44 protein-coding genes and 1 pseudogene (1 of these 45 running past the window's edge) are annotated in these 57,671 nt (G+C 63.8%); 27 read left to right on the top strand and 18 right to left on the bottom strand.

What is annotated here, in order from left to right; all coding sequences use genetic code 11:
- Nucleotides 1–251 carry the 5' portion of a DUF5518 domain-containing protein gene (locus BN996_RS15525; RefSeq protein ID WP_052367865.1) on the bottom strand. The gene continues 160 nt to the left of window position 1, outside the view, so 251 of the gene's 411 nt are visible here — the first part of the coding sequence; it begins with the start codon at nt 249–251; the stop codon falls past the left edge of the window.
- Nucleotides 252–1,476: 1,225 nt separating this feature from the next.
- Here BN996_RS15525 and BN996_RS15515 point away from each other — a divergent pair.
- On the top strand, nt 1,477–2,754 hold the full coding sequence (locus BN996_RS15515; RefSeq protein WP_042663107.1) for a Cdc6/Cdc18 family protein: 1,278 nt from the start codon (nt 1,477–1,479) through the stop codon (nt 2,752–2,754).
- A 227-nt stretch (nt 2,755–2,981) separates the two neighbouring features.
- Nucleotides 2,982–3,239, top strand: a pseudogene (locus tag BN996_RS20545) (hypothetical protein); the annotation flags it as partial.
- Nucleotides 3,240–3,845: 606 nt separating this feature from the next.
- Here the strand turns inward: BN996_RS20545 and sfsA are convergent.
- Both sfsA and BN996_RS15500 read right to left on the bottom strand, forming a co-directional pair.
- Complete coding sequence (sfsA, locus tag BN996_RS15505) at nt 3,846–4,586, bottom strand: DNA/RNA nuclease SfsA (protein WP_089780618.1); 741 nt, start codon at nt 4,584–4,586, stop codon at nt 3,846–3,848.
- A gap of 100 nt (nt 4,587–4,686) precedes the next feature.
- Entirely contained in the window at nt 4,687–5,337 is a 651-nt protein-coding gene (locus BN996_RS15500) for a ribonuclease HI family protein (RefSeq protein WP_089780616.1), read from the bottom strand.
- Between the two features lie 745 nt (nt 5,338–6,082).
- Between BN996_RS15500 and BN996_RS15495 the strand changes: the two genes are divergently transcribed.
- Together BN996_RS15495 and BN996_RS15490 are read left to right on the top strand one after the other, a co-directional pair.
- On the top strand, nt 6,083–7,675 hold the full coding sequence (locus BN996_RS15495) for an FGGY-family carbohydrate kinase (protein WP_042663101.1): 1,593 nt from the start codon (nt 6,083–6,085) through the stop codon (nt 7,673–7,675).
- Nucleotides 7,668–8,747 carry a DUF7973 family transport facilitator gene (locus BN996_RS15490; protein ID WP_089780615.1) on the top strand — a complete coding sequence of 360 codons (1,080 nt, stop codon included), beginning with the start codon at nt 7,668–7,670 and terminating at the stop codon, nt 8,745–8,747. Before BN996_RS15495 ends, BN996_RS15490 begins: the two co-directional genes overlap by 8 nt.
- Nucleotides 8,748–8,934: 187 nt before the next feature.
- Here BN996_RS15490 and BN996_RS15485 read toward each other — a convergent pair whose 3' ends face one another.
- The 7 genes from BN996_RS15485 to BN996_RS15455 form a co-directional block, all read right to left on the bottom strand.
- Complete coding sequence (locus BN996_RS15485; RefSeq protein WP_042663097.1) at nt 8,935–9,738, bottom strand: inositol monophosphatase family protein; 804 nt, start codon at nt 9,736–9,738, stop codon at nt 8,935–8,937.
- A gap of 127 nt (nt 9,739–9,865) precedes the next feature.
- Nucleotides 9,866–10,579, bottom strand: coding sequence for a ThuA domain-containing protein (locus BN996_RS15480; RefSeq protein ID WP_089780613.1), 714 nt, complete (start codon nt 10,577–10,579; stop codon nt 9,866–9,868).
- A gap of 249 nt (nt 10,580–10,828) precedes the next feature.
- Nucleotides 10,829–11,272, bottom strand: coding sequence for a GlcG/HbpS family heme-binding protein (locus tag BN996_RS15475; RefSeq protein ID WP_089780611.1), 444 nt, complete (start codon nt 11,270–11,272; stop codon nt 10,829–10,831).
- A gap of 66 nt (nt 11,273–11,338) precedes the next feature.
- On the bottom strand, nt 11,339–12,775 hold the full coding sequence (locus tag BN996_RS15470) for an anaerobic glycerol-3-phosphate dehydrogenase subunit C (RefSeq protein ID WP_089780609.1): 1,437 nt from the start codon (nt 12,773–12,775) through the stop codon (nt 11,339–11,341).
- A 100-nt stretch (nt 12,776–12,875) separates the two neighbouring features.
- Complete coding sequence (glpB, locus tag BN996_RS15465; RefSeq protein ID WP_089780607.1) at nt 12,876–14,234, bottom strand: glycerol-3-phosphate dehydrogenase subunit GlpB; 1,359 nt, start codon at nt 14,232–14,234, stop codon at nt 12,876–12,878.
- The gene (glpA, locus tag BN996_RS15460; RefSeq protein WP_089780605.1) at nt 14,224–15,915 is read right to left on the bottom strand and encodes an anaerobic glycerol-3-phosphate dehydrogenase subunit GlpA; all 1,692 of its coding nucleotides are present in this window, start codon (nt 15,913–15,915) and stop codon (nt 14,224–14,226) included. Before glpA ends, glpB begins: the two co-directional genes overlap by 11 nt.
- Before the next feature lie 211 nt (nt 15,916–16,126).
- Entirely contained in the window at nt 16,127–17,470 is a 1,344-nt protein-coding gene (locus BN996_RS15455; RefSeq protein WP_089780603.1) for a class II aldolase/adducin family protein, read from the bottom strand.
- Between the two features lie 145 nt (nt 17,471–17,615).
- On the opposite strand from BN996_RS15455, the gene dgoD (BN996_RS15450) reads away from it, so the two are divergent.
- Both dgoD (BN996_RS15450) and BN996_RS15445 read left to right on the top strand, forming a co-directional pair.
- Nucleotides 17,616–18,767 (top strand): galactonate dehydratase, encoded by a 1,152-nt coding sequence (dgoD, locus tag BN996_RS15450; protein WP_042661876.1) that lies wholly within the window; start codon nt 17,616–17,618, stop codon nt 18,765–18,767.
- A 66-nt stretch (nt 18,768–18,833) separates the two neighbouring features.
- Nucleotides 18,834–19,601 (top strand): IclR family transcriptional regulator, encoded by a 768-nt coding sequence (locus BN996_RS15445; RefSeq protein ID WP_089780601.1) that lies wholly within the window; start codon nt 18,834–18,836, stop codon nt 19,599–19,601.
- Between the two features lie 625 nt (nt 19,602–20,226).
- On the opposite strand, the gene BN996_RS15440 is transcribed toward BN996_RS15445, so the two are convergent.
- Nucleotides 20,227–21,903, bottom strand: a complete 1,677-nt coding sequence (locus BN996_RS15440) for a BNR repeat-containing protein (RefSeq protein WP_089780599.1) — start codon at nt 21,901–21,903, stop codon at nt 20,227–20,229.
- Between the two features lie 345 nt (nt 21,904–22,248).
- Nucleotides 22,249–23,016 carry an IclR family transcriptional regulator gene (locus tag BN996_RS15435; RefSeq protein ID WP_089780596.1) on the bottom strand — a complete coding sequence of 256 codons (768 nt, stop codon included), beginning with the start codon at nt 23,014–23,016 and terminating at the stop codon, nt 22,249–22,251.
- A gap of 186 nt (nt 23,017–23,202) precedes the next feature.
- On the opposite strand from BN996_RS15435, the gene BN996_RS15430 reads away from it, so the two are divergent.
- The 4 genes from BN996_RS15430 (at nt 23,203) to BN996_RS15415 (ending at nt 28,952) form a co-directional block, all read left to right on the top strand.
- Nucleotides 23,203–24,411 carry a glycoside hydrolase family 88 protein gene (locus tag BN996_RS15430; RefSeq protein WP_089780594.1) on the top strand — a complete coding sequence of 403 codons (1,209 nt, stop codon included), beginning with the start codon at nt 23,203–23,205 and terminating at the stop codon, nt 24,409–24,411.
- Nucleotides 24,412–24,501: 90 nt separating this feature from the next.
- On the top strand, nt 24,502–26,331 hold the full coding sequence (locus tag BN996_RS15425) for a DUF2264 domain-containing protein (RefSeq protein WP_089780592.1): 1,830 nt from the start codon (nt 24,502–24,504) through the stop codon (nt 26,329–26,331).
- 133 nt (nt 26,332–26,464) lie between these two features.
- On the top strand, nt 26,465–27,706 hold the full coding sequence (locus BN996_RS15420; protein WP_089780590.1) for an RNA-guided endonuclease InsQ/TnpB family protein: 1,242 nt from the start codon (nt 26,465–26,467) through the stop codon (nt 27,704–27,706).
- Between the two features lie 148 nt (nt 27,707–27,854).
- Nucleotides 27,855–28,952 (top strand): Gfo/Idh/MocA family protein, encoded by a 1,098-nt coding sequence (locus BN996_RS15415; RefSeq protein ID WP_089780588.1) that lies wholly within the window; start codon nt 27,855–27,857, stop codon nt 28,950–28,952.
- A gap of 51 nt (nt 28,953–29,003) precedes the next feature.
- Here BN996_RS15415 and BN996_RS15410 read toward each other — a convergent pair whose 3' ends face one another.
- Nucleotides 29,004–29,810, bottom strand: coding sequence for an aldo/keto reductase (locus BN996_RS15410; RefSeq protein ID WP_089780587.1), 807 nt, complete (start codon nt 29,808–29,810; stop codon nt 29,004–29,006).
- A 352-nt stretch (nt 29,811–30,162) separates the two neighbouring features.
- Here BN996_RS15410 and BN996_RS15405 point away from each other — a divergent pair, with 352 nt between their 5' ends.
- The 5 genes from BN996_RS15405 (at nt 30,163) to BN996_RS15385 (ending at nt 39,732) form a co-directional block, all read left to right on the top strand.
- Complete coding sequence (locus BN996_RS15405) at nt 30,163–31,353, top strand: ABC transporter substrate-binding protein (RefSeq protein ID WP_209446893.1); 1,191 nt, start codon at nt 30,163–30,165, stop codon at nt 31,351–31,353.
- Between the two features lie 3 nt (nt 31,354–31,356).
- Nucleotides 31,357–32,334: a carbohydrate ABC transporter permease gene (locus tag BN996_RS15400; RefSeq protein WP_089780584.1), complete on the top strand. Its 978-nt coding sequence runs from the start codon at nt 31,357–31,359 to the stop codon at nt 32,332–32,334.
- Nucleotides 32,335–32,336: 2 nt separating this feature from the next.
- Nucleotides 32,337–33,185 (top strand): carbohydrate ABC transporter permease, encoded by an 849-nt coding sequence (locus BN996_RS15395; RefSeq protein ID WP_089780582.1) that lies wholly within the window; start codon nt 32,337–32,339, stop codon nt 33,183–33,185.
- A gap of 6 nt (nt 33,186–33,191) precedes the next feature.
- The gene (locus BN996_RS15390) at nt 33,192–34,316 is read left to right on the top strand and encodes an ABC transporter ATP-binding protein (RefSeq protein WP_089780580.1); all 1,125 of its coding nucleotides are present in this window, start codon (nt 33,192–33,194) and stop codon (nt 34,314–34,316) included.
- A 394-nt stretch (nt 34,317–34,710) separates the two neighbouring features.
- Nucleotides 34,711–39,732 carry a glycoside hydrolase family 2 TIM barrel-domain containing protein gene (locus BN996_RS15385; protein ID WP_089780578.1) on the top strand — a complete coding sequence of 1,674 codons (5,022 nt, stop codon included), beginning with the start codon at nt 34,711–34,713 and terminating at the stop codon, nt 39,730–39,732.
- Between the two features lie 114 nt (nt 39,733–39,846).
- On the opposite strand, the gene BN996_RS15380 is transcribed toward BN996_RS15385, so the two are convergent.
- On the bottom strand, nt 39,847–41,838 hold the full coding sequence (locus tag BN996_RS15380; RefSeq protein WP_089780576.1) for a beta-galactosidase: 1,992 nt from the start codon (nt 41,836–41,838) through the stop codon (nt 39,847–39,849).
- A 232-nt stretch (nt 41,839–42,070) separates the two neighbouring features.
- Between BN996_RS15380 and kdgK2 the strand changes: the two genes are divergently transcribed.
- On the top strand, nt 42,071–43,027 hold the full coding sequence (gene kdgK2, locus BN996_RS15375; RefSeq protein ID WP_089780574.1) for a 2-dehydro-3-deoxygalactonokinase KdgK2: 957 nt from the start codon (nt 42,071–42,073) through the stop codon (nt 43,025–43,027).
- A gap of 84 nt (nt 43,028–43,111) precedes the next feature.
- Here the strand turns inward: kdgK2 and BN996_RS15370 are convergent, their stop codons facing one another.
- Nucleotides 43,112–43,759: a bifunctional 4-hydroxy-2-oxoglutarate aldolase/2-dehydro-3-deoxy-phosphogluconate aldolase gene (locus BN996_RS15370; RefSeq protein ID WP_089780572.1), complete on the bottom strand. Its 648-nt coding sequence runs from the start codon at nt 43,757–43,759 to the stop codon at nt 43,112–43,114.
- 78 nt (nt 43,760–43,837) lie between these two features.
- Nucleotides 43,838–44,911, bottom strand: a complete 1,074-nt coding sequence (gfo6, locus tag BN996_RS15365) for a D-xylose 1-dehydrogenase Gfo6 (protein WP_089780570.1) — start codon at nt 44,909–44,911, stop codon at nt 43,838–43,840.
- 117 nt (nt 44,912–45,028) lie between these two features.
- Here gfo6 and dgoD (BN996_RS15360) point away from each other — a divergent pair, with 117 nt between their 5' ends.
- The 3 genes from dgoD (BN996_RS15360) (at nt 45,029) to BN996_RS20930 (ending at nt 48,058) form a co-directional block, all read left to right on the top strand.
- Nucleotides 45,029–46,183, top strand: a complete 1,155-nt coding sequence (gene dgoD, locus BN996_RS15360; protein WP_042661890.1) for a galactonate dehydratase — start codon at nt 45,029–45,031, stop codon at nt 46,181–46,183.
- 67 nt (nt 46,184–46,250) lie between these two features.
- The gene (locus tag BN996_RS15355; RefSeq protein WP_042661891.1) at nt 46,251–47,021 is read left to right on the top strand and encodes an IclR family transcriptional regulator; all 771 of its coding nucleotides are present in this window, start codon (nt 46,251–46,253) and stop codon (nt 47,019–47,021) included.
- Nucleotides 47,022–47,743: 722 nt separating this feature from the next.
- The gene (locus BN996_RS20930) at nt 47,744–48,058 is read left to right on the top strand and encodes a DUF7970 domain-containing protein (RefSeq protein ID WP_449271627.1); all 315 of its coding nucleotides are present in this window, start codon (nt 47,744–47,746) and stop codon (nt 48,056–48,058) included.
- Nucleotides 48,059–48,177: 119 nt separating this feature from the next.
- Here BN996_RS20930 and BN996_RS20925 read toward each other — a convergent pair whose 3' ends face one another.
- Entirely contained in the window at nt 48,178–48,285 is a 108-nt protein-coding gene (locus BN996_RS20925; RefSeq protein WP_449271628.1) for a DUF7560 family zinc ribbon protein, read from the bottom strand.
- Between the two features lie 126 nt (nt 48,286–48,411).
- Nucleotides 48,412–49,047, bottom strand: a complete 636-nt coding sequence (gene narO / locus BN996_RS15345) for a transcriptional regulator NarO (RefSeq protein ID WP_042661893.1) — start codon at nt 49,045–49,047, stop codon at nt 48,412–48,414.
- Nucleotides 49,048–49,311: 264 nt separating this feature from the next.
- Between narO and BN996_RS15340 the strand changes: the two genes are divergently transcribed.
- The 8 genes from BN996_RS15340 to BN996_RS15305 form a co-directional block, all read left to right on the top strand.
- Nucleotides 49,312–49,887: a hypothetical protein gene (locus BN996_RS15340; RefSeq protein ID WP_089780566.1), complete on the top strand. Its 576-nt coding sequence runs from the start codon at nt 49,312–49,314 to the stop codon at nt 49,885–49,887.
- Nucleotides 49,887–50,540, top strand: a complete 654-nt coding sequence (locus tag BN996_RS15335) for a QcrA and Rieske domain-containing protein (protein WP_042661894.1) — start codon at nt 49,887–49,889, stop codon at nt 50,538–50,540. Before BN996_RS15340 ends, BN996_RS15335 begins: the two co-directional genes overlap by 1 nt.
- Nucleotides 50,540–51,988, top strand: a complete 1,449-nt coding sequence (locus BN996_RS15330) for a cytochrome b (RefSeq protein ID WP_089780564.1) — start codon at nt 50,540–50,542, stop codon at nt 51,986–51,988. The genes BN996_RS15335 and BN996_RS15330 overlap by 1 nt, the downstream gene beginning before the upstream one ends.
- A complete protein-coding gene (locus tag BN996_RS15325) occupies nt 51,981–52,193 on the top strand; it encodes a DUF8120 family protein (protein ID WP_089780562.1) in 213 nt (70 codons plus the stop codon). The genes BN996_RS15330 and BN996_RS15325 overlap by 8 nt, the downstream gene beginning before the upstream one ends.
- Nucleotides 52,190–55,141 carry a nitrate reductase subunit alpha gene (locus tag BN996_RS15320; protein ID WP_089780560.1) on the top strand — a complete coding sequence of 984 codons (2,952 nt, stop codon included), beginning with the start codon at nt 52,190–52,192 and terminating at the stop codon, nt 55,139–55,141. Before BN996_RS15325 ends, BN996_RS15320 begins: the two co-directional genes overlap by 4 nt.
- Nucleotides 55,138–56,208: a nitrate reductase subunit beta gene (gene narH, locus BN996_RS15315; RefSeq protein ID WP_089780558.1), complete on the top strand. Its 1,071-nt coding sequence runs from the start codon at nt 55,138–55,140 to the stop codon at nt 56,206–56,208. The genes BN996_RS15320 and narH overlap by 4 nt, the downstream gene beginning before the upstream one ends.
- A gap of 58 nt (nt 56,209–56,266) precedes the next feature.
- Entirely contained in the window at nt 56,267–57,082 is an 816-nt protein-coding gene (locus BN996_RS15310; protein ID WP_089780556.1) for an ethylbenzene dehydrogenase-related protein, read from the top strand.
- A gap of 10 nt (nt 57,083–57,092) precedes the next feature.
- Nucleotides 57,093–57,671, top strand: a 579-nt coding sequence (locus BN996_RS15305; RefSeq protein ID WP_139043131.1) for a molecular chaperone TorD family protein, incomplete at its 3' end; no start/stop codon positions are given.

The raw sequence follows: 57,671 nt of genomic DNA, 5'->3' as shown, positions 1-57,671 counted from the left end.
CCCGGAACACCGAACCCGCCTGCCGGAGCCGTCCCGAAGAACACGGCGACCCCAAGGCCGAGTACGAGGAGGAACGGGATGCTCGCTATCGCGCCGGAGATGGCCCCAACTCTCGCACCTCCTACCGGAGGTTCGCGCTGAAGGTAGCCAGCCACGGCCCCACCAATCGCCGGCGAGACAGTGGTGAACGCGAGAACGATTGTGACGACAGCACCGATGACTGCGTTTCGAAGCGTCTCTGTCTTGCTCATATGTATCGATTCGTCAACGAGAGAGATATATACGAACGCTCGCTCTCCTGATACGAGATTCACTCACGTCGAAAGCAAGTAGTTCGGCCCGCAGCGAGAGAGACACACAATCAGCGGTGGGGGGGGAATCGAGAGAGCCCCAGAACGAACAACGGAGGACCTTCTCCGAGAGCCAGTCGGTCGCCCAGATGATGTCGCTCGACGTCCTTGGACTCGAACTCCGAAGTAGACGAAACCTGTGGGAACACACACCCCTCGTCCAGAGTGAAAACGGTCGAAAGGGTGGGGATACTGTCCACGGGAAACGGAGGTTTGTGAGGGGAGAAAAACGACGAACCCACGGAGAGAGCCCCTGAGACGGAGATTGGCGACAGAATGTAAATAAAAAAGGCGAGTAACGCTTCGCGAGACACAGACGAATAGCGGCTCGTCTTACTTAGTAGGGAGAATATACTTGGCGGACTATACGGATTTATAGGATATAAAACTTTCATATAATACTAAAGAATGTGACTAGTTGCTGGTTCGAGTCGGTTCTACGGGTGTTCGACAGCAGCGTTCCTACGTCTGACCCGGATTCACGGCGTTTTTAATCGGTCCAGTCGTTCGATTCTCGTCAACCACCGGACTCTCTTCGTTTCAGTTTCACTCTTGACGAGGGGTGGGTGGGTCTCATCTCGTCGTGGTTTGAATGTGATGATTTCCTCGATATTCCATATTCTCGACAGCCGTTAAATTGGTTCAGGATGGGATTGATTCAGAGTAGAGGTTGACGACTGCGATTTACGTCCGTACTCCGACTGGGAATGGGAACCACCCGAACCGCCAGTCGACTCACTTCACGACTGTTTTCACTCTTGACGGGGGGTGTCTGCCGCACGTCAGACGCCGCTCGTGTCCCGCGTTGTGCGATTGTCTGGACTCGGTTTGAGTTACACTCGTGATGAGGGGTGTGTCCGCCGAGGCGATCGGCCGAATCGCGGCGTTTCACTCGGGACGAGGGGTGGCCAGATATTGGCTTCTGTTCGTTTTTCACTCTGGACGAGGGGTGTGTCCTCGTGCGAAGCACCTGCACGGGTGGGCCGTCTTTCACTCTGGATAGCCTCTACCCCTTCTCGACTGACATTGGACACACTGCGCAGTAGGTCTCTGCTACGGGACGATTTACACTCTTGTCGAGGTGGGCGAATAATTAAGTAGCCGGGTAGCGGGATATCTTGTAACGATGGCTAAGGACCCGTCGCAACTCTCCGACTTCGACGACCGGTACGAAGACCCGGCTGAGGATCCGCTGTTCAATATCGAGGGAGACGATCCCGACCGGGTCGATATTTTCACTCGCAAGGAACTCCTGAAGGTCGGTCACGTCCCGGAGAGTGCTCGAATCGTCGGCCGCGATGAGGAAATCAAGGACATCGCCGCGGAACTCAGGCCCATCGTGCAAGACGACCCGCCGAACAACGTCATGATCTACGGCAAGACGGGGACGGGCAAGTCGCTGGTCGCCCGCCATGTTACGGAGCGTGCCCGTAGGGCCGCAGAATCGAACGGTGTCTCGGTCGGGACTGTCTACGTCGACTGTGCACAACACAATACGCAGACGCGCGTTGCCCGTACTGTGACGCGGGAACTCAACAAGACCGAGCGAACTGATTTCGACGTCCCGCGTGCGGGGATTGGCAGTGGTGAGTATTACGATTACCTCTGGGAGATTCTGAACCTCGCCTACGATGCGGTCATCATCATTCTGGACGAGGTCGATCGGCTCGACGACGACGATATTCTGATGCAACTCTCACGGGCCCGTGAGTCCGGGAAAGCCGACTGTCACTTGGGCGTTATCGCGGTGAGTAACAAGATCGAGTACCGCGATCAGTTGAACGAGCGTGTCAAGTCGAGTCTCCGCGAAGAGGAGTTCGTCTTCCAACCCTACGACGCGAATCAACTCCGCGGGATTATGAAGCATCGGCGCGATGCGTTCCACGATGGCGTTCTTTCTGATGACGTCATTCCGCTGACTGCGGCGCTCGCCGCGCAGGAACACGGCGACGCCAGAAAGGCAATCGAAATTCTCCGACACGCGGGCGAACTCGCTGAACGAGAGAACGCCGACCAGGTCGTCGCGGAGCACGTCCGCGATGCCCAAGAGTGGGCGGAAGTCGACCGATTCGAGGAGTTACTTCGCGGATCGACGACCCAAGTTAAGTTCATTCTCTACTCACTCGCGCTGCTGACCGAGGAGAGTTCGAACGAAGACGAGTTCTCGACGAGCCGAATTTACAAGCGATACAAGAACACGACTGAGACGGTCGATGCGAAGGTTCTGAGCGAACACCGCGTCTACGAACTGTTGAAGGAACAGGCGTTCCTCGGCGTCGTAGAGTCGACCCGTACGGGTGGTGGGAGGGGAGAAGGAAGCTATCTGGAGCATCGATTGGTTCAGGACACTGGTATCGTGTTAAAATCCGTGCTCCGCGATAGCCGGCTGGAAGATCTCGCGTAATCCCCCTCTCCTCTCCTCTCCTCTCCTCTCCTCTCCTCTCCTCTCCTCTCCTCTCCGACCGCGCACCCCCGGTCACGAGTGTAAGTCCCGATTTCCCACGCCGGGGACTCGCACCCTGCATGTAAAGTGTAAATGTGCGGAATCTCGCTGGGAGACCCCGTCAAACACGCATATACTGTCTAGGTGACCTGGTTTGGGAAGCGCACTGCGAGCAGGTCGTCCAGTGAATCGGTCATGACGACCGCAGAGTTCGCACCGGGTGCTTTGCGACGGATTTCGAGGAAACTCGGGAGGGCTCGCCGTCCAGCCACACGCGACCGGCTGTTCACTCGGAGACAAAAAGGAATTCATCGATTTATCGGTGTCGAACGGTCTCATCAAAACGTTTGGAAATCATCGCACAGACTGATCGATAGCGGTCACATCCCGCCTGAGGCCAACCGACGCGGGTTGCGGTCGACGAGACCGCTGGCAAAATCAACGGGAGTGGTCTTCGACGTCGAGTTTCACACCCGCGGTTTTCGAGCCGACCGCTTCGACAGTTCCTTGGGTGGGAAGCCACGCGAACGCCTGCAAAAGTTAGCACAGTTTGTGCAATACTATAGCTTCCAACGCCCGCATTACCTCCCGATTATTACTGTGTATATCGTGCAATAATAGCTGGCTCAGATTGATTCATTGGTAAACAAGTAATCGACTCATTCAGATTATCACATCGCGATTAGCCTGCGCTGATATCGGCTGAGAGACGATGATCTATTTAAGCGAGTGTAGCCCACGTACTCGTAAACTATCTCACGGTAAGTGGTCAAAACCCCCGAAATGTGTTGTTATAGTACGTCTCTTCTCTTTCTATAGAGACCACCACGATGTGGTTCAATCTCATAGGTCTGCTCAAAATGTATTGTAAAAGAAATACAATCGTCTGGTCGGGATAAACTGAACTAACGGCCGGTATCGAGATGAGTCGTTCGCGACGGACGCCGACCCACTCACCGCTCAGCGAGTCGCCCCCGGAGGTCGGACGGTCGGTTCCGATTCGGTCGCACCCAAACGAATCGCTTTGCATATCCACACAGACGGACTGGACGCTATTCGGATTCCGAGCGTCCCGCTCGTGACCCGATGTCGACGGGCAGGTCGTCGTTCCGAAGCGAGTAGTGAGGCGGGTCGAACGAGGTCGTAATCGCGTGTACGTCCACCCCGGTCTCCCGTACGCGGGCGAGTAATTCGGCGAACTCCGGGTCGACAGCTTGGTAGGGTCGGAAGCGTTCGACGTCAGGTCGCTGCACCACGAACACTACGTGTGTCTCGTGGCCGTCTTCGGAGAGCGCTTCGAGGCTCCGGAGATGACGCCGACCGCGCTCGGTTTGGCGGTCGGGAAACATGGCGACGCCGTCCTTGACGTGCGTGCAGGATTTGATTTCGACGAAGGCGGTCTCGCCGGCCGGCGTCTCGACGAGAAAATCCGTTCGACCGTACTCCGGTAGCGAAGGCTCGCGTTTCAGGCAACTGTACCCGTCGAACGCGGGGATTGCATCGCGGGCGAGCGCACGCTCGAAGAGGCCGTTCGCAAGCGCCGGGCGGACGCTCACGTACACGCCGTCGACGCGGACGGCGATGGCGTCGTAGTCCGTCGCTCGCTCCGGGTCCTCGACCGGTGAACAGAGAATCTCGTTTCCCGGTTCGACCGTGCCTTCGAGGGCTCCGGGATCTCCGAGGAAGACGCGTTCGGGCGCGTCTTCGAACCGAACGCGGACGACGAACCGATTCGGTCGGTCGACGATAGTCCCGGTGAGTAACTCGCCGTCGATTGTGAGTAGCGGGTCCATGTGTTGTGGATACGATGCGGCCGAGGGAATACCAATCGTTCGCTTCGAGTCTGTGAGAGCGCTCGGGCCGTCCGGGCGTGTCTCTCTTCTGGTTCTCTTATCAGGGTCCAAAGGCTGCGATATCTGAACCGACCGTCGCCAGCGCGTCGGCGGGGTTCGGGTCGCTGTCCGCCAGATGCTCGTACCAGTGGTTCGGAACGCGTGCCAGCGCCGTGGCAATGGCCTCGCTGTACGTCTCGACGCCGGGCTCTGTCGGGTCGTTACCGCCCCAGATATCGCGGATAACGGTCATCGAGTCGATTCGAACCGCTACGCTGTGTGGTTCGTAGCGGGCCAACAGCTCGGAGAGACCGAGTTGGAGGGCGACGTACTCCGCGGTGTTGTTCCCCGCCCGCGAGCCGACGGGGCGACCGAGACGAGCAAGCCGATTTTCTTCCGAGTCCATGACGACAGCGCCCGCTCCGGCGGGACCTGGGTTGCCGCGCGAGCTACCATCGACGTACAGGATGAACGAGCGGTCGGTCGGCTCCGAAATGGGTGGACGGCCGAGGTCCGAGGAGAGTAGCTCTTCGAGTGCCTGACGGAGCTCTGCCGGAGTGGTCGCGGGGTCGAAGAGACCGCCGTAGCCGGGGACCGCGTCGTCGATGAGTTCAGTGGCAACTGCCATCTCGTATCCGACGCCTGCGAGCACCTCGTCGACGAGCGTGGCGAGCGGTGAGAGGTGCTCGGAGGGGAGCGGTTCTCCGCTCACGCCGGCACCACCTCGTTCCGGTCTCCGTTGCCGGGCCTCCCATCCTCGCTCCCGGGTGAGTTCGTCGGTTCGTCGAACACCTGCATACCTCACCTCTGTCGTCGAGCGGGATAATTCCTTCAGTGCTCCGTCGTGGGAGTGAGGTATCGATTGAACCCGCCTGCCCGTCCCGACGATGCCCGACGCGAGCGCCCCGATAACCGGAGGGAACGTCAAGTTGGTGGTCCAGCCATCTCTGCCTCTCGGCGGCCATCCCACTAGTCACCGGCTATCTCGGGTTCAAACGCGCTGACCTGAGCTGGCCGATTAGTCCGGCCGATTAGTCCGGCCGCCTACTCCGACCACCGCCCGAACAGCACTGACAGCGACGGTCCGGCGTGCGATGCTACCGAGTGCGAGCGAGTCGGAGCGGGAGCCCCGGTATCGGACAAAGATTACGCGATTAGCTCTGTAATTCGCTCGCTCCCCATCGGTGCCGCTGGGCCGGTGCGCGTTTCTTCATACTGAAGTGCGTCGCTCTCGAACCGCTGGCTCTCGCCCGGTGGTTCTGAATCGCTGTGTCCGGGTCCGTCGTTAATACCCGCAACGTTGGGGTGTTACGACCGGCTCCAACGGCCGATTCGGAAATAGTGAATGCTGTGTCGATACCGAGTACGACCGGGAAAAGACTAAACGCGGCGTCCGCCCGCCCACAATTCTACAGCAATCCAAACCTATATTAGAATGATAATGATAATGGTCTATTATGGCGCAAGTCATTATCGGCGTAGACGCCGGTACGACAGTGATTAAATCGGTCGCCTTCTCGCTCGACGGCGAGGAGCTACACAAGAGCAGCGTCGAAAACGCGGTCGACCGCCCCGAGTCCGGCTGGGCGGAGCAGTCCATGGTGACGACGTGGAAGAAGACCGCACAGACGCTCAGCGAAGTCGAAGACCAGTTGGACGACGACGACGAGGTCCTCGCGCTCGGCGTCACCGGGCAGGGCGACGGCTGTTGGCTCGTCGACGAGGACGGTGACCCGGTCCGTCCCGCGATTCTCTGGTCCGACGGCCGTGCGAGTTCCGTCGTGCAGGCGTGGCAGCAGTCGGGAGTCTCCGAGCGGGTCTACGACATCTGCGGCGGCACCCAGTTCCCGGGGAGCAGCCTCGTCATCCTCCGGTGGCTCAAGGAGAACGAACCCGAGCGCTACGAGGAGGCCGACACGGTCTTCTACTGCAAGGACTGGCTGAAGTACAAGCTCACCGACGAACTCACCACGGACCCGAGCGACGCGTCGCTCCCGTACGTCGAATCGGAGTCCGCCGAGTACTCCGACGAGGTTCTGGACGTCGTCGGAATGCCGGAGGTCGGCGAGATGCGCCCCGACCTCGTTCCGGGCACCGACGTCGTCGGCGGTCTCACCCGGAACGCGGCGGTCGAAACGGGGCTCCCCGAGGGGACGCCCGTCGTTTCCGGCTTTATCGATATCGCCGCGTCAGCCTTCGGAAGCGGGGCCGCGAACCCGGGCGACGGCTCTTCTATCGTCGGGACGACCTCAGTGAACCAGACGGTTCTCGACGAGGCCCCCGACGACGACGAGCAGACGGGTATCCTGCTGACGCTCGGCGTCGAGGGCGGGCTCTGGACCAAGTTCATGTCCTCGATGACCGGCACGCCGAACCTCGATTGGGCCATCGAGGAGATCATGGACAAGAGCAGTTTCAACCTCGTCGAAGAGGAGGTCGAGTCGATTCCCGTCGGCTCCGACGGCCTCATCTACCACCCGTTCCTCAGCTCCGCGGGCGAGCGCGCGCCCTTCCTCAACCCCAACGCGCGGGCGCAGTTCATGGGTCTGAACCAAGAGCACACGCAGGCACACCTCGTGCGCGCGGTCTACGAGGGCATCTCGCTCGCCATGCGTGACTGTTTCACGCACCTCCCGCAGAACGCCGACGAGGTGTATCTCAGCGGCGGCGGCGCGAACTCGGACTTCTGGTGTCAGATGTTCGCCGACTGCCTGAACGCGACCATCATCATCCCGGAGGGAACCGAGTTCGGCGCGAAGGGAGCCGCGCTCCTCGCCGGCGTCGGCACGGGTGCCTACGACGACCTCCCCGGCGCGGCGGCCACCACGTCGTCCGTCTCGCAGTCGTTCGAACCGCGGCCGAAGAAAGTCCAGCAGTACAGCCGCTGGTACGACGTGTACACCGATGCCTACGAGGCGACGTTCGCGGTCTGGGACGAGCGCGTCGAGGCGCTGGAGGACCTCCGCTACATGTCGCAGTCCGCGGGCGCGAGACCGAACAAGAAGACCGTCGTCGGCAAGGACACCGTGAAAGGGGGATACGATGATTGACCTGTCGTTCCTCTCTTTCGGCATGCTCGTCGCCGCCTTCGCCGGCGGCGCGTTCGGCGCCGCAATCGGCGGTCAACCCGCCTTCATCTTCACCGGCTTCCTCGTTATCGCGGGCGAGGCCGGCAACCTCGCGACCGAGGCCGTCGCCGCTGCCACGAACGCCGACCCGGCGCAACTGAGCGCGCTCGGCCTCACCGGGTCGGTCGCGTTCGGTCCGGTCTTCGGCCCGCACATCAGCTTCGCCGCGGGGGCCGCCGCCTCCGCCTACGCCGCCAAGCGGGGGTACATGGACGCGGAGTTCGACTACCACCCCGCGAAGAACATCAACTACGCGTTCGGCACGAAACCGGACGTGCTCCTCGTCGGCGGACTGTTCGGTATCGCCGGCTACCTGATGACGCAGGTCATGGTCGCGTTCGCCGCGCCGTGGGACCCCGTCGCGATGGCCGTCGTCCTCTCGGCGGCGCTCCACCGCGTCGCGTTCGGCTACGACCTCGTCGGCCAGTCCGCGGAGGGGCGGCTCAACATGCGCCCGTTCGTCGAAGAACGGTTCCGCGACGCGCCCCAGGCCGCCACCGACGGCGGGCAACCGCAGTCGGGGCCGGCGACCCGGTTCCTCGTCGAGCCGTGGCTGCCGCAGCAGTACAAGTGGCTGAACGTCTCTCTGCTCGGACTCGTCGTCGGCGTGCTCGGGGCGTACCTCGGGTACGCGACGGGCAGCGTCTACCTCGGGTTCGGCATCAGCGCCGTCTCGCTCATCTTCTTGAGCATCGGCTTGGAGCACTTCCCCGTCACCCATCACATCACGCTCCCCGCGAGCACGGCGGTTTTCGCGATGGCCCCCGAGGGCGCGGCGGTGAGTTCACTGCCGCTCGCCGAGGTGGTCCTCGTCGGCGCGGGCATGGGCCTCGTCTGCGCGCTGTTCGGCGAACTCTTCCAGCGCGTCTTCTACGCGCACGGAGACACGCACTTCGACCCGCCGGCCGCGGCCATCGTCTTCGGGACGTTCCTCGTCGCGGTCCTCGGCGCGCTCGGCGTGTTCCCGCACACCTCGTGGGTGCCGCCGCTGTGACCGACGCCCGCCCACCGGCCGCGAGACTCGACTGAGACGACGACTCGACTGAGACGACGACTCGACCGATACACCAGACCCGACCGACGCACCAGACCCGACCGCTCTCGACCGACGGGCACCGACGGACTACCGCTCCCAGTCCGCACACCGCGAACGGCTCCCCGCATAGACGACCGCTTCGACGTCAGTGAATCGCTTCGAACGCCGCCTGCGCTGTTTCGAGCACCTCTTCGTGGGCCCGACCGTTCGACGCGACCAGTCCGGGGCGTCCCGGCAACCACTCGTTTCCGCGAATGTCCGTCACGACACCGCCAGCCCGCCGAACGTGGTGTACGCCGGCGACCGTGTCCCACGCGTTGGGGTGCTCGTCGAGGCCGACGACCGCGTCTATCGAGCCGTCGGCGACCCGCGAGAGCGTCAACTGCGTGGTTCCGATTCGGCGGAGTTCGCCGAACCGGCCGAATATCTCGCCGGCGAGCGTCTCGACCGCGGGGCGGTCCTCGGGTCCGAACCGGAGCGTCGAGGCGACGATGAACGCCTCGATATCGCGTTCGTCGTTCACGGTTATCGGGCGACCGTTGCGTTCGATTTCCCCGCCGGTCGCGACGTACGTGTCGCCCGTCGCCGGCGCGACGTTGACGGCGGCCAGCGGTTCCATGTCCTCGACGATGGCGACGCTCGTCACCCACGCGTTCGTCCCGCGGGTGAAGTTCTGCGTCCCGTCGATGGGGTCGATGACCCACGCGTAGCCCGACTCCGGCACGGTCTTTCGCTCGTCTTCCTCCTCGCCGACGACGGCGTCGTCCGGGAACCGCTCCCGAATCGTCGAGATGACCCGACGCTGGGTCTCGCGGTCGATTTCGGTCACGAGGTCGGTCTTGTCGCCCTTCTGTTCGATATCGAAGTCCGTTCTGAAGTGTTCGAAGGCGTACTCCGCCCCGGTCTCTGCGGCCTCTACCGCGACTGCTTCGCGCGAGCGCTTTTCCATACCCGGCTATCCGTTCACGGCGAGAAAAAACCTCGGACGGCGGTCGTTCCTTCCCGAATTCGGTTCGTCCCGTTCCGTCTCGCTCCGTTCCATCCCGTGACGACCCGAGCACCCTCGGCCGCGCCGCTCACTCGACCGGGTCGACCGCGCGGTTCACCGTCGGAACCGCCTCGTCAACGCCCGCGGCTGCCCATCTGACCGCGTTGTCGAGCACCTCTCGCACGACGGGAACCTCGTACACCGGGTAGGTCTCGTGGCCGGGCCGGAAGTAGAATATCCGACCGCTACCGCGCCGGTAGCAACAGCCGGAGCGGAACACCTCGCCGCCCTCGAACCACGACGCGAACACCAGACGGTCGGGCTCGGGGACCGCGAACGGTTCGCCGTACATCTCCGTCTCCGGGACGACAAAGGACTCGTCGAGGCCGTCGGCGATGGGATGGCCGGGGTCGACCACCCACACCCGCTCTCGCTCGCCGGACTCGCGGTACCGGAGCGAACAGGGCGTGCCCATCAGTCGCTTGAACGCCTTCGAGAAGTGCGCGGAGTGCAGCGGGACGAACCCCATGCCGTCGTAGACGTGCTCGCAGACCCGCTCGACGACCGCGTCTTCGACCGCCTGGTGGGCCTTGTGGCCCCACCAGACCAACGCGTCGGTGTCGTCGAGCACCGCATCGGTGAGGCCGTGGTCAGGTTCGTCGAACGTCGCGACACGCACGTCGTGACCCCGCGATTCGAGGGCCTCGGCGAGCACCGCGTGGATGCCGTCGGGGTAGACCGCGGCGACTTCCTCGTCCGTTCGCTCCTGTACGTACTCGTTCCATACGGTCACGGATACCATAGGTCCACTACGCGCGCACCCGGTCTAAAACCTCCGGAATATCGACATGTGGACTGTAACCGCCGCCGCGGCGGTCTCGAAAAGCGAGGCGGGACAGACGCCCCGTGGGTGCCTGCGTGAGCGTTCTCGAACCGCGGTCACGACTCGGACCGGTCGCGTCTCAGGGTCGCGTTCGACGCCGGGTGTCGACCTCCGAGTCCGGTCGCTCCCGCGGTCAGTCGTCAGTCGCTCGCGTTTCCTCGGAACGGCTCAGTCGTCGCTCGGAACCGCGTCCGCCTCGACGAGTTCGGTCCAGCGCTCGACGCCGGCCTCGGCGACGTCGCGGTCCTGCGAGACGGCGCCGCCGGAGACGCCGATCGCGCCGACGACTTCGCCGTCGCGTTCGAGCGGGTAGCCGCCGCCGAAGACGACCATCCGACCGTCGTCCCGCGTGTCCAGCCCGTACAGCGAGTTCCCCGGCTCGGACGCCTCGGCGAGTTCGTGCGTCGGCATGTCGAGCGCGGCGGACGTGTACGCCTTGTTGCGCGAGATACTGACGGAGGCGAGCCACGCGCCGTCCATCCGGTGCTGCGCGATGAGGTTCCCCTCGCTGTTGGCGACCGTGACGACCATCGGGTTCTCGATTTCGTCGGCCCGGCCCTCGGCCGCTTCGATCAACTGCGTTGCTACGTCTAGCGGGATTGCTTCCACCATGCGTGCGTAACCCCCGCACGCGGACACATAAATCCCGGTCATTTTTCGTCGGATTTTCCCAAGCCGTCACTCGACGAGCGCGTCTTCGAGCAGTTCGAGCGGGTGGCGAATCTCGTAGCCAGTGCCGTGTTCCATCTGCATCGCGCAGGTGGGACACTCGGTGATGCCCGCGTCGCCCTCGGCGTGACGCATGTGGTCGAACATCTCCTCGCCGATTTTCATCGACTTGTCGTACTTCTCTTCCTTCCAGCCGTAGGTGCCGGAGATGCCGGAACAGGAGTCGCCCACGTCCTCGATTTCGACGCCGTCGACGTCGCGGAACAGTTCGACGACCTGCCGGTGGAGCCCCTGATTGCGAGCGTGGCACGGTCCGTGGTAGCCGAACGACTCCCCGTCGAGTTCGGCGTCGGCCAGCGCACCCCGCAGGTCCTCGTGGATGCGGAGGTACTCCAGCGCCTCGAACGCGTTGTCCGAGACGTCCTCGATACCGTCGATGTCGAACAGTTCGGGGTACTCCTGCCGAAGCGACAGCGAACAGGAGGTACACGACGCGATGACGTCCGCGCCGTCCGCCAGCGCGGCCGCGAGGTGTTCGACGTTCGTCTCGGCGTGTCGCCGGGCGTCGTCGAGCATGCCGTTCGCGAACATCGGCGTCCCCGAGCACCCCTGCGGCGGGACGAGGACCTCGTAACCGAACTGCTCGAAGACGCGGACCATCGCCTTCGCCACCTCCGGCGTGTTGTAGTTGGCGTAACAGCCGTGGAAGTAGGCGACCCGCTTTTCGGGGTTCTCCACCCGCGCCCCGCCGCGTTCGCGCCACCACTCCCGGAACGTCTGCGACGCGAACTCTGGGAAGTCGCGTTCGGCGGTGACGCCCAGCAGTTTCTCCATCGCCCAGCGCGCCGGACCGAAGTTCATGGCGAAGTTCGCGAGTCGCGGAACCGCCGACGCGACCGCCGCCGAGGTCCGGTAGTTGGCGAGGATACGGTTGCGGACGTACTCCCGCGAGAGCGCGCTCATCTGCTCGCTCACGTACTCGCCGCGGGCCTCGTTGTGCATCTGGCTGAGCGGGACGCTCGACGGGCACGCCGAGTCACAGCGCATGCAGTTCGAACACGACATGACGGAGTCGTCGATGTCGGCGTCCCCTTTGCGCTTGAGTCGCCACTGCTCCGGCCCTTGGAACTTCGGTCCGGGGAACTCCTCGTCCACCTCGGCGACCGGGCAGGACGTGTCGCAGGCGGTGCATTTGTAGCAGTCGTCCGCGCCCGCGCGGAGGTCGAGGTCACCCTCCTCGAACACGTCGGTCAGTTCCGGGTCGGTGTCGTACTCGGCACTCTCGGGGGCTGACGCGGCCGCGACGCCGCCGTCGGTGACTCGTCGTTCCCCGTCGGTCCGTCGCTGTTTCCCCTCCTCGGCCGTTCTGTCTCTCTCGGTCGCCTGGTCGCGGCTGTTCGTCCGGTTCGGTTCGGTCGTTCGGTCTCCGTCGTCGGTCGCTGTCATAGTCTCGTGTGGTGGGTCGCGTCCGGCGTCGTTCGGCCGTCTGTTGTCGTTCGGTCGGTCCGGTTCGGTCGTCCAGTCTCCATCGTCGGTCGACTCGCCGTCAGTCGCCGAGTCTCTTCGCGGCGTTGCGTCCCGCGACGACGCCCGTGGCGAGAGAGACGCCGGCGGCGGACTTCTCCCGGGCGGCGTCCGCGCCGCCGACCACCGCGCCGGCGGCGTAGAGGTTCCCGAACTCCGGCGTTCCGTCGGCGGCGAGCGGCCGCATCTCGGCGTCCGGTTCGACGCCGAAACGGGCGTAGGGATGCGCCCCGAACGCGTCGTCGACGAACCAGTCGTAGCGGTCCGACGGCTGGGGGACGCGACAGTCGAACACGGGCTCTCTGACCGCCGTCCGGTCGGAGTCGAGGCCCTTGCCGACGAGGCCGCCGGTCGCGAGGACGAACGAGTCGGCCCCGTACGGTACCTCTCGGCCCTTCCGGTCGACGAGCACCGCGTCGACGTGCCCCGAGTCGCCGTCGGTCTCGTAGCCGACGACGGGGTTTCCGGTCTCGTACAGGACGCCCTCGGCGTCGAGCGCGTCGTAGAGCCGGTCCTCCAGCCGGAGGCCGGGGAGGCTCGGCGGTCCCATCGGAATCTCGAACACGTCGACGCCGAGTCGCTCCGAGAGCGCCGCCCGAACCGCGTCGGCGCGGTCGTCGCCGAGCACGGCCGGAAAGCCCACGCGCTCCGCGCGGTCGACGTACGGCTTCACGGCGTCCGCGAGCGCCCGCCTCGCCGGAGTCCCGTCGAGGCGCTCGTCGTGGTCCAGCGCCTTCGCAATTCGCGTCACCGGCGCGTCAGCCCGGAACTCCTCGGCGAACTCGACTTCGACGCCGGCGACGGGAAACGGAACGCCCGCGGCCTCAAGCGAGTCCGCGAGCATGCGGGCGTCGAAGTCCGTGAACGACCGGAAACCGACGACGAGCATCGGGCGGTCGTCGCTCGCCAGCCCCGCGGCCGCGGCGCGCGGGTATCGCGCTGTCGGCTTCACCGCGCCGCCGAACGTCGGCACGAGCGCGTTTCGCTCCGTGTGGCCGCCGAGATACGCGTCGCCCGTGAGGTCGTCGAACAGCGCGAGGCCGTCTCGCAGGGCGGACTCGCCGACGAGCGAGTAGGGGTGGTCCGCCGGGAGGTCGTCGAATCCGTCGGTCGGTCTGACGAGCGGTCCCCGGTAGGCGTCCCGGTTCGACCGCACTTCTCGGAAGTCCGCGCGCTCTTGGGAGACGTAGTCCGTCCCCTCGACCGCCGAGTCCCGGGACGGCACGTAGCCGAGGGCGTCGACCAGCCCCGACGCCTGTCGGAGCGTCGTCTTCTTGTGGGAGACCAGTCTGACCGTCGCGCCCTCGCGGGCGGCCGCGACCGCGCTCGCCATCCCGGCGAGTCCGCCGCCGACGACGAGCACGTCGCTCTCAATCGCCATGGCTGCCCTCCGGAACCGCGGTCCGCCCCCCGTCGAAGGCGCGGTACTCGATGTTCTCGTCGCCGACGACGTGATTCGCGTCGTGATTCATCGTCGTCGCGTGGAGCATGGCGTTGAGCATGGCCTGCGAGAGCTGTTCGCCCCAGAGGGCGTGACGCTGGCCCTTCCAGCGCTCCTGATACAGTTCGTCGACGGCGTCGCGGGCGGCCTCGGCTCCGTGGTCGGGATAGAGTTCGGCTCCCAGCCGATGGCTACAGAAGCCGCCCTGACAGTTCCCCATCGACGCGCGGGTCCGGAGGCGGACCCCGTTGAGGTCCGCGCCGACCTGGTCGATGGCGTCTCTGACCTCGGCGCGGGTGACGGCCTCGCACTCGCAGAGCGTCGGGTTCGGCCCGTCGATGTCGAGCACCTCGGGGGCCCGGTCGCCGAGTCGCTGACCGCTCCTGCGGGCGATGGGCGAGCGCAGGTCGAACTCGTCCATGTACTCGTCGAGCGCCGAGGGGTCGGCGCTCCCGGGGAGCGGGACCTCGTCCGTCCGGCACGGTTCTTCGACGCCCAGTACCTCGCAGACGTGGTCGCCGACGGACTCCGCCATCTCTCGGTAGGTGGTGAGCTTGCCGCCGACGACGGAGGCGAACCCCCCGACTCCGTCGCGCTCGGCGTGGTCGAGCACGAAGTAGTTCCGCGTCACGTCGCCGGGGTCGGTCGTCGACTCCGGGTTCGGGTCGTACAGCGGTCTGACGCCCCAGTAGGCGCGTATCATGCGGGCGTCGGCGACCACCGGAACCATCTCGGAGGCGACGTCTATCATCATGTCCACTTCCCACTGCTCTTCGGGGTAGTCGTCGGGGTCGTCCACCGGGTCGTCGTTTGCGCCGAGCAGGACCGTCGTTTCGTGGGGGATGATGGTGTCGCCCTCGCCCTTCGGGAGACAGCGGTTGATGACCGTGTCCAACTGCCGGACGTTGGTGACGACCATCGCGCCCTTCGAAATCGCCATTTCGAGGTCGACGCCGGCCATCGCCGCCAACTGTCCCGCCCACGCGCCGGTCGCGCTGACGACGTAGTCCGCCTCGAACGTCTCGGTGTCGCCCGCCGCGCCCTCGCCGCGGTGGTTCGGCCCTCGCCGCTCGACTTCGACGCCGGCCACCCGCCCCCCCTCGACGACGAGGTCGACGACCTCCGCGTGCGTCTCGATGCGCGCGCCGTGCTCGACGGCGCTCGCGGCGTTCGCCACGCAGAGGCGGAACGGGTCGACCGCGCCGTCGGGGACCCAGATGGCGCGCTCGACCGCGTCGGTGAGGTAGGGTTCGCGCCGCCGCGCCTCCTCGCCCGAGATGACCTCGGTCGGGATGTCGCACTCCGCACACCCGGCCAACTTCCGTTCGAAGTAGTCGTCGGAGTCGCCCTCTAACTGGACGAACAGCCCGCCGGTGTCCTCGATACAGTGGCCAGCGATGCGGTGGAGCACCCGGTTTTCCCGCATGCAGTCGACGGCGCTCTCTTTGTCCGACACCACGTAGCGGGCCCCGCTGTGGAGGTGGCCGTGGGTGCGCCCGGTCGTCCCCTCGGTCAGGTTCCCCCGCTCCACGAGCGTCACGTCGAAGCCGCGCATCGCGAGGTCGCGGGCGGTCCCCGTACCGGTGGCTCCACCGCCGATAACGACGACTGAGTGGCTCATATAATTATGAAAGACCATGGGAAGCGACGTAATAATTGTTGTGCTCACCGAATTTTCCGCGGTCGCGGGTCGGACGCGGCGACGGCATCGCTCGCGTGCCCTCCGCGACACGGGGTCTCGATTCGGCGGCGCTCCGGGCTGTGACCTGCGACTCGCCGGAGCACCGACTCCCCGGAGCGCCGACTCGACGGTTGCGCCGAGAGCGGCCCGTTTAGTGGTCCTGTCCGTAGTCGGCGAAGCGGTCGAGGAGGGTGTCGATTTCCTCGCCAGGGAGCAGCGAGGGCTCGCCGATGTTGAGCGCCTGGTAGTGGATGCGGGCGCAGTACTCGACCATGAGCGCCACCTCGTACGCCTCCGCGACGGAGTCGCCGACGGCGACGACGCCGTGGTTTTCGAGGAGACAGGCGTTGTAGTCGTCGCCCAGCGCCTCCAGCGCGAGGTCGGCCAGTCCCTGCGTCCCGTAGGTCTCGTAGCCCGCGACGGGTATCTCGTCGCCGGCAAAGGCGATGAGGTAGTGCGAGGCCGGAATCGGCTCGCCGAGGCTCGCGAAGGTGCTGGCGTACGGGGAGTGGTTGTGGACCACCGCGCCCGCGTCGTCGCGCTCGCGGAGGATGCCGGCGTGCATGCGGACCTCGCTCGACGGCTTGCGGTCGCCGGCGACCCACTCGCCGTCCAGCGTGACGACGGGCACGTCCTCGGGTTCGATTTCGTCGTAGGGCATCCCCGAGGGACTGATGGCGACGAGGTCGTCGGCCTGCGCGCTGATGTTGCCGCCGGTCCCCTCGGTCAGGCCCTGATGGAGCATCTCGCGGCCGAACTCGCTGACCGCCGAGCGGTGCGACGCGAGGTCTGACAGTCGGTCGGCGGGGACGCGGTCGTCGCCGGTCGGTTCCGACCCGTCCTCGTCGGCCGACTGCGTCTGCCCGTAGTCGGCGAAGCGGTCGAGGAGGGTGTCGATTTCCTCGTCGGGGAGCAGCGAGGGCTCGCCGACGCTGCGCGCCTGATAGTGGATGCGGGCGCAGTACTCGACCATGAGCGCCACCTCGTACGCCTCCTCGGCGGTCGCGCCGGTGGCGAGGACGCCGTGGTTTTCGAGGAGACAGGCGTTGTAGTCGTCGCCCAACGTCTCCACCGCCACGTCGGCGAGTTCGGCGGTCCCGTAGGTCTCGTAACTCGCCACGGGAATCTCGTCGCCGATGAACGCGATGAGGTAGTGCGAGGGGCCGACTGGTTCGTCGATACTGGCGAAGGTGCTGGCGTACGGGGAGTGGTTGTGGACCACCGCGCCCACGTCCTCGCGCTGGCGGAGCACGTCCGTGTGCATGCGGAACTCGCTCGATGGCTTGCGGTCGCCGGCGACCCGTTCGCCGTCGATGTCGAGAATCGGTACGTCCTCGGGTTCGATTTCGTCGTAGGGCATCCCCGAGGGACTGATGGCGACGGTTCCGTCGTCCGCTCTGACGCTGACGTTTCCGCCGGTTCCCTTCGTGAGGCCGTCTGCCAGCATGCGCTTGCCGAGCGTACTGACTAGACGCTGAGGTTCGTTCACCGTCATGATTGTTCTATCCAGATGGGGGGAGATAATTCTAGGGGTTGCGACAGCGACGGTCCGACGCGACCCGTGTTTTCCCGGCGTTCGTCGCGGGCCGACCGCCGCAGTCGGACAAACTACTTTACGACCGCGGGTCGTCGGTTCGCGCATGGAAATAACCGGGTACGAACTGTTCGAAGTCCCGCCCCGGTGGGTCTTCCTCAAGCTCGAAACCGACGCGGGCGTCTGCGGGTGGGGGGAGCCAATCGTGGAGGGCTACGCGAAGACGACGAAGGCGGCCGTCGAGGAGATGATCGACAACTACCTCCTCGGGACCGACCCGCTCGAAATCGAGCGCCACTGGCAGGCGATGTACCGCGGGCGGCACTTCCGGGGCGGCCCGGTTCTCATGAGCGCCATCGGCGGTATCGACCAGGCGCTGTGGGACATCAAAGGGAAACACTACGGCGCGCCCGTCTACGACCTCCTCGGGGGGAAGGCCCGCGACCGGATTCCGGTCTACCAGTGGGTCGGCGGCGAGACGCCCGAGGCCATCGCGCGCGCCGCGGCCGAGGAGGTCGACCGCGGCTACGACTGCCTGAAGCTCTCCGCCGTCTCGCAGCTAGACCGCATCGACTCCCCGGCGGCGGTGGCTCGGGTCCGCGAGCGCCTCGAAGCCGTCCGGTCCGAGGTCGGAGCCGACGTGGACATCGTCGTCGACTTCCGCGGGCGCATCACGACCGGGATGGCGAAATGGGTCGCCGACGAACTCGACCCGCTCGATCCGATGTTCTACGAGGAGCCCGTCCTCCCCGAACACGCGCGCTCCCTGCCGCGCATCGAGAACCGGACCAAGGTCCCCCTCGCGACGGGCGAGCGCCTGTACTCCCGCTGGGACTTCGAGCGAACGCTGGAACTCGACGCCATCGACGTGCTTCAGCCCTCCCCGTCTCACGCCGGGGGCATCTCTGAGGTCCGCAAGATAGCCACGGCGGCCGAGTCCAAAGACGTGCTCGTCTCGCTTCACTGCCCGCTGGGGCCGATTTCGTTCGCCTCCTGTCTCCACCTCGACATGGTGCTCCCGAACGCCATCGCGCAGGCGCAGAACCTCGAAATCCACCGCGCCGACGGGAACGACCTCCTCGCGTACCTCGACGACCCCGCCGTCTTCGGCTTCGACGACGGCTTCGTCTCCGCTCCCGACGCCCCCGGCCTCGGTGTGGAGATAGACGAGGAGGCCGTCCGCGAGCACGCGCAGTCCCGCGTCGACTGGCAGAGCCCGATATGGTACCACGAGGACGGGAGCGTCGCCGAGTGGTGAGCCACCGACGCGGCCGATTCGGCGATAGTGAATACTTTTATGGTAAACTCCGTTCTTCGTTGGGCCATGAACGAGCGCGGAGACCCACCGGTGAAGGCGACGACGACGAGCGGGCGCGTGCTGGACGCCCTCTCGAAACTCGGCGACGCCAACCTGACCGAGGTCGAGACGGAGGTCGGCCTCTCGAAGAGTTCGGTGCACAACCACCTCGAAACGCTCCGACAGTTGGGGTTCGTCGTCAAGGAGGACCAGCGGTATCGACGCAGTCTTCGGTTTTTCGAACTCGGCTGTTCGGTCCGGTCCGGGGTCCCCTTCTACCGGGTCGGAAAGCGGGAGGTCGACCGACTCGCGCGGATTTCGGGACTCGCCGCCGGCCTCACCGTATTCGAGCGCGGACGGGGCGTCTGCATCTACGAGCGGACCGGTCAGAACGTCGAGACCCCGCCCGTGGCCGAAGGTCGGACGGTCCCGCTCTACTGCACGGCCCCGGGGAAGGCGATGCTCGCACAACTCCCGGCGGACGACCGCCGCGATGCCGTCGATGCGGCGTCTCTCGACCGCCACACGGACCAGACGATTACGAGCGCGGCCGCCCTCCGTGAGGAACTCGACACCGCGGAGACGCGCGGCCTCCTGTCGGACCGCGAGGAGTGGCAGACCGACCTCCGCGGTCTCGCCGCTGGCGTCGTCGACCCCGAGAGCGGTCGGGTCGGGTCGATATTCGTGTTGAGCCCCTCGGAGAGCATGTCCGGAAAGCGCTTCCAGCAGGACGTGCCCGGACTCATCATCAGCTCCGCCAACCAGATTCGGAAGGCGCTCCGCGAGTCGCCCTGAGTCGCGGCGCTCCGCGCCTCGCGGCCGCTCGACGCCTACTTCTGTTCTCTCTTCGCTCGATAGCGGCTTCGCCAGCGAGTGCGCGCCCCACACGGAGCGTTAGTGGACGACTCGCCCCTCTCCAAATATTGTTCACTATATCCGAACACTCCGCCGGCGTGACGACCCGTTACAGACGTCCCTGTGTCCTCCGTGTCCTCGCCGTCGGTCGCAACGTCCGTCTCATGCCACGCACGATGGCGATACGCGAGTTCCAGCGACCGCATCATTCGCCCGTCGGACGAGGAGTGACGAACTGACAAACGCGCTGGGAATTACGAGCATAGCTCTGTAATATTTCACGCCACGAGTGCGCGACAGCGTTGGTCAAGTGCGCTTCGAATGCTACCCGAACGCGGAGGTAACTCACGGACTGCAGACGAGATAGCGACCGCCCGTCTACGTAGCATCTCACAGCGACGCTGGACGTCCGTGTCCGTCCAGCCCGCGATATTGCGCAGATGGAACGAATCAGTCTATCTACGGATCTAACGAACCGATAGCCGTGGTCTCACAACCGAGCCGTTTCAGACCCGTTGGCGGTATCGCCACCGAAGTGTTAGCTCACGGTGAACGAACCACGTGACTATTCCATCGCCGCGTTCGACGAACCATCGGTCGTGACCCGAACGATGGTCGAATCGGTCTCGCCGACGCTGTTGACGGCCGTGAGTCTGTACTCGTAGTCACTGCCCGAACTCACGCGGGTGTCGGTGTACTGGGTGTAAAACGAGTTTTCCGCGATTTCGTCCGCGACGACCTCGAAATCTCCGTCGACTGGCCGCCGATGGAGTGTGTAACTCTCCGCGCCTCGCGCCTCGGTCCACGACAGTTCGACACTCGACGACGACTCGTTTGACACCGACAGCGAGGGTGCGGACGGGTCGTTCGGTCCCACGATGGAGTACTCCTGCAGTACGAACGCCGTGCCGTTCTCGCGGGGTCGTTCGAGTGGTATCGACAGGACGCTCTCGTTTTCCCACCGACACGTATCGTGTTTTCGACCGTCCATCCCACAGAACGGGCCCTCGTGGAGACAGTAGAGCGTCCAGTCGGTCCACCCCGAGGATGCTGTCGCAACCCCGGCGTAGAGTCGCCCGTCGACGACGGTGTACACGTGGAGCGCGTCGTTGTCGTCGAACAGCAAATCACCGCGATCTAGCAAGATATCTCCCGCACGCGTTGGGTCGATTCCGACCGTCGAGAGGTCGACGCTCGTGTCGTCGATGTACTGTTCGTGCCACTGCCCGTCCGTCGTTCGCCAATAGTGAATATAGTGGCGGTTAGCGTCGTCGAAGTCGGTCGTCGAGTCCGTCGAGCGCGACGTGAAGATGTGTGGTTGGTCGTTCGAGTCGAGCGCCTGCGTCCCCTGATTTATCAGCCACGAACGCGCCGGACCGTCGACGACGACGCTCTCGTCGTCCACGCGAATCGGGTCGTCCGCGTTCACGTCACCGATGACGGTACCGTCGTTGTTGCACCACGTGTAGCCACCGTCGTCGCTGTAGGCGTAGTGGATGTCGTGATTAGAGCGCCACGTCTCCCACGTCTCGCGCCACGTCCAGGTGACGTGGAGTCGACCGGTGTCGTCGAAGGTCCAGTCGTGATGGTACGCGTTCCGAGACGCGGAACCGTTCCACGGCTCGTACGTCCCCGCACTCGAAAACACCGTTCCGATGCGCGTCCACGAGTTCGACGGTGAGTCGTGGACGTGAAGGTACGAATCACCGTCGCCGGACGAGCCAATCCGGTACTCGCAGAACAGCGTTCCGCGCTGATCGTTGAAAAACCGAGGGTAGGTAACTGGGCGCTCCGGACCGCTCAGGCCCATGTCAGTAGTCTCTGAGAAATCACCGGTGGAGACGCTCGAAGGCGGGTCTGTCAGGAATCCAGACGACGAGTATCGGTAGTGGAACGGGTCGTCGTGGTGGTCGTACGCGAGATGGAGACGACCGTCGTTGTCGGTCCCGAGTGCCGTGTTCCTGTGCGAGTCCTCGTCTGGAACCCTCCAGTCGAACTGGATGCACTGAACCGAGTCAGTTGGCAGCGCTCGGCGAGCGAGCGAGAGAACGCCGTCGTCGTTCCAATACGGTACGTACTGGTAGTCTCCGACAGTAACGACTTTCCGTTGGTCCCACGGCGCGTTGTTGAACGCCCACGCCTCGCCGCTTAGGAGCCTCTCGCGCTTCAATGAGAACATCTTCCCGGCACTCTCCGTTCCGTTCTGCTCGGCCTGCTTCTCGTTTTGGTCCTCGAACGTCATTGGTACTCCGGTGCATTCGCGTTATGACAACGCACCTGTGAAGTGGATTACAATTTGTGGGCCATCGGTTAAACATTGTGTCCGTCGAGGCCGCTTTCGCCTTCGAGCACGCGATATCCGCCGCTCAGGTCGCGGTTCGCCACGTAGCACGCCCGCCGGAGCGGCTATCCCCGTCAGCAAACCACGCCACCTAACCAAATCAACCCTCTCTACACTCATACTGAACTTCATTCATATATTATCTCACACACCACAGAATAATCAAATACCCAGTCATCTGGCAGATCACCACAGAATTAATGATAGATATTTCAGCAATCATTCAGGATTGTTCGGCCATCTTGACTACGTGTACGTAATGTTGAGTTCGATGATGTTCGCGACGTTCTGTAATTTCTCTGGGAGCGTTTCTCGGAACCGTTCGTCTTGAAACCGACTTTTCGGGCCCGAGACGCTGATCGCTCCCTCGACCTCGTCGTTATTGTTGATTATCGGGACCGCAACGCATCGGAGGCCTTTGACGCGGGTTTCGTCATCCAGTGCGTAGCCGTCTTCGGCCACCTTGTCGAGGGTCTCGAACAGCTCCGACCGCTCCGTGATGGTGTTTTCCGTGGACGCTGGCATGCCGTGTCGATCGAGGATTTCGTTCACGCGCTCCCGGGGGAGGTGCGCCAATATCGCGTTTCCGAGGCCGGTGTTGTGGAGGTAGACCGCCTGTCCGATGTACGAGTCCGTTTTAACCGCGTCGGCGCCGTGTGCTCTGTGGAGGTAGATTCCCTTCCCGTGTTCTTCCACGAGGAGGTTCGTCAGTTCTCCCGTCTCCTCGGCTAGCGCGGTCACTTCGTCTTTTGCGATTTCGTAGAGTCGCCGTCTGTGCCGCGCGTGGCCGCCCAAATCGAGCAACTTCAGACCGACACGATAGGTGTTGCCCTCTTTCACGATGTATCCGTCCTGTTCGAGCGTGCTCAGGTAGTTGTGTAAGCTACTCTTCGACAGGTCGAACTCCTGGGTCATCTCCGTGACGGTCGCCTCGTTCTTCTCTTTGAGCACTTCGAGTATCCGGAACGTCGTCCGCGCGGTCTTCACGTGATTCGACTGTTCTCTGTCTGACATACTCTCTCTAACAAGGGGAGCATTGTAAATGTATGTCATCAATGAATGGATATGATTCACCGATACTGAACCTCGTTCTGAATTACGCGGCGTGAACCCCTGAGAGCGTCGTTCCGAGTCGGAGTGAGAGACGGGCCGGTGGCTTGACGATGGCTTTATAGCGTCTGCCAAGGGAACTGTAGCCACATGGCACGAAAGCCAGCCGCGTTACTGCGACGTATCGACGACACCGGTCTGCCGGACCGATACGCGACGAGACCGGACGTCGCACAGAGCGATATCGAACGGGCGCTCTCGGTCGCAATCGACCGCATCGATGAGAATCTCGACGAGTTCTACGACCGATTTCCCGGGCCGTCGAGTGAGAATCTCGTTTATAGCCCCTCCGACAACATGGACGGCTGGACGACTTCGTTCTGGACGGGACTCTGTTGGCTCGCGTACGAGGCGACGGGCGACCGCACGTTTCGAGACGCCGCCGAAGCCCAATTGGCGACGTTCGAGCGGAGGTTGACGGCCGGTGACGTGAAGACCCACGACCTCGGGTTCCTCTATACGCTCTCTGCCATCGCCGGCTATCGGTTGACGGACCTCGAACGGTATCGGTCGGCGGCCCTCACCGCCGCCGACCATCTCGTCGCCCGCTTTTGGGACTCGCCCGGACTCATTCAGGCGTGGGGCGACCCCGAGGAACCCGAGGACTCGTGGGAGCGCGGTCGAATGATCGTCGACTCGATGATGAACCTCCCGCTTTTGTTCTGGGCGAGCGAGGAGACGGGTGACCCCACGTACGCCTCCGTCGCCGAGACGCACGCCCGGACGAACGCACAGCACGTCGTTCGCGACGACGGCTCGACGTTCCACACGTTCAAATGCGACGTCGAAAGCGGGTCGCCGCTCGGCGGCGAAACGGCGCAGGGCTACGACGCCGGCTCCTGTTGGTCACGCGGCCAGACGTGGGCCATATACGGGTACGCTCTCGCGGCGGAGTACACCGATGAGGCCGCGTACGCGCAACTGTCCGCAAAGCTGGCGAACTACTACCTCTCGAACGTCGAAGCGGACCACGTCCCGCGCTGGGACTTCGATGCGCCCGACGAGCAGAACTACCGTGACACCTCCGCCGCGGCGATCGCCGCCTGTGGACTCGACGAACTCGCCACGCGGCTCCCGCTCGCGGATACTCGCGCCCGGCGCTACGAGAACGCGTCACTCGCAATCCTCCGCAGTCTCACGGAGAATTACACGACCGACGGAAACCGGTCGAACGGATTGCTGACTGACGGCGCTTACGACCCGACCGAGGGAGACTACAACGAGTGTTGCATCTGGGGAGACTACTTCTACGTCGAAGGGCTCGTTCGAGCCACCCAACAGTGGTCCCGCTACTGGTGAGCGGCCCGCCACCCGCCGTTTCACGACGACGTAAACTCCCGGTCGGGGCAGGGAAACGCTATTGATGCATGCGATCAACGCACAAACTAGATGAATCCAACGACAGGTAACCCGCTCCAGACACGACGGGATTTCGAACGAGCGGTGTCCCAACTCGTCGAACCGTTGCTCACGCACGCCAGTCCCGGTAACGCGCGAGTGAGGCCCACGGCGACCGGCGCTCACTTTCCAGCCGTCGCAGCCGAACTTGAAGGATTTGCCCGCCCGCTGTGGGGTGTCGTGCCGTTAGGCGTTCACAGTGACGTCGACTATTGGTCGTTTTTCCGGACCGGGCTGACCAACGGGACGGACCCGTCTCACGAGGAGTACTGGGGAGACGTAGACGACCACTCACAGAAACTCGTCGAGATGGCCGCTATCGGCGTCGGCCTCGCGCTCACACCGGAACACCTCTGGGAACCGCTTTCGGAGCCGGAACGGAACCGACTGGTCAGTTGGTTGAACCGGATCAACGACGCGGAACTCCATGACTGTAACTGGCTGTTCTTCCGCGTGATGGTGAACGTGGGGCTTCGGTCGGTCGGGGCGCGCCACGACTGGGAACAGACCCAGTCCGCGCTCGACCGACTCGAAACGTTCTATCGCGGCGACGGGTGGTACACGGACGGCCCCGACGACGAACACAACCCCGTCGATTACTACGTCCCGTGGGCGATGCACGTGTACGGACTCCTCTACGCCGCCGTTGCTGGCGAGGACGACCCCGAGCGGGCGGACCGCTTTCGGGCGCGGGCCGAGAAGTTCGCGACTGCTCACATCCACTGGTTCGACGAGACCGGGCGAGCGCTTCCGTACGGCCGGAGCCTGACCTATCGCTTCGCGCAGGCGTCGTTCTGGGGGACGCTGGCGTTTGCCGGCTTGGAATCGCTCTCGTGGGGCGTCGTCCGCGGACTCTGGGCCCGGAACATCCGCTGGTGGCTCGACCAACCGATATTCACCGACGGCGGGTTGCTGTCGGTCGGATACCGATACCCGTCGCTGAAAGTGTCCGAAACCTACAACTCGCCGAATTCGCCGTACTGGGCGATGAAGGCGTTCCTCCCGCTGGCGCTACATCCAACCCACCCATTCTGGCAGGCCGACGAGGAGCCACTCCCGGACCTCCCGGAGACGACGGCACAGCCCGAAGCCGAGAAAGTCGTGTGCCGCGACGACGACCACCTCTTTGCGCTTTCGCTCACTCGGGACAGCCATCACGGACGAGAGAAATACACGAAATTCGCGTACTCGACGCAGTTCGCCTTCTCCGTTGCTGGTCGGACGCCCGGACCGGGACAGGCGGGACACGACAGCGCCCTCGCGCTCAGCCTCGACGGCGACCAGTTCAAGATTCCCGCGTCGTTCACGCAGACGCGCGTAGACGGGTCGACCCTCGCCGCCCGATGGAACCCGTGGGAGGACGTCAGCGTCGAGACGTGGCTCGCGCCCGACCTTCCGTGGCACGTGCGCGTCCACCGACTGCAAACGGACCGGGTCGTACACAGCGAAGAAGGTGGGTTCGCCCTGGACAAAACCGGTGACGACACCGGGGCCAACGTTACGCACGACAGTCAGAATGGAACGGCGCTCGCCAGATACCCGAACGGTGTTAGCGGTATCTCCGACGGGTTCGGCGACCGCACGCCGGCCGTCGTGGTCGACGACCCTAACACGAACCTGAACTACGCTCGCACGGTCGTCCCGACGCTGCGAGCGACGCACGAACCGGGGGAACACTGGTTCGCTTCGGCGGTCATGGCTAGCCCCGACGGGAGCGCACCGTGGGAACGGGGGCCGACGCTCGAACGAACTGCAGACGGTGTCGTGGTCGAGACCGCGAACGGCGACCGGCTCCTCGATTGCCGGCCTGACGACTTCTGACACCGTCGAGTCACCGGGCTTAGATTTATACTGGTCAGCAAGGCGAATACCCCGACCCACCGTGGTCGGGGATGAAGCCGACAACTCGTGATACAAACCGTTAAGGGAACACATCGCTAATCAAGAGACAGCGATGGAATACAGTCACCGCTACCACGCTTACCCAACGCAGGAGGTAGCGGAAGGACTGGAACACCATCTAGACGTTCATCGTCAACTCTACAACCACGTCCGATGGGACTACCAGAACAGTCCCGAGGACGACAAACCGAGCGAGTACGACCAGAACAACAAACTCCCCGAATGGAAACGCAAGTGGTCGGTGTTCGGTGAACTGTACTCGAAAGCCGCACAGACCACCGTCGCTCGTTTCCACCGTAACCTCTCGAATCTTCGCAAGAAGAAAGAGAAGGGGTACAAGGTCGGTTGTCTCAAACGGCAAGCACCTAGCGATTACCGGAGCGTGACGTACAACCAGTCTGGTTTTGACCTCGATGAAAAGAGGGGCCACGACAAGTACGCATACGTGCGCTTCAGCAAAATCGGGTGGGTGAAAATCCGGTACTCTCGCCCGGTTCCCGACCACGCCACTATCAAAGAGGCCACGTTCAAGAAGGAGACGACTGGCGAGTGGTTCGTCTCTTTCGGACTGGAAACCGGAGACGCCGACTTGCCCGAGAAGCCCGACGTGGACTCGCTTGACACGAGCAACAGCGTCGGGATAGACCTCGGCATCCAGAACTACATCCACACCTCCGACGGGAAGACCGTGGATTGGCTTGACCTCGAAGACGACTACGAGCGTCTTCGCCGCGAGCAACGCAAACTCTCGCGGAAGGTGAAGGGGTCGAACAACTACGAGAAACAACGCCAGAAGGTCGCCACGGTCAAACGCCACATTCGTCGGAAGGTACTGGACTACCAGCACAAACTCACAACGTGGCTCGTCAAAGAGTACGACGCCGTGTTCGTGGAAGACCTTGACGTTGCTGGAATGCTTCAGGGCGACGGGAACGCCCGGAACAAGCAGGACGCGGCGTGGCGACAGTTCATCACGCTCCTCGAATACAAGGCCGACCTGTACGGCTGTCACGTCAAACAGGTCGAAGCACGAGGCACGACGAAGGAGTGCGCTCGGTGCGGGGTGGAGACGGCAAAGCCTATCTGGGTCAGGGAACACTCCTGTCCGGCGTGTGGGTTCGAGACGGATAGGGATGCGAATGCGGCGATGAACGTCTTGCAGAGAGGCTTTTCTGAGTTAGGGCTGGGATGGCCCGAAGATACGCCTGTGGAGACTGTGACCGCTACGGACACGGCTCAGTTTGAGTCTGTGTCTGCAAGTCACGTCATCGAAACAGGAAGCCTGCCCTCGTGAGAGCAGGATTCCCCGCGCCACCGTGCGCGGGGTAACATTCAATACGTGTGGTAGTATTGCATCAATTAGCGATTGAATACTCGCGCTGGAAGCGGTCCGTCTACCGCGTGGTGGCGGTTCTGCGACCGGACGTGGAGAGTGATCAAGGATGACTTACAGAGCAGGCGTGATCGGAACTGGCGGTATCGCAGGTATGGGTATCCTCGGAATGCACGACGAGGAGGTGATCGGCAAAGAGAAAATCGACGCGAGTCACGCCGGCGGGTACGCCGACGCTGACGAGATCGAACTCGTCGCGATTGCGGACGTCGACTCGGAGAAACTCACCACGTTCGGTAACGCGTGGGACATCCCGACCGACCGGCGGTACGACGGCCACGAAGCGATGTTGGCACGGGAAGACCTCGATGTCGTCTCTATCTGTACCCCGTCTTTTCTCCACCACGAACACACCGTCGACGCGGCGAAGTCCGCCGCCGACCCGTCGGTCATCTGGTGCGAGAAACCGATCGCGTCGGAGGTCAGCGCCGCCGAAGAGATGGTCGAGGTGTGCGAGGAAACGGAGACGGAGTTGGTCGTCAACCACTCGTTCCGGTTCACCGAGAAGCTACGGCGACTCCACGACCTCATCCGGGAGCGGGACATCCTCGGAGACGTGCAATCGGTCAGTACGCAGTACAGGATGGAGTTGATGCGTAACTCCACGCACGTGCTCGACACGCTCGTGTATCTCCTCGACGCACGCGCGGAGCGTGTCAGCGGGTACATCACCGGCGAGAACGAAGCGATCGACTCGCTCGGAACGGCAGGGGGCGTAGTCGATGCGGGCGGCGGCGGCCACGTCGTGATGAACGACGGTTCGTTCGTCACCGTCGATTGCACGATTCCGCGGGACATCTCGTCGATGTCGCTGAACTTCATCGGCACCGAGGGGAAACTGTATCTGAACAACGACGACGGCGAGTGGCGCTACTGGTCGCTCGAAGACGGCGAGCACGTCGAACGACAGTTACCGGGCATCGAAGGAACGTGGACGTGGGACGATGACTACAAGCGGTCGTTTGCGAACGCCGCGAACCATATACAGGACTTACTGAACGGGGACGGACAGAACTACTCACCGGGGGCCGAAGCCGCCCGCTCGCTCGAAATCATCGTCGGGTTCTACATCTCTCATTACACCGGGTCGACGGTCGATATTCCGCTCGCAGAGCCGCTAAAAGACGTCCCGATAAAGTCGTGGTGAGTCACGGATAACCGTCGTTTCGGCGCTGGGATTCGTGTTCGGCGGGACGACTCAGTCGTCGAGCCACGGAGCGCCCTCTCGCTCGACGAGTCGGTCAGTTCGGCCGATGGCATCGATTCGCTCGATGTCTCGGTCGTCGAGGTCGAGAGACAGCGCGTCGACGTTGTCTCGGAGGTGCGGTTCGCTCGTCGCCTTCGGGATAACGGAGACCGGGTTCTTCGAGAGGAGCCACGCGAGGCTGACCTGTGCCGGACTCACCCCGTGTTTGTCGGCTATTTCGACCACTTCCGGGATATCGAAGACGGTCCCGCGGGCGAGCGGAGAGTACGCGACGTGGCGGTATCCCCGGGTCTCCGCGTGCGCGATGAGGTCGCCCTGTTGGAGGAGTGGATGGGTCTCGACTTGGTGTGCGAACAGCGGCGTCTCCAACTGTTCTATCGCCTCTTCGAGAAGGTCGATATCGAAGTTACAGACACCGACGTGGTTGATGCGTCCCCGGCCGACGAGTTCGTCGAATGCGGGAAGCGTCTCCGCCGAGTCGTAGTTCCCGACCGGCCAGTGGACGTACAGCAGGTCGAGGTATTCGAGGCCGAGGCGGTCGAGCGTGGCCGCCAGTCCCTCGATGACCTCGTCGTACGCGAGCCCGAACTTCTCAGCGTGCACCTTCGACGCCACGAATATCTCCTCGCGGGGGACGTCGGCCGCTTCGATACCGTCGCCGACAGCCGCTTCGTTTCCGTAGTACTGTGCGGTGTCGACGTGTCGATACCCCATCTCCAGCGCCGTCCGAACGCTTTCACGACAGGTTTCCGGGTCCGTGTTTTGCCACGTGCCGAGTCCGAGCTGTGGGAGACTCATACTCACTTGTCTCCGGTACGATTCAAATTTCTTTGGATGGTTCGCATCGAAAGTGGGCGTGGTGTCGACGAGTCGGGTTTGGGTCCGACACGGCGGGCAGTCTTGTCAACAAGGCCAAATTATTTATATGGAGCCAGTAATTTGCTAAACGTTCGCAATGAAAGATCAAGTAGAATCTCTCAACCGACGGAACGTGCTACAAGCGATTGGTGGTCTCGGTGCCGCGACTCTCGCCGGTTGCGTGGGGACTGGGTCCGGTCCGCAGACCGACGCGACGCAGACGACCAACAGCGACTCTTCCGCCGAAGGCACCGCCGACGAGACCCCAACGGAAGCGGCGACGGCCGCACCGATGGCGGACTCGATAGAGTTCTGGGAGATGGCGGGCTCCTACGGCGGACTCATGGACCGCTACGCCCAGGAGACGGGAACGGAGATATCCCACACGAACATGGGGTATCCCGAGATTATAAACAAGATGCAGACGCGGCTCATCTCCGGACAGGGTGCCCCGAGTACCGCGCTCATCGAACAGAAAAAGACGCTGAAAATCGCGTCGACCGGCGGCCTGCGGGACCTGCGGCCGCGAATGGAGGACGCCGGCATTATCGACGAATTCAACGACGGGGTGTTGTCCGCCGTGACCGGGGACGAGGGACAGATTTACTCGGTCCCGGACGACATCGCACCGACCACGCTCTATTACCGTCGAGACGTGTGGGACGAACACGGACTCGCACCGCACGACGAAATCGAAACGTGGGACCAACTCATCGAGGAGGGAAAGAAGCTCCCGGACGACATCTCGCTTCTCTCGCTTCCCGCGTCCGGGTCGAACCTCTACTGGCGGTTCCTGAACCGGATGCAGGGCGGACAGGAGTTCAACGAGAACGGGGAGGTCGTCCTCAACGGTGAGGAGGGCCTGAAGGCGGCCCGGATGATGAAGCGCCTCTCGAACGAGGGTCTCATCGACCGGGGCGCAAACTGGAGCCAACAGTGGTTCTCCGGATTCCAGAACGGGACTATCACCGGCTACGCGACCGGGTCGTGGTTCTACGGGACCATCACCTCCTCGATGCCGGAGACCGAGGGTAACTGGCGCGGCTTCAAGCTTCCCGCGCTTGAGTCGGGCGGCAACCGGGCGAGCAACCGCGGCGGTTCCGGCCTCGTCATTCCGCAGCAGGCGTCCGAGGAGGAGGCGAATCGAGTGTGGGACTACATTAAGTTCGTCACCGCCACCCCCAAGCAGAACGCGCTCAGTTACAAGAACGAAGGCCAGATGACGGCACACGAGCCGTCGTGGGACCAAAGCGCGTTCTCGAACGCCGAATTCGACTTCTTCGGCGGACAGCAGCTCGCCAACATCTGGATCGACACCGTTCCGGACATCCCCGGATACCGATTCACCGTCGATTCCCCCATCGTCTCCAGTATCATAAACGAGGAGATGCGAAACATGATCGACGAGGGCGACTCGCCGAAACAGGCCTTAGACCGTGCGGCACAGCGCGTCGCTGACCGAACCGGTCGCGACATCGCATAGAAGATGAGCTCGGAGTCCATCGTCAAACTGTCTGACCGCCTTCGCTTCCAGCGACAGCGGTTCAAGGAGATGATGCCGACGATTCCCGGGACTGCATACATCTTCCTCGCGCCCTTCTTCATCACGTTCGTCCTGTTCCTGGCGTTCCCGATCTTCTACACGGTCTACCTTTCGTTTTTCACGTATCAGGGCGTGGCGAGCGATCCGCTGTTCTGGGTCCAGTTCGGAAACGTCTACCTCGAAATACCGAAAATCGCGAGCCTAGAGTTTGTGGGGCTGGCGAACTACCAACGACTTCTTCGTGATAGTGTGTTCCATCAGTCGATGTTCAACACTATCTACGTCTTCGCAATCGAACTCCCGCTGATGGTCGGGCTCGCGCTCGGGCTCGCCGTGGTACTTAACGCGGGGTTCACTCGGTTCAAGGGCATCTTCCGGAGTCTGATGCTCCTCCCGGTCTCGGCAAACACCGTCGCGTACTCGGTCGTGTTCGTCGTCATCGTCGCCGAGGGCGGACTGCTCGACTTCATCTTCCAACTGTTCGGCATCGCGCCGCTGAACTGGCTCGGCAACGGGTTCTGGTCTCGGAACCTGATGGCGTTCATGGTCGTCTGGCGCTGGACCGGATACAACATGATAATCATCTTGGCCGGGCTCCAGACGATCTCCGAGTCGCTGTACGAGGCCGCGGAAATCGACGGCGCGTCGCGCCTCGAAAAGTTCCGGTACATCACCATCCCACAGCTCAAACCGGTGTTGCTGTTCGTTCTCGTGACGACGACCATCGGGAGCTTCAAGAAGTTCTCGGAGCCGACGATTCTCATCGGCGCGGGCGCGCCGGTAAAAGAGACTCGAACGGTCGTCTACTACATCTACGAGGTCGCCTTCCAGAACCTTCAACTCGGGTACGGAAGTGCGCTGACCGTCGTTCTCGTTGGAATCGTCATGTCACTGTCCGTAATCCAACTCAAGTGGAGCTAACCATGCACGAAAAATCGAAAACCGAGGCGTTGTGGCGATTCGGCGGCTACGGGTTCCTCATCGCGGCCGCGCTGTTCATGATCGTCCCGATATACTGGATCGTTATCGCATCTACTCTGCCTCAGTCGGCGATTCTGTCGAGCAGCGGCGCGCTTCCGCAACTACTCCCCGGCGGACACTTCGTGGAGAACTTTCAGGCGTTGCAGTCGCGCCAGTACGTCAACTTCATGAGCAGTGTCTGGAACAGCATCTTCATCGCAATCGTCTACACGGTCCTCGCGTTGATTCTGTGTTCGATGGCCGGCTTCGCGTTCGCCAAGTACGAGTTCCGGTTCAAGAAGTCCATCTTCGCCGGCATTCTGGCGACGCTTATCATCCCGGTCAATCTGTTGGTCATCCCTCTGTTCCTCGTCATGTCGACGGCGAACATGACCAACACGTACGCCGCGGTCATCCTGCCGTGGGCCGCGTACCCGGTTGGAATCTTCTTCATGCGTCAGTCGATGCAAGCGATCCCCGACGCGCTGTTGGAGTCCGCCCGGATGGACGGCGCCTCGGAGTTCCAACTGTTCTACCGCGTTGCGATACCGTCGATGAGATCGTCGATGGCGGCGCTCGCTGTCATCCTCTTTCTCTTCCAGTGGAACATGTTCCTCTGGCCGCTGGTCGTTCTCGACACGGATAAGTTCACAATCCCGGTAGCGATTACCAAAATCATGGGACAGCAGGTCGTCGCGTTCGACCAACTGATGGTCGCATCGGCGGTCGCAATACTCCCGATGTTCGTGGTGTTCCTCGCGCTTCAGAAGTACTTCGTGCGAGGCATCCTCTCGGGAGCCGTAAAGGAGTAATTCAACATGACACAGATTGACATCGAAGGACTCGTCAAAACGTACGAAGCGAGCGAAGACCACGACGTCGAGGGTAACGAAATCGTCGCCGTCGACCACGTCGACCTCCAGGTTCGAGACGAGGAGTTCCTCGTTCTCGTCGGGCCGTCGGGGTGCGGAAAGACGACCTTGCTCCGCTGTATCGCGGGTCTCGAAAGCATCACCGACGGGGACCTCCGCTTCAACGGCGACCAGGTGAACCACCTGCGGGCGAGCGAACGGGACGTCGCGATGGTGTTCCAGAACTACGCGCTGTACCCGCACATGACCGTCAGGGAGAACCTCGGATTCGGTCTGAAGCTGTCGACGAAACTCCCATCGGACGATATCGACAGGCGAGTCGTCAGCATCGCCGAGCTAATGGGAATCGAGGACCTGCTCCCGAAGAAACCCGGCGAACTCTCGGGCGGGCAACAGCAGCGAGTCGCGCTCGGCAGAGCGATCGTCCGAGAGCCGGAGGTGTTCCTGATGGACGAACCGCTGTCCAATCTCGACGCGAAGCTTCGCTCCGAGATGCGAACAGAGATTCAGGAACTCCAAAACGAACTCGGCGTGACGACCGTCTACGTCACCCACGACCAAACCGAGGCGATGGCGATGGGCGACCGAATCGCCGTCGTGAACGACGGGCGACTCCAACAGGTCGGCGTCCCGGAGGAGCTCTACCGGAATCCGACGAACGAGTTCGTCGCGGACTTCATCGGAAGCCCGAGCATCAACCTCATCACCATGGACGTCGAGGGCAACCGTCTCGTCTCCGAGTTCGGCTTCGAGTACGAGTTCTCCGACTATCAGGTCGACGACGTCGCTACGGTGCGGCTCGGAATTCGACCCGAAGACCTCGAAATCGACAGAGGCGGATCCGACATCGAGATATCCGTCGTCGAAAAGATGGGGAACGAGAACTTCATCTACGGGAAACTCGGTGACAAAGAGATTGTCGCCCGAACCGACGCGTCGGTTCGCCCCGACACCGGCGAGCGCGTCGGAATCAGCTTCCGAGACGAGGCGGCCTACCTCTTCGACGCGCAGTCCGGATCGGCGCTCAAGACGAAAACAGACGCCCTCCACGCCCCACAGACGCAGTTGTGACGCAGTTCCCCGCGTGAACACGCGAGGAACACCCACGCCGGTCGAACAGGTGAACGGCGGCCGTGCCGACAACGCTACCAGAGCACCGCCATCACGGCGAGACCGCACGCACCTGTTGGCTATCTCCGCACCGTTCGCGTCGTCATCTCCGGCACACCGACGTCGCCGACGACAAGTCTAGCAACGCCTCGCGCGCGCTCAACGGCCGGATTCTCCCCACGCTGGGCGGGAGACGAGGACTCACCGCCGAAATCCGCCCCACCAACAAAAACAATAAATAGTGAGGGTTGGTATCGTTAATCACGGTGACAGAAACCATGTGGATACGGACAGGCTTGACTATCCGTGGCGATGAGCACAGTGATACGCGCGACTGCCGGACGAGGGGAGACCGATGAGTCGGGACGATACCTCCGACAGTTCCGACGGCGGCGACTCCTCGTCGACTAAGCTGGCGGTGACGCGACGACGACTCATGCAGGTGACCGGCGGGTCGCTCCTTGGCGGCGCGTTGTTCGGCCACGAGACGTCCACGGCCCGCGCAGAACCACACGATGGAGTCGACCCGACGCCCGGGGACATTAATTGGAGCACGTATATCGAGACACCCGGCGTCGTCGGAGAGTACACCGAACCGCCGCACGTCGCGACGACGATGCCCTACGGGTCGCTGTCCGCGGCGCGAGCCGCCGAGCGCGACCGCGACTTCCTGACCGACCAATGGCTCGAATCGCAGTACGTCACATCGCTCGACGGCCCGTGGCAGTTCGACTTCGCAACCGACCTCGCTGGTGCGACGGCTGACACGTCGAACTACGCGAACTGGGACACAGTCTACGTTCCCCACACATGGAACACAGACGGCTACGGCGATTTGGGGTTCTACAATCAGGCGGTCGGTTTCTCGCCGAACGACCCGCCGAACGTCCCGAGTACCGACAACAGCGTCGGGACGTACAAACGGGAGTTCACCGTTCCGGACGGATGGACCCAAGGTCGGCAAACGTATCTCAACATCGGCGGTGCGAAAGCCGGGTACTTCGTCTGGGTCAACGACGCGTACGTTGGCTACAAGCAGGGGTCGATGACGCCCGGTGAGTTCAACATCACCGACGTCGTCACCGAGGACTCGACGAATACCGTCACAATTCAGGTCGTCCGCTGGACCGACGGGACGTATCTCGAACAACAACATATGTGGCGGTTAGCCGGCATCTTCCGGGACGTGCTTCTGTACTCGAAACCCGACGTACACGTCCAGGACTTCGATACGGTCGCGGACCTCGATTCCACCTACACGGACGGGACGCTGGAAGTCGACGCCGCCCTCGCCAACCACACGAGCAGTCAGCAGTCCGCGACCGTGCAAGCGACCCTGTACGACCCCGCCGGAATCGAAGTCGGGACGACTAATCGGAGCGTCACCATCGACGCCGGCGACACCGTTACGATGTCGGACGGCGTGGTCACCGACCACTCGACGGAGAACAACGGTGGCACCGTCATCGGCGACCCGTCCTACGTGAGTGGGTCCAGCGGACGGGCGCTCGATTTCGACGGGGGCGACGACTGGGTCGACGTCGGGTCCCACCCGAGTCTCGACCTCTCGGACGCGTTGACGCTGGAAGCCGTCGTCTACGGCGAGTCGCTCACCGGCGAACAGCCGATGGTTGTCAAGGGAGACACGTCCTACGGACTGAAGATGAGCGGCGGCGACCTCCAGTTCTTCGTCTACGACGGAAGCTGGAACACGGTCACTGTCGCGCCGCCGAGTGGCTGGTCCGGAAGTTGGCACACGGTGACCGGCGTCTACGACGGTTCGTCGCTTCGCCTGTACGTCGACGGCACCGAAATCGGCGCGACTTCGTTCTCGGGGTCGGTCTCGACGAACGGTTACCGCCTCGGTATCGGCCACAACGCCGAGGCTCGGAGCCGCTACTTTGGTGGCCGCCTCGACTCGGTACGCGTGTACGACCGCGCGCTCTCGTCGTCGGAAGTGAACGCCTCCCGAACCGGCCCCGACAGTTCGACGCGACTGTGGCTCGACTTCGAACAGACGGGCCCGCCGCTGTCGATGACGGTCTCCAACGTCGACGCGTGGACCGCCGAGACGCCGGCCCTGTACACGCTCGGCATCGAACTCATCCCGAGCGGGGCTTCCTCGGCTACCGAAGCGATGGTGGAGAAAGTCGGCTTCCGAACCATCGAGGTCGTTTCGACCTCCGACGGGGCAGCGGAGAAAATCACCGTCAACGGCGAGGCGGTGACGCTCGCCGGGACGAACCGCCACGACTACAGCCTCGACCACGGGCGACACGTGCCGACCGAGCGGATGCGAAAGGAGATCGAACTCGCGAAGCGGAACAACGCCAACGCGATCCGCTGTTCGCACTACCCCAACCGCCCCGACTTCTACCGACTGTGCGACGAGTACGGAATCTATCTGCAAGACGAGCTCAACGCCGAGGCCCACGGCAACCAGTCGCTCGTCAACGACTTCCCCTCGTACGACCCGTCGTTCCTCGACCGGTTCAAGCGGATGGTCGTGCGCGATAAGAACTTCGCCTCGATAACCGTCTGGTCGACCGGAAACGAGGCCGGTCTGGGGGAGGCGCATCGAAAGATGGCCGACTGGGTGCGCAGCGCGGACCCGACTCGGCTCGTCGGCCATCAGGATAACGCCGGTGGCTACGGGAGCGGTTTCGGTGGCACCGCTTCCTTCGCAGATATCAACGGCATCCGGTACCCCTTCCCAGGCACCATCGAGAGCATGGCGGGCGACTCCAGCGTGACGAAACCGGTCGTCATGGGTGAATACCAGATTATGTCCGGCAACGGCGGGGGACTCCTGACCGACTTCTACGACGTCATCCACGCCCACGAGCAGTTACAGGGCGGCTATATCTGGATGTGGAATCAGCACCAACTCAACGCGACGGAGGACCCGCTCGACGGGAATCTGTTGAGCGAGGACCACAGACGCGCGGCTATCGACGACCGCTCCATCGCGGGCCACACCGCGCTGGTTAACGGCTCGCCGAACGAGGTGTCCGGCGAGAGCGGGTCGGCGCTCGAACTCGACGGGACCGCCGACTGGGTCGACGCCAACCACGACGACAGAATCGACATTACGGGCGAACTGACCGTCGAAGCGGTCGTCTACGGCGACGGTAGCCTCGCCGGTGAACAGCCGTTCGTCGTCAAGGGCGACACCCAGTACGGACTGAAGATGAGCGACGGCGACCTGCAGTTTTTCGTCTCCGACGGCTCGAATCAGCAGACTGCGAGTGCCGCTCCCCCGAGCGGCTGGGACGGGAGTTGGCACACGCTCTCGGGCGTCTACGACGGGTCGGCCGTCCGGCTGTACGTCGATGGGTCCGAAATCGCGTCCACAGCCTTCTCGGGGGCGATAAACAGCAACCGATACCGGGTCGGAATCGGTCACAACACCGAGACGGCGGAGCGCTATGCGAACGTTCGGGTCGATTCCGTTCGCATCTTCGAGCGGGCGCTCTCGTCGAGCGAGGTTGGCTCGCTTTCCTCGCCGGACGACTCCTGTCGCCTCTGGCTCGACTTCGAACTCAAAGAGCACCACTGGGGCGACCCGCCCCAGCCGACGGCGACGGTAATCGACCACCGGCACACGATGCCCCAACTCGACGTGATGAAGAAGGCCCAGCAGTTCGTTCGCTTCGAGGCGAACGACCTGCCGAACGGCGACGTCGACGTCACGAACGTCTACGACTTCACGAACACGAGCCAGTTCGACTTCAGTTGGGTGCTCAAAGAGGACGACACGGTCATCCAGAGCGGGACGTTGAACCCGAGCATCGCTCCCGGCGAGACGCAGACGGTCAGCCTCGGGTACTCACAACCGTCGCTACAGGCCGGCTCCGAGTACTTCTTGGACATCAGCGTGACGCTCGCGTCGGACACGTCGTGGGCCGACGCCGGCTACGAAATCGCGTTCGAACAGTTCGTCGTCCCGTGGGACGCCCCGGACGCCCCGCAGTCGAGCCTCTCGGATATGAGCGGCGTCAGCTACTCGACGAGCGGGTCGGAAGTCACCGTCTCCGGGTCGGACTTCACGTACGTCTTCGATACGAGCGCGGGCCGATTCACGTCGTTCCAGCGCCACGGAGAGGAACTGCTGAACGCCGGCCCGCAACTCAACGCGTGGCGCGAACCGGTCCACAACGAGTCCGCCGGGTGGGGCGGAGCCGAGGCCGACGAGTGGACGTCGGCGGGGCTAGACGCGCTGACGGCGACGGTTGACGCTAGTAGCGTCTCACAGCCGGATCCGTCGGCGGTCCGCATCGAAGTCGAAACGACTGACTCCGCGAGCGGTCACAGCGAGGCCTTCACCACCGGCTACACCTACGACGTCCTCGGCAGCGGCGACGTGGTCGTGCAGGTCGAAGTGACGCCCAACACGGACATGCAGAACGCCATCACGGAGTACCTGCCGAAGTACGGCCTCCAACTCCGGATGCCGGCGGACTTCGATACCTTCGAGTGGTTCGGTCGCGGCCCCGGGGAGACCTATCCGGACCGGAAATGGAACGAGCGTATCGGGCGGTACAGCGGGTCCGTCTCCGACCAGTTCGTCGGGTACGTCCCTCCGGGCGACTACGGCAACAAGTGCGACACGCGCTACGCCGCGTTGACCAACGACAGCGGCGTCGGCCTGTTGGTCCACGGCTTGCCGTCGACGGAGACGATGAACGTCAGCGTCCAAGCGTTCACCGACATGAGTGACGCCGAACGCGTCAGCGACCTCCAGTTCGCCGACGGCATCGTCTTCAACGTCGATTACGCCGTCAGCGGCGTCGGCGGGATGCCTCGGAACACGCTTTCTGCGTACAGCGTCGACCCCATCAGCGAGCGGTTCTCCTATGCGTTCCGTCCGTTCGATGCAAGCAGCGACGACCCGCTCTCGCTGAGTCGGCGTGACCTCCCGTACGCCGGTCAATCGGGTTCGGGTCCCATCACCGAGGGGACGTACTACGTCGAGAACGTCAACAGCGGAAAGGCGATGGACATCGCGAACAGTTCGACGGCTGACGGCGGGAACGTCCAGCAGTACGGTTACTGGGGCGGTTCGAACCAGCAGTGGGACGCTGTCCGCAACGGGGACGGGACCTACCGCTTCGAGAACGTCAACAGCGGAAAGGTGCTGTCGGTCGATTCCGGGTCGACCAGCGAAGGGGCGACACTCGTCCAGTGGACGTGGAACGGAAACGACGAGCAGCGATGGGCCGTCAACGAAAACAGCGACGGCACGTACCGGTTGGAGAATGTCAACTCGGGGTACGTCGCCGACGTGAACGCCGCTTCGACCAGCAACGGTGCCGACGTCATCCAGTGGGGATGGGGCGGCGGCGACAACCAGAAGTGGACGTTCAACGCGCCGTAACGGCGAACCGGCGTCCGGTCGGTGCCTCGTCGGAGCACGGTCCGGCCAGTATCCCCCTCGACGTTCGAGAACACACCGGGCGAGAGCCGCCTTGGTGAGTGGTCCCGTGCCGACTTACTCGGACCCGAGTCCGACGCCTCCGATAGACCCGTCGAGTACCGCGATATCGAACGCGTCGACGGTCGCCTCACCGAGCAGGAACCCGGCGGAGTCGGGGACGGTCAACGTCACCGGGTCGCTCGTGAAATTAAGCGCCCACGTGTAGCCGTCGCGCTCCATCACGCGCACGCCGTCCGGGAATCGCTCAGTGTACTCGACGCCGGCGGCGTCCAGTAACTCCGTCACGAGCGCGTCGGCGAGGTCGTCCCCCGGCCAGCAACCGCAGTACGTCACGGTTCCGTTTCCGGCGTCGTTCCGCACGATTGCGGTGTTTCCGGCCGCTTCGCCCGTCCGATACTCTCCCCGGGGCACCCCGTCTTCGGGAGCCAGCCACGAGGCCCACGTTCGGAACTCGTACGTTGCACCGTCGTAGGAGAGCCGCGTCTCGATATGGTCGGGCAGCGTTTCGTGACGCGCCACCCGTGCGCCGGTGAGGGAGGTGAGCGGCCCCGGCGCGAGCGACTCGTGAAGCTGGTTGTACGGGTCTTTCTCCCCCGTCCGGGCCCCGAGGAGGAGACTGCCGCCCGAATCGACGTAGTCGGTCAGGGCGGTCGACAGCTCGTCGCCGACGAGATACAACGTCGGTGCGACGACCGCGTCGTACCGTTCGAGACTCGCTTCCGGCGAGACGATGTCGACCTGCACACCGCGGGCGCGAAGCGTATCGTAGTACGTCCGTAAGTGGTTCCAGTAGTCCCAGTCGGGCGAGAGAGGTTGCGAACGCGTCGCCCACAGGCTCTCGTAGTCGTGGACGAGCGCGACCGACGCATCGACCGAGTCCAAGTCGAACAGCTCGTCGGCGGCGGTCGACGCTTCGCGGTACCCGCGGTCCGGGGAGCCGTCCTGCCGCCGAAGCCCGGCGTGGTACTGTTCTTGCCCCTGACGACAGCGACGCCAGCGGAAGTAGACGACGGCGTCCGCGCCGTGAGCGACGGCGTGGTGGGCCCACAGGCGCATCGCCCCGTCGGCCGGTTGCGGCGACTGCGGCGGCCAGTTGATGTCTCCCGGCTGTTGCTCCATCACCCAGAACGGCTTCCCTTTCGCGCCGCGCTGGAGGTCGTGGTTCATGCTCACTTGGTCGGGATTCCCGGCCCGTAACTCGTCGGCTGTCGGCGTGTCCGGCTGTCGGTCCTGCACGAACCCCGTCGGATAGGAGTCCCACGAGAGGAAATCGAGGTCGTCGGCGAGGCGAAAGGCGTCGAGTGAAAAGCCACCCATGAAGTTGTGCGTGACGAACCACTCGTCGTTCGCTTCGCGGATGAGGTCTGCGTGCAGGCGGTTGTACTCGGCCACGCTGTCGTTACTAAACCGCTCGTAGGCGAGTACCCGCGAGGGGTGGTTGGCGGCCGGTGTCGGTTTTGGAGGGTCGACGCTCTCGAAATCGTCGTACTGCTGGCTCCAAAACGCCGTTCCCCACGCCTCATTGAGGTCGGCAACGGTCTCATAGCTGTCGGCGAGCCATTCGCTAAACGCCTCGCCACAGTCCTCGCAGTAGCAGGTAACCGTCTCGTGGCAGCCGAATTCGTTGTCGGTCTGCCACCCGGCGACGTGGGGGTTGTCGGCGTATCGTTCGGTCAGCACGCCGACGATGCGTTCGGTCTCGGAACGGTAGGTGGGCGAGTTGAAGCAGGTGAACCGACGGCTCCCCCACTCGCGCGGCGTGCCGTCTCTGTCTCGCTGTCGAACGTCGGGATGTTCGTCGACGAGCCATTTCGGCGGCGTCGCTGTCGGCGTGCACAGAACCGCTTTCATCCCGAACTCCCCGATGAGTTCGACGGCCTCGTCTAACCACGCGAAATCGAACGTCCCTCGCTCCGGTTCGATTCGTCCCCACGCGAACTCCCCCATTCGAACGTATTCAATCCCGGCTTCGGCCATCTGACTGATATCGGTCTCCCACCGCTCTCGCGACCAGTGCTCCGGGAAATAGCAGACACCAACTGTCATACCCATTAGTCAAAGTGGTGAGGTATAGTTCTTTCCGGTGTCTGGGCACTGGCTGATACCCACCCGTCGAGTCCTGCGCACCAGGCCCGCCGTCACAAATTTCGGAACCATCGCCCGTACTTATGTACCACTGTGAGAGACAGTCGTGCGAACACATGCACGGCTCAACTGTCGGTCTGAACGCCCTCGACACCGAACGCGAGACCCGGTCGCAAACCGCCGAGGGGCGTCGATGACTGCCGAACTCGTCACGTTCGGCGAGACGATGATTCGGCTGAGACCGCCGGAGGGCGAGCGAATCGAGACCGCCCAGTCCCTCGAATTCCGGACCGCCGGTGCGGAAAGCAACGTCGCGGTCGCCGCCTCCCGCCTCGGCTGCTCCGCCGCGTGGCTCTCGAAGCTTCCAGACTCGCCCCTCGGTCGGCGCGTCACCACGGAACTCCGGACACACGGCGTCGAGCCGTACGTACGCTGGGACGACGACGCTCGCCAAGGAGGGTACTACATCGAACAGGGGCGCTCGCCGCGTCCGACGAACGTCATCTACGACCGCGCCGATGCGGCAGTCACGACCGCGCGACCGGACGAACTCGCCGTCGAAGTCGTGGAAGACGCGGCGGCGTTCTACACGAGCGGCATCACGCCGGCGCTCTCCGAGACGCTTCGGGAGACGACCGGCGAGCTTCTGCAGACGGCGACCGAGGCGGGGACGACGACCGCGTTCGACCTCAACTACCGGTCGAAGCTCTGGTCGCCGTCCGACGCGCGAGACGTGTGCGAATCGCTCTTCCCCGAGGTCGACGTCCTCGTCGCCGCGGAGCGAGACATCCGCACTGTTCTGGAACTCGACGGCGACGCGCCGACGCTCGCATCGGAGTTGACCGCCGACTTCGATTTCGAGACGGTCGTGGTCACTCGCGGGGAAGACGGAGCGCTCGCACGACACGACGGAACGGTGTACGAGCAACCGGTCTTCGAGACGGACACGGTCGACGCCATCGGGACCGGCGACGCGTTCGTCGGAGCGTTCCTGTCGCGGCTCATCGCGGGCGAATCAGTCGAGACCGCGCTCGCCTACGGTGCGGCGACCGCCGCGCTCAAACGGACAATTCACGGCGACCTCGCGGTCGTGACGCCTGACGAAGTCGAACGCGTCCTCCGCGGGGGCGACGCCGGAATCGACCGATAACCCCCTCCTTCGCCGAGCGTTCCGGATTCGCCGCGCGAACCGCGCCGAGACAGTCAGCTCCGAACTTCCGAGCGGTGGGGTGCGTCAGTCGCGGCGTGCGCTTTCGACCGCTTCGACGAAGGAACGCGCGTTGTTCTCGATGGTCGCGAAGTCACCGCGCGAGACGGCGTCGTTGTCTACGATTGCGCTTCCGACCCCAACGGCGGTCGCTCCGGCGTCGAAGAACTCGCCGACGGTATCGAGGTCCACGCCACCCGTCGGAACCGTCGGAATGTGTCCGAGCGGACCGCCCAGTGCGGAGACGAACCCGGGGCCGAGCGTTCCGGCCGGGAACACCTTCACCATCTCGGCACCGGCCTCGTAGGCGTCGACCGCCTCGGTCGGTGTCGCGATACCGACGATAGAAGGGGAACCGTATCTGTTACCGGTCCGGATGACCCCCTCGTCGAACGTCGGCGTGACCAGGTACTCCGCACCTGCGAGCAGCGCCGCGCGAGCGGTTTCGCCGTCGAGGACGGTTCCAGCGCCGATGGTGACCTCTTCCGCCGTGAACGACGCGGACACGTCGCGGAGCATGTCGAGGACGCCGTCCGTGTTCGCGGTGATTTCGACGGTCGAGACGCCGCCGCGCGTGAGCGCTTCGACGGTTTCGATCGCCGTGTCGGCGTCGGTTCCACGGATGATGGCGATGAGGCCGGTCTCCCGGATGCGGCGTGCTGGGTGTTGGCTCATACTGGCTACTCTCGGACGAGGGGTTTAAACGCGGTGGTCGACCCGTCCAGAGATACCGTCCCGCCCCGTCGCCGACGCTCAGTCGAGCGTGACCACACGTCCGGACTCGCCTGCCTCGTAGACGGCCTCGATGAGTCGCATATCGAGGACACCGTGTTCGCCGTCGGGACCGATCGGCGCGTCGGTCAAGATGCGGTCTGCGGCGTAGTCGAACAACTCGGTCATCTGATTGACCTGCGGCGTGTCGAGCGTGACCGAAACGTCGTCGCGCGTCACTCGGATTTCCGTTTCCATGTGGTAGGCCGGTTCGACGAGAATCTCGCCGTTGGTCCCGACGACGCGGAGGCTGGTCGTCGCTTGGGCGTTTTGGCTGGCGGTCGCGGCCAAGTACGTTCCGTCGTCGAACTCCACCATGAACGAGGTGTGCTCGTCGGGCACCTGCTCGAACGCGTCGTGAGCGGATTGCATGAACGCCTGCGCGGCAACCGGGTCGGAATCGAGCAGGAACCGGCAGGTGTTGAGCGGATAGATGCCGATGTCCGTGACGGTCGCGCCCGGTCCCGCCAGTTCGGGGTCGAGCCGCCATTGGTTCGGGTCGGAACTCAGTTCGAGCATCGCTTGCGAGTTCGTCCCGATTGCGTGGACCGGGTCGCCGATGACGCCGTCTCGAATCAACTTTCGCGCGCGTCGAATCGCGGGTTCGGTGTGCATCCGGTAGCCGACGATAAGCGGAACGCCCGCCTCGTCACACGCATCGACCATCTTCTGCCCGCGTTCGCTACTCGCTTCGATCGGTTTCTCGCAGAGGACAGCCTTGCCCAACTCGGCGGCCGTGCGCGCGTACGGGAGATGAAGCGCGTTGGGCGAGCAGATGTATACCGCGTCGTAGGCGTCGGCGGCTTCGCCGGCGTGGAACTCGTCGTACGAGAGACCGTGTGTCGCCGTTTCGACGCCGGCCGCGACCCGCTTTGCTTTCTCCGAGCTACTACTGACGGCGACGGTCGTCTCGCACAACTCCGACGCGTCGATAGCCGGAATCGCTTGGTCGACGGTCCACCACCCGAGTCCGATGACTGCGATGCGGACCGTCCCGTCGGACACACGCTGCCAGTTACGGCGCTCGAAATCGTCGAGGAACGCTTCTAACGACATACGAGTCCCACAAGATGGACGAGTGGTATAATATCGAGGGTTCGGGAGTCGTCACCGAGGTCACGGTCCGAGAGAAAGACTTTTTCGAGGTACACCCCAACGTACGCGTAACGAATCATGAGTAAGATTTCGGAGTATGAGCTGTTCGAGGTGCCACCGCGATGGCTGTTTCTCAAGTTGGAGACGACCGACGGCGTCGTCGGCTGGGGCGAACCAGTCGTGGAGGGTCGCGCTCACAGCGTCAGGGCCGCCGTCGAGGAACTGATGGACAACTACATCCTTGGAACGGACCCCGCGGCGATAGAAGACCACTGGCAAGCGATGTACCGGGGCGGCTTCTATCGCGGCGGTCCGGTGTTGATGAGCGCGATTGCGGGTATCGACCAGGCGCTGTGGGACATCAAAGGGAAACGCTTCGGAGCCCCGGTTCACGAACTGCTCGGCGGTGCGACGCGGGACCGAATGCGCGTCTATCAGTGGATCGGTGGGGACCGCCCCTCGGAGGTCGCCGAACAGGCCGAACTGAAAGTCGAGGCGGGGCTGACCGCCGTGAAGATGAACGCCACGGCGGAGCTTGAACGGATTGACACGCCCGCGTCGGTCCAAGCGGCGGTCAATCGACTCGAAGAGGTCAGGGAGGCCGTTGGCCCCGAAATCGACATCGGCGTCGACTTCCACGGGCGCGTCTCGAAGCCCATGGCGAAGCGACTGGCGAAGGCGCTCGAACCGTACGAGCCGATGTTCATCGAAGAGCCCGTCCTCCCCGAACACAACGACGTGCTCCCGGAAATCGCACAGCACACGACGATTCCCATCGCGACGGGCGAGCGAATGTACTCGCGCTGGGATTTCAAGCAGGTGTTCGAGAACGGCGCGGTCGATCTGATTCAGCCGGACCTCAGCCACGCGGGTGGCATTACCGAAGTCAAGAAGATCGCAGCGATGGCCGAGGCGTACGACGTCGCGCTCGCCCCGCACTGTCCGCTCGGCCCGATTGCGCTCGCCTCGTGCCTCCAAGTGGACACCTGTTCCCCCAACGCGCTCATCCAGGAACAGAGCCTCAACATCCACTACAACCAGCGGAACGACGTGCTCGACTATCTCGAAGACAAGAGCGCGTTCGAGTACGAAGACGGCTACGTCGCGGTTCCCGACGAACCCGGGCTCGGAATACAGATGGACGAACAGTACATCCGAAAGCAGGCCGAACGCCCGGTCAACTGGCACAACCCCGTGTGGCGTCACGAAGACGGCAGCGTCGCCGAGTGGTGACCGGCCGCCGCGAATCGTTCACTAACTGTTAACAACTTATTTGTACGTCCGTCGAGTGTCGGAGGGTATGCCCACCGCAGACGACTACGGAATCAAGGCGACGATGACGAGCCATCGAATCCTCGATACGATACGGAGTCGCGACCGGCCGACGTTGACGGAGATCGCTCGGGCACTCGACCTCTCGAAACCGGCGGTCCACAAGCACCTCGCGACGCTCGAAACACTCGGCTACGTCATGCGACGTGACGAGGGGTACGAAATCGGACTCGAACTCGTGAGTTTCGGCGTCTACGCGAGGCGACGACAGCGGATATACGAGGTCGCGCGGTCACAGGTGGTCGAACTGGCCAACACCATGCGGGAGCAGGTCTGTCTGGTCGTTCCGGGACAGGGTAGTGAGTGGAACTGCCTCTACATGTTCACGGCCGTGCCAGCGGATTTAGACACTCCGGACCAGGAAGGCGAGATACGACCATTGCACGCGACAGCGGCCGGGAAGGTAATCCTCGCCAATATGGACAAAGACGAGGTCGCGGAGTTTCTCGACCACGACTCGCTCTCCTCGGAGACTGCGAATACGATCACCGAACGCAACGAGTTGAAGTCCAAACTCCAAGCGATTCGCGACCAAGGAGTCGCATACGACAGACAGGAGCAATCGGATGACTATCGGGGTGTCGCCGCACCGGTCCTCGACGACGATGGTCGCCCGCTGGGCGCAATCGAAGTCCTCGGCCCTCCCCCGAGAATGAGCGGAAAGCGTCTCGAAGAGGACACCGTCGGCTTGGTCGTCAGCGGAGCGAAGAACGTAGAGAATAAACTCTCGATCGACTGACTGGATTTTCTATTAGTTAACAGACCCGGCGCGGGAGGTAGAAATACGGATACGGAAACCCGGATATATGTTCGTGAAGTTCGTGATGGTCAAGATGATGGGTAGATAGTTCAGTCGTAGTCCGAGAGGGTGTTTTCTAACCGTGAACAATACTGAACGATTCGTATATTTGGCTCTGCGGGTTGCTCGGTGGCGGAACAGCGACCAAATTACATCCATAGGCCTGTAAACCTCACACATCGCGAATTCAATATCGAACTCGTGACTCGGACGGTATCTCGACAGGTCGTTTGACGGGACAGTATTGTAGTATATAAACAATTTCTTCCTCCCCACGCGTGACTGCAACCCTACGGCTGTCGAACTGACTGGCTCGCCTGTGGCGAGTGTGAGACCGCGTTTCGATGAGCTTTCGCTCGACGGACCGAGCGTACCGACCGCTCTAAATCGAGAGGTAACCGTCGTCTAGCGCGTTATCTCGGAAAGTCACATCGTTTAAGAAGTCGTGTTTCTCCGGGAGTCGGTGAGAACTGGAGCGGTCTACCGGTGCCGTCCCGTCAAAACGATTCACCGTCAAACGTCAGTTCCACGCCGCGTGTAGTTGTGCATCTTTTGCAATATAATTGCGTGAAGACGTGCCGGTCTGTCCGGTGCTGGCGGTAGATGTTCACTATGTGTGTTCAGTGAGTACATTCATTGATTCACACAATTAGTGGTGTTTCATGCTGAACACAATGGTGGTATGTACAGAAGATTCAAGGTGGACGTTCTTGATGAGACAGTATGCTCACGTACTCGACCTACAGCGAGGCGGGCGGGGTTGGGAAGACGACCACCGCAGCGAATCTGGCGGTCGCGCACGCTCGGGCGGGGCTGAAACCGCGGAGCGAGATGCCCTCCGAGAGTTCGAAGACCGGTTCGAAGAGAACGTCTCGCTCACCGACCTCCGTGAAGCGCTCATGAAGGTTGGACTGCAACACCTCGACGAAACGGAAGAGTGCCTCGAAGAGTGGGGCTACGGGATGACCTTCGACTAGCGAATCGGGAGCAACGCGGAATGCAACTTCGAGACTTCGCCCCGCATCGGCGAGACGGTCGAGCCTGGCACGTGTCCCGCCCCCGTAGCCGTTCGCGACGTTGGAGACGCCACCCCCGGTCACGACTCTCCGGGATGCGAATCGAACGCGTCCGCCCCGACCGGCGAACCGCACAGCACGCACCCATCGTCGAGAATCCGCTCACGGATGCCCGCGTCGACGAACACCTCGACGCTGCACTCCGGGCAGTCGAAGACTAACTGGCCTGGCACGGCGACCACTACCCGAAGCACAGACGCTGTCAGTATCTATCACACCCCACCATAGGGCGGGAATACATACGCTAGGCCCAACTACACGTCGAGAATCGCGTCGAGAAGCTTCGACTGGGCGGCGGACAGATGCTCGGTGAACGTCGACCGGTTGATATCGAGCGCCGCGGCGACTTCCGTCGCGTTTGCCTCGCGGGGATGTTCGAAGTACCCCATCTCGTGGGCCGTCTCAAGGACCTCCCGCTGTCTCGCCGTCAATTTGTCGCGGTCAACGAACACGAGCGAGCTGGAGACGGAATCTGGTTCGGACTGTGTGAGTCGCCGAAGTGAGATGCCGTCGAACTCCGATTTAAGATTGACGACGATGTCGCGGAACGATGTGAGGTCCGAAGCGACGAACGACAGAACGACGGTGCCGCACTCCGCTTCGAGGTGCCGGACCGGACAGCCGTGACACTCGACGAGTTCGCAGGCGCACCGTGGCCCCTCGGCGGGGCCGCTGGTCACGCGATAAATCGTCTTTTGCTCGTGGTGAAACACCTCGTCTGCGTCGTCGATAGCGGCTGACGAGGGGGCGGTAAACTCGACCGCGGCGGTGTCGTTGTCGGCAGCCACCGACCGCGAGACGGATTCGACGGAGGTCTCCGCCGACGCTTCCGACACCCGGCAGACAGACGGGTCAGTCACGTGAATTTCACCGTGCACGCCCTCGGTCATAGGTCGGCGTACGACGGTGGCTCTGAAATAATCTTCGCCGAATCTGTTTGCCGTCTCGTGATTCCGGTCCGTGTTCGAGCGGATTCCCCGACGAGAGCCGTATAAAGTCCCCGCACCCTATGGTTCGGGTGTTACTGGCCTCGGTGCAGATTCTCCAACGAATCGAAGTATGACATATACGAGCTTGCTCGGGGCCAAACGGGGGAACGGAACGCCGCCCGTTTGGAGCGTGAGGCGGCGAGTCGGTACGCGGGGTGAGTCACCGTGAGACGCGGGACGGTCGTCGTGTTGCTGCTCGTCGTCGCGGTGCTCCTGCCGACGTGGTACGTGGCGCTGCACGGCGAGCCACCGAGCGAACAGATAGAAATCGACCAGAGCGTCACCGAGATGCGACCGCTGCAGGAGATCGTCGACACGCCGGAGAAACTCGCGCCGAGTCAGGTAGGCGTCATCGTGTGGGTCGCGCTCTTCGCGCTCGTCGGCGTCCTCGCCGCGGTCCACCGGTTCATGGACACGGCGGTCAGGAGTGACCCGGGTGACGAACCAACGATCGCGGACGGCGGTCAGGTCGGACTGCCGTGGTTCTGGACCGCGGACCGCTGGGTCGTCGAGTACGACGACGCCTCCGACGCCATCGAGGGAATCGTGGCGATGGGCGGACTGACCATCCTCGCTATCGTCTTCGCGGCGCTGTTCACCGGCGAGTACCTGACGCTCGCGCGGACCCAGTACTTCGGCGTCTACGCCGCGGGGATGTTCACCGCGCTCGCTTTGCTCACCGTGTCGTACTACGCGTGGTTCCTCCCCCACGTCGAGGTCGCAGAACGGAGGGGACACTAATGAGACTCGACAATCAGAACGCATCGGACGACTGCGACGAGCACTGCGATGACTGCGGGGACGACAGCAACTACCGGCCGAGCATCTTCTCCGACGACCGCGCCTCGCTCGCCCGCCGCGACTACGCGAAACTGCTCGCCAGCGTCGGGGGTTTGACCGCCGTCGGGAGCCTCGCGGCACCGTTGGCCGGGCTGACTCGCGTCTTCGAGCGCTCGTACACCGGCCCCGTGTACTCGGACGGCATCTACCTCGTCGACGGTGAGGGCGAGCGCGTCGGCGAGAACGCCCTGAGCGAAGGCGAAAAGATGACCGTGTTCCCGGAGCCCAGACCGGGCATCGAACGGGCGCCGACGCTACTCGTGAGACACGCCGAGGACGCCTACGGTGGCGCAACGAACCTTGAGTACACGGTGTCGGGTTACGCCGCCTACTCGAAGGTCTGTACCCACGCGGGCTGTATGGTGTCGAACGAGGAGGGAGAGACGTTCGTCTGCCCGTGTCACTTCGGGAAGTTCGACCCGACCGCGGGCGCGAAAGTGGTCGGTGGACCGCCTTCGAGACCGCTCCCGCAACTCCCAATCACGTTGTCGAGCGAGGGCAATCTCATCGCCACGGGCGACTTCAATGGGCCGGTCGGCCCGGGGGGCGAGTGATGTCGCGGCTCGACCGTCTCGCCGACCGCGCCGGCGACGCCGGCGACGAGGCGTACGACTGGGTAGACGAGCGGTTCGACCTCGACAGCGGCCGCGCGTTCCTCGGGAAGGCGTTCCCCGCCGAGGACTCGTTTCTCCTCGGCGAGGTGGCGCTGTTCTGCTTCCTGCTTCTCGTCCTCACAGGGATGTTCCTCGGGATGTTCTTCGAGCCGTCGACGAGCGGCGTCGAATACGAGGGGAGCGTCGCGAAGTTCCAAGGCCAAGAGGTGCCCGAGGCGTTCGCGAGCGTCCTGCACATCACCTACGACATCCCCTTCGGGATGTTCATCCGGCGGATGCACCACTGGGCGGCTCACCTGTTCGTCGCGTCCATCGGGCTGCACATGCTCAGGGTGTTTTTCACCGGGGCGTACCGCAATCCGCGCGAGCCGAACTGGGTCGTCGGCACCGGCCTCGCCGGACTCTCGATGGGCGCGGCCTATACGGGCTACGCGCTCCCCTTCGACGAGTTCGCCGCGACGGCCACCGGCATCGGTTACAGCCTCGCCACGTCGATTCCGCTCGTCGGGGGGGTAGCCGGGAAAGCGTTCTTCGGCGGGGAGTTCCCGTCGAGCGCGACGATACCCCGGCTCTACTTCCTCCACGTCCTCGTCATCCCCGTGGCAATCGGGGGGCTGCTGGCGGTTCACATGGCGATTCTCGTCCGCCAGAAGCACACGGAGGCCCCCCGCGATGACGACGTCCGCGGACTCGGGAACCGGGGCCGACGCCCGGCTGAGGGGTCCCCGTCGAGCGACGGCGGCACCGAACAGACCGTCCCGAGAGACGACGACAGCGTCGTCGTCGGTCTCCCGGCGTTCCCCAACCAGGCGGCCGTGAGCGCGGTCGTGTTCTTCCTCACGCTGGCCACGCTGGCGATGCTGGCCGGGTTCCTTCCGGTCCACAACATCGCCGAGTACGGGCCGAACAACCCCGCGGGGACGCCGGAACTCATCATGCCCGATTGGTTCCTGATGTGGGTCTACGGCCTGCTGAAACTGCTCCCGTCGTGGATGGGGTTCACCGTTCCGTTCACCGGCGTCCACGTCTCGACGGAGTTCGTCGGCGGCGTCTTTCTGCCGACGCTCGTGTTCGGCGCGGTGGCGGTGTGGCCGTTCGTCGACTACCACGACGAGTCGGTCCACTTCACGGCTGACCCCCTCGACCGGCCGTGGCAGACCGCGGTCGGCGTCGCCGCGGTTCAGTTCATCATGATCGCCTCCATCGCGGGCATGAACAACCTCCTCGGCCGGGCGCTCGGCGTCGGAACCGGCGTCGTCAACCCGATCTTGACCGTCGCGTTGTTCGTCGTTCCCGTCGGCTCCGCGGCCCTCGTCTACCGCGTGCTGGGCGACGACGCGGACGAGAGCCGAACCGGGCGCGTTCCGGGGGAGGCCGGCGATGACTGACGCGAACACCGGCGGGGCTCCGCGGCGACGCATCGAACTCTCGCCTCGGACGTACCGACACCTCGACCGCGCGAGCAAACTCCTCGGCGTGGCGCTCGTCGCCGTCGGCCTCGACGCGGGCGGCGACACGCTCGTGGGGGTTTCGCTCGGCGTTCTGGGCGCTGGACTGGCACTAACGACCGTCTTTTTACAGATAGATTCATGAACCGAACGAACACCTCGACCCCCGACGACGAGTCGGGAACGGACGAATCGCAAGCCGAACAGACGGACGGCCCGCCGGCGGTCGGCGACCCGCCGGGAGAGCCGGCGACCGAGGGGACGAGCGTCTCCCGTCGCCGGTTCCTCGAAGGCGTCGGCATCGCCTCGCTTCTGGGTATCGGCCGGTCCGCGGCCGACGACGACCCGCTGTTCCAGATGGGCGGGCTGAACCCCGTCGACGACCCTATCGGGAACTACCCCTACCGGGACTGGGAGGACCTGTACCGCGAGAAGTGGGACTGGGACTCGGTCTCCCGGTCCACGCACAGCGTCAACTGCACCGGCAGTTGTTCGTGGAACGTCTACGTCAAAAACGGACAGGTGTGGCGCGAAGAGCAGGCCGGAGACTACCCGCGGTTCGACGAGAGCCTCCCCGACCCGAACCCCCGCGGCTGTCAGAAGGGCGCGTGTTACACCGACTACGTCAACGCGGACGAGCGAATCAAACACCCGCTGAAGCGCGTCGGCGACCGCGGCGAGGGGAAGTGGCGGCGCATCTCGTGGGACGAGGCGCTCACCGAAATCGCCGAGCACGTCGTCGACGAGGTGCAGGCCGGTCGCTACGACGCCATCAGCGGCTTCACGCCCATCCCGGCGATGAGCCCCGTCTCGTTCGCCAGCGGGTCGCGGCTCATCAACCTCCTCGGCGGCGTCAGCCACTCGTTTTACGACTGGTACTCCGACCTGCCGCCGGGCCAGCCCATCACGTGGGGCACCCAGACCGACAACGCCGAGAGCGCCGACTGGTACAACGCCGACTACATCATCGCGTGGGGGTCGAACATCAACGTCACCCGCATCCCCGACGCGAAGTACTTCCTCGAATCGGGCTACAACGGGACGAAGCGCGTCGGCGTCTTCACCGACTACTCGCAGACGGCCATCCACACCGACGAGTGGCTCAGCCCCGATTCGGGCACCGACACCGCGCTCGCGCTCGGCATGGCACGGACCATCGTCGACGAGGAACTGTACGACGAGGCCCACCTCAAAGAGCAGACTGACATGCCGCTTTTGGTCCGGCAGGACACCGGGAAGTTCCTCCGCGCGAGCGAGGTTCCATCGGTCTCGACCGACGCCGACCGACCCGAGTGGATGTTGCTCATGCTCGACTCCGACGGACGCCTCCGCGAGGCGCCGGGGTCGCTCGGCGAACGCGACGGACAGAAAGACTACTCCAAGAGCATCGAACTCGACTTCGACCCGCAACTGGACGGCGAAACCACGGTCAGAACCGAAAGCGGGCGCGTCCGCGTCCGGACCGTGTGGGACGAGTTGCGGGACGAACTCGACAACTGGGACCCCGAGACGGTCCACGACGAGACCGGCGTCGGCGAAGAGACGTACCAGCGCGTCGCCCGCGAGTTCGCCGAGGCCGACAAGGCGAAGATAATCCAGGGCAAGGGCGTCAACGACTGGTATCACAACGACCTCGGGAACCGCGCGCTCCAGTTGCTCGTCACGCTGACGGGCAACCTCGGCGAGCAGGGGACCGGGCTAGACCACTACGTCGGCCAGGAGAAGATATGGACGTTCCACGGCTGGAAGACGCTGTCGTTCCCGACGGGCAACGTCCGCGGGGTGCCGACGACGCTGTGGACCTACTACCACGCGGGCATCCTCGACAACACCGACGCCGACACGGCCGCGAAGATACGGGAGTCCATCGACGAGGGGTGGATGCCGGTCTACCCCGAGGAGCGCGACGACGGCTCTCGTCCCGACCCGACGACGATGTTCGTCTGGCGCGGCAACTACTTCAACCAGGCGAAGGGGAACGTCGCCGTCGAGGAGGAGCTGTGGCCGAAGCTCGACCTCGTCGTCGACATCAACTTCCGGATGGACTCGACGGCGCTGTACTCGGACATCGTGTTGCCGACCGCGAGCCACTACGAGAAACACGACCTCTCGATGACGGACATGCACAGCTACGTGCATCCCTTCACGCCAGCGGTCGAACCGCTCGGCGAGTCGAAGACCGACTGGCAGATATTCCGCGAACTCGCCGCGAAGATTCAGGAGGTCGCCACCGAGCGCGGCGTCGGGCCGATTTCGGACCGGAAGTTCGACCGCGACATCGACCTCCAGTCCGTCCACGACGACTACGTCCGCGACTGGGAGACCGGCGAGGCCGACGCCCTCGCCGAGGACCGCGCCGCCTGCGAGTACATCCTCGAACACTCCGAGGAGTCGAACCCGTCCGAGAGCGACGACCAGATAACGTTCGCCGACACGGTCGAACAGCCCCAGCGGCTCTTGGCCGCCGGCGACCACTGGACCTCCGACATCGAGGACGGCGAGGCGTACACGCCGTGGAAGGACTTCGTCCAAGACAAGAACCCGTGGCCGACCGTCACCGGCAGACAGCAGTACTACATCGACCACGACTGGTTCCTCGAACTCGGCGAGCAGTTGCCGACCCACAAGGAGGGGCCGACGCAGACGGGCGGCGACTACCCGATGGAGTACAACACGCCCCACGGACGGTGGTCTATCCACTCCACGTGGCGGGACAACGAGAAACTGCTCCGCCTCCAGCGCGGGGAGCCGGTGGTCTATCTCCATCCCGAGGACGCCGCCGAACGGGGCATCGAAGACGGCGACACCGTGGAAGTGTTCAACGACCTCGCGTCGGTCGAACTACAGGCGAAACTCTACCCGAGCAGCCAGCGCGGCACGGCGCGGATGTACTTCGCCTGGGAGCGGTTCCAGTTCGACGGCGACACGAACTTCAACTCGCTCGTCCCGATGTACATGAAACCGACGCAGTTGGTCCAGTACCCGGAGGACTCCGGCGAACACCTCTACTTCTTCCCCAACTACTGGGGGCCGACGGGGGTCAACAGCGACGTCCGCGTCGACGTGCGGAAAGGGGGAGGTGAGGCCGAATGAGCACCGACGACGGGCCAGCGGCACAGACCGACGGCGACGGGGTCGACCTCGCCGACGGGGTCGACCACCAGGTCGCCATGGTGATGGACCTGAACAAGTGCATCGGCTGTCAGACCTGCACGGTCGCGTGCAAGTCGCTCTGGACGGAGGGCGGCGGCCGCGACTACATGTACTGGAACAACGTCGAGACGAAGCCCGGCAAGGGCTACCCGCGCGACTGGGAGGACTCCGGCGGCGGCTGGACGGACGCCGAACACACCGAGCGAAAGCCCGGCGACATCCCCGACCAAGCGGACTACGGCGACGCGTGGTCGTTCAACCACGAGGAGGTCATGTACAACGGCGGCGACCGGCCGCTGCGTCCCGACAGCGACCCCGAGTGGGGGCCGAACTGGGACGAAGACCAAGGCGCGGGCGAGCATCCGAACTCGTATTACTTCTACCTCCCGCGCATCTGCAACCACTGCACGCACCCCTCCTGCGTGGAGGCGTGCCCGCGGAAGGCCATCTACAAGCGCGAGGAGGACGGTATCGTCCTCATCGACCAGGAGCGCTGCCGCGGCTACCGCTACTGCGTCGAGGGCTGTCCGTACAAGAAGGTGTACTACAACGCGACGCAGAAGACCTCCGAGAAGTGCATCTTCTGTTACCCCCGCATCGAGGGCGAGGGCCCCGACGGCGAGACGTTCGCCCCCGCCTGCGCGGAAGACTGTCCGCCGCAGTTGCGACTCGTCGGGTTCCTCGACGACGAACAGGGGCCGATTCACAAGCTCGTCGAGGAGTACGAGGTCGCACTCCCGCTGCATCCGGAGTACCAGACGCAGCCGAACGTCTACTACATCCCGCCGTTCGCGCCGCCGCAGCACTCCGAGGACGGCGAGACGGTGGACGTGGACCGCATCCCCCGTAACTACCTCGAAGAGCTGTTCGGCGACCGCGTCCACGACGCGCTCGACACCATCGAGAAGGAACGCGACAAGGTCGACCGCGGTGGAGAGAGCGAACTCCTCGACATGCTGACCGACACCAACCCGGCCCGGAAGTACCGGTTGGAGGTGTTCGACTGATGCGAGCAACGCGAGCGGAGTCGGGCTCGCCGGGCCTCGCCCCGGGGGTGTTCGACTGATGCGTGAGCGTCGAGCGGCCGCCGTCGGCGCGGTCGTCGTCGTGGCGCTGCTCTTGGCCGCCGCAGTCGCCGGCCCCGCGGCGGTGTCCGCGCGCCCCGCGAACGAGATTCCCGTCCAATCGGTCGCTGCCGACGACCGGCCCCAGCGGCCGACGAGCGAGGCCTGGGACACCGTTCCGTCGGTGAACGTCCCGCTGACGAGCGCGCCCAGCGGCGTTCCGAACGCGAGCGACACCTCCGTCGAATCGGTTCGCGTCCAGTCGGCCCAGACCGACGAGCGGTTGTATCTCCGGCTCTCGTGGGCCGACGGAACCGCCGACCGCAACGCCACCAGTCCGAGGTCGTTCCTCGACGCGGCCGCGGTGCAGGTACCGGTCAACACCTCGGTCCGCCCCCCGATTTCGATGGGGAGCACGCGGAATCTGGTGAACGTCTGGTACTGGAGCGCCGACGGCGAGAGCGAGGAACTGCTCGCCGGCGGCCCGGGGTCCACGACCGAGTTCGAGCAGACGGCCGTCGAGACGACGGCGAGCCACGACGACGGCCGCTGGACGGTCGTCATGTCGCGGCCGCTCGACTCGGACGCCGCGAACCGGACCTCGTTCGCCGTCGACAACGACGTGGACGTGGCCTTCGCGGTGTGGAACGGGTCCGAGATGGAGCGCTCCGGCCGGAAATCGGTCAGCGACTGGTATCACTTCCCGTTCGGTCCCGGACCGCAGGGGCCGCCGTACGAGTCGATACTGTGGGCCGTCGCCGGCCTCGCCATCGTCGGCGTCGCGCTCGTGACTATCGAAGCGGTGCGGAAGAACTGAGGACACGACGATGGATACGAACACCCACGCGGAGACGCGAACCGACGACACGAACCGCGACACCAACAGCGATACGAACAACGACGCCGACCGAATCGATTCGAGCGCGGTCGACCGACCCGCGGCGGCGCGGGCGGCAATCTATACCGCGCTGGCGACGCTGCTCGACGAGCCCGACGAGCGGCTCCACGAGCGACTCGCCGCCGGGGAAGTCGACGAGACCGTCCGGGGACTCCTCGGGGCGACCGGGCTCTCGGTCGCCCCGCCGGAACTGACCGTCGAAGACGACTACGAGACGGCGTGTGCCCGTTTCAACGACCTGTTCACGGTCGGCTACGCCGAGTACGCGGACCGAACCGACGGCTCGCTCGACAGCGAGGGGCCGCGAATCTCGCTGTACGAGTCGTCGTACCGCCCCGACGCGGCGTGGAACGACGTGAATCTCGACCTCGCACGCGCGTACGACTACTTCGGGCTCGAAATCGACCGGGAGACCCGTGACAACCACGACTATCTCCCGTACGAACTGGAGTTCGCGGGCTACCTCGCGCGGCTGGAGGCCGCGGCCGATCCGGGCGGCGGGCGGGCC

Origin of the sequence: Haloferax massiliensis (assembly GCF_001368915.1) — an archaeon.
GTDB classification, from domain to species: domain Archaea; phylum Halobacteriota; class Halobacteria; order Halobacteriales; family Haloferacaceae; genus Haloferax; species Haloferax massiliensis.
Note: the sequence above shows the minus strand (reverse complement) of the source record. Positions and strands in the feature narration are given on the sequence as shown.

Excerpts from the sequence above, each read along its gene's own strand:
- BN996_RS15380 (WP_089780576.1), bottom strand. The coding sequence starts at position 41,838 with ATGACAGTTGGTGTCTGCTATTTCCCGGAGCACTGGTCGCGAGAGCGG.
- BN996_RS15440 (WP_089780599.1), bottom strand. The coding sequence starts at position 21,903 with ATGACGTTCGAGGACCAAAACGAGAAGCAGGCCGAGCAGAACGGAACG.
- BN996_RS15470 (WP_089780609.1), bottom strand. The coding sequence starts at position 12,775 with ATGACAGCGACCGACGACGGAGACCGAACGACCGAACCGAACCGGACG.
- BN996_RS15335 (WP_042661894.1), top strand. The coding sequence starts at position 49,887 with ATGAGACTCGACAATCAGAACGCATCGGACGACTGCGACGAGCACTGC.
- BN996_RS15385 (WP_089780578.1), top strand. The coding sequence starts at position 34,711 with ATGAGTCGGGACGATACCTCCGACAGTTCCGACGGCGGCGACTCCTCG.
- dgoD (WP_042661890.1), top strand. The coding sequence starts at position 45,029 with ATGAGTAAGATTTCGGAGTATGAGCTGTTCGAGGTGCCACCGCGATGG.
- BN996_RS15495 (WP_042663101.1), top strand. The coding sequence starts at position 6,083 with ATGGCGCAAGTCATTATCGGCGTAGACGCCGGTACGACAGTGATTAAA.
- BN996_RS15415 (WP_089780588.1), top strand. The coding sequence starts at position 27,855 with ATGACTTACAGAGCAGGCGTGATCGGAACTGGCGGTATCGCAGGTATG.
- narO (WP_042661893.1), bottom strand. The coding sequence starts at position 49,047 with ATGACCGAGGGCGTGCACGGTGAAATTCACGTGACTGACCCGTCTGTC.
- BN996_RS15310 (WP_089780556.1), top strand. The coding sequence starts at position 56,267 with ATGCGTGAGCGTCGAGCGGCCGCCGTCGGCGCGGTCGTCGTCGTGGCG.
- BN996_RS15400 (WP_089780584.1), top strand. The coding sequence starts at position 31,357 with ATGAGCTCGGAGTCCATCGTCAAACTGTCTGACCGCCTTCGCTTCCAG.
- BN996_RS15490 (WP_089780615.1), top strand. The coding sequence starts at position 7,668 with ATGATTGACCTGTCGTTCCTCTCTTTCGGCATGCTCGTCGCCGCCTTC.
- BN996_RS15370 (WP_089780572.1), bottom strand. The coding sequence starts at position 43,759 with ATGAGCCAACACCCAGCACGCCGCATCCGGGAGACCGGCCTCATCGCC.
- narH (WP_089780558.1), top strand. The coding sequence starts at position 55,138 with ATGAGCACCGACGACGGGCCAGCGGCACAGACCGACGGCGACGGGGTC.
- BN996_RS15390 (WP_089780580.1), top strand. The coding sequence starts at position 33,192 with ATGACACAGATTGACATCGAAGGACTCGTCAAAACGTACGAAGCGAGC.
- gfo6 (WP_089780570.1), bottom strand. The coding sequence starts at position 44,911 with ATGTCGTTAGAAGCGTTCCTCGACGATTTCGAGCGCCGTAACTGGCAG.
- BN996_RS15405 (WP_209446893.1), top strand. The coding sequence starts at position 30,163 with ATGGCGGACTCGATAGAGTTCTGGGAGATGGCGGGCTCCTACGGCGGA.
- BN996_RS15435 (WP_089780596.1), bottom strand. The coding sequence starts at position 23,016 with ATGTCAGACAGAGAACAGTCGAATCACGTGAAGACCGCGCGGACGACG.
- BN996_RS15455 (WP_089780603.1), bottom strand. The coding sequence starts at position 17,470 with ATGACGGTGAACGAACCTCAGCGTCTAGTCAGTACGCTCGGCAAGCGC.
- BN996_RS15475 (WP_089780611.1), bottom strand. The coding sequence starts at position 11,272 with ATGGTGGAAGCAATCCCGCTAGACGTAGCAACGCAGTTGATCGAAGCG.
- BN996_RS15325 (WP_089780562.1), top strand. The coding sequence starts at position 51,981 with ATGACTGACGCGAACACCGGCGGGGCTCCGCGGCGACGCATCGAACTC.
- BN996_RS15430 (WP_089780594.1), top strand. The coding sequence starts at position 23,203 with ATGGCACGAAAGCCAGCCGCGTTACTGCGACGTATCGACGACACCGGT.
- BN996_RS15330 (WP_089780564.1), top strand. The coding sequence starts at position 50,540 with ATGTCGCGGCTCGACCGTCTCGCCGACCGCGCCGGCGACGCCGGCGAC.
- BN996_RS20930 (WP_449271627.1), top strand. The coding sequence starts at position 47,744 with ATGCTGAACACAATGGTGGTATGTACAGAAGATTCAAGGTGGACGTTC.
- dgoD (WP_042661876.1), top strand. The coding sequence starts at position 17,616 with ATGGAAATAACCGGGTACGAACTGTTCGAAGTCCCGCCCCGGTGGGTC.
- glpB (WP_089780607.1), bottom strand. The coding sequence starts at position 14,234 with ATGGCGATTGAGAGCGACGTGCTCGTCGTCGGCGGCGGACTCGCCGGG.
- BN996_RS15355 (WP_042661891.1), top strand. The coding sequence starts at position 46,251 with ATGCCCACCGCAGACGACTACGGAATCAAGGCGACGATGACGAGCCAT.
- glpA (WP_089780605.1), bottom strand. The coding sequence starts at position 15,915 with ATGAGCCACTCAGTCGTCGTTATCGGCGGTGGAGCCACCGGTACGGGG.
- BN996_RS15425 (WP_089780592.1), top strand. The coding sequence starts at position 24,502 with ATGAATCCAACGACAGGTAACCCGCTCCAGACACGACGGGATTTCGAA.
- BN996_RS15395 (WP_089780582.1), top strand. The coding sequence starts at position 32,337 with ATGCACGAAAAATCGAAAACCGAGGCGTTGTGGCGATTCGGCGGCTAC.
- BN996_RS15320 (WP_089780560.1), top strand. The coding sequence starts at position 52,190 with ATGAACCGAACGAACACCTCGACCCCCGACGACGAGTCGGGAACGGAC.
- BN996_RS15445 (WP_089780601.1), top strand. The coding sequence starts at position 18,834 with ATGAACGAGCGCGGAGACCCACCGGTGAAGGCGACGACGACGAGCGGG.
- BN996_RS15485 (WP_042663097.1), bottom strand. The coding sequence starts at position 9,738 with ATGGAAAAGCGCTCGCGCGAAGCAGTCGCGGTAGAGGCCGCAGAGACC.
- BN996_RS15410 (WP_089780587.1), bottom strand. The coding sequence starts at position 29,810 with ATGAGTCTCCCACAGCTCGGACTCGGCACGTGGCAAAACACGGACCCG.
- BN996_RS15515 (WP_042663107.1), top strand. The coding sequence starts at position 1,477 with ATGGCTAAGGACCCGTCGCAACTCTCCGACTTCGACGACCGGTACGAA.
- kdgK2 (WP_089780574.1), top strand. The coding sequence starts at position 42,071 with ATGACTGCCGAACTCGTCACGTTCGGCGAGACGATGATTCGGCTGAGA.
- BN996_RS15480 (WP_089780613.1), bottom strand. The coding sequence starts at position 10,579 with ATGGTATCCGTGACCGTATGGAACGAGTACGTACAGGAGCGAACGGAC.
- BN996_RS15420 (WP_089780590.1), top strand. The coding sequence starts at position 26,465 with ATGGAATACAGTCACCGCTACCACGCTTACCCAACGCAGGAGGTAGCG.
- sfsA (WP_089780618.1), bottom strand. The coding sequence starts at position 4,586 with ATGGACCCGCTACTCACAATCGACGGCGAGTTACTCACCGGGACTATC.